Consider the following 56,355-nt stretch of genomic DNA (forward strand, 5'->3'; position numbering starts at 1 on the left):
CCCCCCCCCCCTCCTCCCCCCCCCCCTCCTCCGCCCCCCCCCCCCCCCCCCCCCCCCCCCCCCCCCCCCGCTCCCCTTTGCCTGCCCGGACCTTCCGGCGCAGAACGGCGTAGCATTCGTCAGGTACGCGCAGCCGGCCAGGAAGGGACCCATGAGTATCCAGCGGAAAGCCGGCCGGTTCAGTCCCGGGTCCCTGGCCCTGCCCGTCATCCAGGCCCCCATGGCCGGCGGCCCGTCCACGCCGGCCCTCGCCGCGGCAGTCAGTGCCACCGGCGGCCTGGGGTTCCTGGCCGCCGGGTATAAGGGCGCGGCTGCCATGAAGGCCGAGATCCAGGCCGTCCGGGCCCTGACCGCTGCGCCCTTCGGCGTTAACCTGTTCGTGCCCCAGCCCTCCGTCATCGGCGCGGAAGCACTCCAGCAGTATGCCCGTTCACTGGCCCCGGATGCGCAGCGTTTCGGCGTCAGCCTCGGCGAGCCGCGGCACGATGACGATGACTGGGACCAGAAGATCCAGGTCCTGCTGGAGCTTGCCCCGGCGGTGGTTTCCTTCACCTTCGACATTCCGGAACCAGCCGTCGTCGCTGCGCTGAAGGAACGAGGAATGTACGTGGTCGCCACCGTTACCGACCGCGGGGAGGCCCTGCAGGCGCTGGAGTCGGGTGCCGACGCCTTGTGTGTCCAGGGCCCGGAAGCGGGCGGCCACCGGGGAACGTTCAATGCCGCCGGCCCCGCCCCGGAGGTGGGCCTGCACGGGATCCTGGCGGAACTCCCGGACCTGGAAGTGCCCCTGATTGCGGCCGGCGGCATCACCACCGGGGCTGATACCCGGGCCGCCCTGGACGTCGGCGCGGTGGCCGTCCAGGCGGGAACGGCGTTCCTTCGTGCCGATGAGGCCGGAACCAAGGCGGCGCACCGGGCGGCGCTGGCCTCCCCGGACCGCTTCACCACCACCGCAGTAACCCGTTCCTTCTCCGGCCGCAACGCGCGCGGCCTGCAGAACGAATTCATGCGCCGGCACGACGGCGATGCCCCCTACGGCTACCCCGAGATCCACCACCTCACCACTCCCCTGCGGGCCGCGGCGGCAGCGGCGGGGGATCCGGACTGGCTGAACCTGTGGGCCGGCGTCGGCTACCGAAGCACTGTGGAGGGCTCCGCCGCGTCCATTTTGGCCAGCCTACGGCCGTAAGGCCTGTCCCGCCGTCGTCCGTTGTTAAAGCCCGACGGCGGGCCGCCCCTTTCGGAGCAGCCCGCCGCGGGTGCCGGGTTCGTTAGAGCGTGGCGGTGTCGATCACGAAGCGGTACCGGACGTCGGACGCCAGCACGCGCTCATAGGCCTCGTTGATCTTGCCGGCCGGGATGACCTCGATCTCCGCGCCAATGCCGTGCTCGGCGCAGAAGTCGAGCATCTCCTGGGTCTCGGCGATGCCACCGATCATGGAGCCCGCGAAGGACCGGCGCCCGCCGATCAGGGCGAACGCGTTGACCGGCAGCGGTTCGGCGGGCGCGCCGACGTTGACCAGGGAGCCTTCGAGGGCCAGCAGCTGCAGGTAGGCGCTGATGTCGATCGAGGCGCTGACAGTGTTGATGATCAGGTCGAAGTGGCCGGCGAGTTCGGCGAAGGTGTTCTCGTCGCTGGTGGCGTAGTAGTGGTCGGCACCCAGGCGGAGGCCGTCTTCCTGCTTCTTCAGCGACTGCGACAGGACGGTCACCTCGGCGCCCATGGCGTGGGCGAGCTTGACGGCCATGTGGCCCAGGCCGCCGAGGCCGACGACGGCGACCTTCTTGCCGGGGCCTGCACCCCAGTGCCGCAGCGGCGAGTAGGTGGTGATGCCGGCGCACAGCAGCGGTGCGGCGGCGTCGAGGTCGAGGCCTTCGGGAATGGTCACGACGAAGTCCTCGGTCACCACGACGTGGGTGGAGTAGCCGCCCTGGGTGATGGTGCCGTCGCGGTCCACGGCGCCGTAGGTGCCCACCATGCCCTTCAGGCAGTACTGCTCGTCGCCCTTCAGGCAGTTGGCGCACTCCTTGCAGGAGTTCACCATGCAGCCGACGCCGACGCGGTCGCCCACCTTGTGACGGGTAACCTCGGCGCCTAACCCGGTGACGATGCCGGCGATCTCGTGGCCGGGCACCAGCGGGTACTGCTGCGGGCCCCAGTCGCCGCGGACTGTGTGGATGTCGGAGTGGCAGATACCGGCGAACTTGATCTCGATCAGGATGTCGCGGGGGCCGACGGCGCGGCGTTCGATGGTGGTTGCAACCAGGTCCTCGGTGGCGGACGGGGATGCGTAAGCCTTGACGGTGGTCATGGTTCTCCTGTGGTTTGTTTGGGGGATATTGAAATGCTACCCGGGCCGAACGCCATCAAACCCGAAAACGGGCTGATCCAGCGAGGCCCTGCTGTAACTGGTCTTGGGAGTCCTACCCTCAGCGAGCCGGGGGTGCGGCCAGGTTCAAGGGCGCAGGAGCACCTTGATGGCGCGCCGTTCGTCCATGGCCTTGTACCCCTCGGCTGCCTGGTCGAGCGGGAGTTCGAGGTCAAACACCAGGCCCGGGTTGATCCTGCCGCCCATGATCAGGCCGATGAGCTCCGGCAGGTACTCGCGGACCGGTGCGGGGCCGCCGTGGAGGTGGACATGCGAGTAGAACAGGTCGCGGCCCGGCAGCGCCACGTCGTGGGATACGCCAACGAACCCCACATGCCCGCCCGCCCGGGTGGCGTGGATGGCCTGCATCATGGATTCCTGCGTGCCCACCGCTTCGACGACGGAATGCGCGCCGAGGCCGCCGGTAAGTTCCTTGATCTTTTGTACGCCCTCGTCCCCGCGCTCCTCGACGATGTCGGTGGCACCGAACTCGCGGGCCAGCGACTGCCGGTCGGCGTGCCGGGACATGGCGATGATCCGTTCGGCGCCCATCTGCCGGGCCGCCAGGACCCCCAAAAGTCCGACGGCGCCGTCGCCCACTACCGCCACGGTCTTGCCGGGCCCCACCTCCGCCGCCTTGGCGGCGAACCATCCTGTGCCCAGGACGTCGGAGGCGGCCAGCAACGACGGAACCTTGCCGGCGTCGGGCGTTCCCGGGACAGCCACGAGGGTGCCGTCGGCGAGCGGGACGCGCAGGTACTCGGCCTGCGCTCCCCCGACGCCCTGGCGGTGGACGCAGCCGCTCTGGTAGCCGGAACGGCAGATCTCGCAGGTGTTGTCCGAGGCGAAGAAGGACCCGACGACAAACTGGCCCACCTGCACGTTCTTCACCCCGGCGCCCACCTCGTCGACGACGCCGACGTATTCGTGACCCATCGCCCTGGGCCCGTGCAGGGTGTCCGCGCCCCTGTAGGGCCAGAGGTCGGACCCGCACACGCAGGCGGCGGACACCTTGATCACCGCGTCCGTGGGCTCCTGGATGGCAGGCCTGTCACGGTCTTCGACGCGGACGTCTCCTGGGGCATACATCATGGTGGCGCGCATGGGTCCTCCAAACGTGTGGCAGAAAGCGGACATGTTCATCAAACCGGTATCCGCCAGCCTTAGCGAGGGTCCTGCCGTAACGGGTTCTGGCAGAACCTCCTTTGGGCCCGGCGATCCGTCGTAACGTGTTTCCTATGGATAACCGAGCCGAGGTACGACAGTTCCTGTCCTCCCGCCGCGGGCGCATCAGCCCCGAGCAGGCGGGCATCGAACCGTACGGCGGCCGCCGCCGGGTGCCCGGGCTTCGCCGTGAGGAAGTGGCCCGGCTGGCCGGCGTCAGCGTGGACTACTACACGCGCCTGGAACGGGGAAACCTCAGCGGCGTCTCGGACAGCGTGCTGGACGCCATCGCCGGGGCACTCGAGCTGGACCGCGCCGAGCACGACCACCTGTACGACCTGGCCCGGGCGGCCAACATGTCGGGCCGCAAGCGTGCCGCCGGCGCAGCCGGGTCCGCCCCTGCGGGGGTACGGCCCGAGCTGCAGTACCTCCTGGACACCATCACCGGGGCACCGGCCTTCATCGGCAACAACCGGCTGGACATCGTGGCCGCCAACACACTGGGCTACGCCCTGTACTCAGACATGTACCGCACCCCGTCGCGGCCGGCCAACCACTCCAGATTCATCTTCCTGGACCCCCGAGCCCACAACTTCTACACGGACTGGGACCGGGCCGCGAACACGAACGTGGCCATCCTGCGCCGCGAAGCCGGACGGAACCCGCATGACAGGGGCATCGCCGAACTCGTGGGCGAGCTGTCCATGCGCAGCGACGAGTTCCGCACGCTGTGGGCCGCACACAACGTCCGGCGCCACTACGCCGGCACCAAGTTCTTCCAACACCCGGTGGTGGGGCTGCTCGAACTGAACTACCAGGTGCTGGGCCTGGAGGAGGACCCGGGGCACACCCTGACGGTCTACCCGGCCACTCCCGGCAGCCCCTCCGAGGAAGCGCTCAAGCTCCTCGCCTCCTGGGCGGTCACCGAGAACATCGTGGAAATGGCCGTCGCAAAGTAGGTCCGGCTTCCAGGGGCCGGCTCATACAACCACAGCGTCGGGTTCGCCATGTTTTCCGAGCCGTCCGGTGGGCTCTGCGAGGACTGCGAGGAGGCCGGCGGCCAAGCAGGTCCGCTCGAGCATGCCATCAATGCTGATCCATTCATGCCGGGCGTGCGCGCCGTCCCCCACTGCGCCCAGCCCATCGAGGACAGGCAAACCCAGCGCAGCAGCGAAGTTACCGTCGCTGGCACCCCCCACGGACGTTTCCGACAGCGGGAATCCGAGCACTCCGGCCACTTGCTCGGCCTCAGCGAAGAGCCGTGCGGTCTGCCAGGAACGAGCCATGACAGGCCGGTTCCAGCCGCCGCTGACCTTCAGCGCGGCTTCCGGGCTGCGGGGGGACAAGGCCTTGAGGACCGAGTTGATGCGCTGGACCTCGGTCTCGGAGGAGACACGGACGTCGAGGTCCGCGGTGGCAGAGCCCGCCTTGACGTTCGTCCGTGTCCCACCCTGGACAAGACCAACGTTTACGGTGGTTCCCTTGTCGAGGTCGGATTCTGCATGGAGCTGCAGGATCACCCGCGCTATTTCATCGATCGCGCTGGTGCCCACTTCCGGATCCAGCCCGGCGTGGGCTTCCTTTCCCGTGACGTTGACCTGGAAGATGCCTACGCCCTTCCGCGCGGTCTTAAGCGCGCCGCCGGCACTGGCTTCGAAGACAAGAACAGCATCTCCCCGGACCACTTCCGCTTCGATGATCCGCCGCGACGCCGGGCTTCCCACCTCCTCGTCTCCGTTCAGGACCAGCCTCACGTTGGGCCGAGGCAGTCCGAGTTCCCTGGCGGCGCGCAGCGCCCATACGAGTTGCACAAGGCCGCCCTTCATATCAAAGGCGCCTGGCCCGGAGAACCTGTCCCCCTCGACTGCCACAGGCCACTCCCCAAGGGTCCCCGCGGACCAGACCGTGTCATAGTGGCAGAGGCACGTCACCCAGCGGTCAGCGCCGGTGTCCGACGGGTAGTCCAGCACCAGTGTGTCGCCCCAGGTGCCCCCAGTGACCAGCCGGCGCCCAGCCGGTGGCCCGACGCGCTCCTGAAGCCAGCCTTCCACCCATGCAAGACCCTCCATGAGTAGCTGCTTATCATCCGAGGGGGTCTCGCGGGAAACATATGCTGTCAGGTCCTCAACCAATTCCGCCCGTTTCCCTGCGATCCATGGCGGCAATTCCTGAAGATAATTCATCGTGCGGAAGCCTTACGGTCAAGGGCGAACAGATGTCCTTCATCCATGGAAATGGAGCCGGTTTCAAGTCGCCGGATGGCAGATACCAGTTCCTCGACCAGGGGCAGGTTCAGTCCGTGCTTCGCAGCCACTGCGATGACTGGCTCGTACTGGGTGGGGACCTCGGTGGGACGTTTCCGGACGGCGATGTCCCGCCAGATGCCCGACCGGGTCTTGGTCTGGGTGGACAGCCACTTGATGAGGTCGTCGGTGGCCTCGGAATTCTTCCGGGGATCGGCGCCGCGGACATAGCTGGCGGGCTCGAACGCGTCGAACCCCTCAAGGCTGATGCCCTCGGCTGCTGCTACGTCGAAGACCTCCGCAGCCAGTCCATTCATCGCGGGCCGGTGCCTGTCGATCAGCTCACTCATGTCCGCATCCGCCAGGGCTGTTGCCGTCAGCATGGCACCGAAGCCGAGCTTGGCCCACAGGAACCCCGCCACGTTGCCGGTAACCGTGGGAGTGCCCCAATCCCGAAGGTCCGTGGCAAGCTGCCGCACCCGGTCGCTGGTCCCCCCGGAGTATTCGCCCAGCGCCATCGCGCCGCTGCCACCGTCATTGATGACGCCGGGTTCGAGCACGTCGGCAAATAGATCAACGAAGGCAATCACTGTTCGGTGGGCGCCGACGTGCGCTGCAATGGCGGCCTCGTTGAGCCCGTTTTGCATTGATGCCACGTATCCGCCACTGCTTAGCCTGGGGGCTATCCATGCCGCTGCACTGTCTGTCGCCTGGGCCTTTACTGCCAAGAGAACCCTGTCCAGGTGCTCGGGGGCATCGTCGAGGCCGTAGGCCGGGACGTCCGCCACCAAAACTCCGGAAGGTGTCTTGATCTGCAGTCCGTTCCTGCGGATGGCTGCGACATGGTTGGCATCGGCGTCGACCACCTGGACCGGGACGCCCTGTGCGTGCAGGTGCGCGGCCAGGGTGCCGCCTATAGCTCCCGCGCCCACTACGGTGTATGCGCTGTCCGTCATGGTTTCCTCTCAAATAGTTGCCGCATGCTGGGCCGCCGTGTTCGTGGTCCAGTGCAGTGGAAGGTTCATGGCGCCGGCGGACGAACCGCCGTCCACGCGCAGGGTTTCGCCCGTGATCCATTCGGCCTCGGGTCCGGCGAGCCATACGACGGCGCGGGCGATGTCGTCCGGTTCTCCGCGCCGTCCTAACGGGTTGCCGGAAACGGCGGCCGCGTATTCCTCTGTGACCGGGTTGGCGCTGCTGTTCACGGTCACGAAGCCGGGGGCGACAGCGTTCACCCGGATGCCGTACTCCCCCAACTCCAGGGCCGAGGCACGCGTCACCATCTCAAGTGCCGCTTTGGAAGTGGAGTAAGGAGCCGCCCCCGGACGGGCGCGCAGGGCTGCTCCGGAGGAGATGTTGACCACGCTGGCCTTCCGTCCGGCCTTGGTTGCCCGCTGGGCGAGGGCCACCGTTGCCAGCAAGGGGGCCCTGGTATTGAGGTTCTGCACGGCATCCCAGGTAGCCGCATCCAAGGACAGGAAGGGGGTGGCAGGATAAATCCCGGCCGAGTTGACCAGGACGTCCACAGGAGCGGCCGCCCAGGACTTGGCGAGCATCTCCTCAGGACCGGAGTGGCTCGTCAGGTCCACTACCAGCGCCTGGACGTCGTCAGCGCCCGCTTCCTTGCACGTCTCCGCGGTTGCGGCCAGTGACGTGGCATTGAGATCCACGACGGTCACCCGGTAGCCCAACCCCGCGAACCGCTTTGCTACTTGCCGGCCGATTCCGCTGGCCGCTCCCGTTATGACGGCATGCCAGCTCAATCGAGGGCCTTGCCTTTGGTTTCAGGCATGGTCAGGTAGACGATTACGCCGATGGCTGCTGCCACCGCACAGTAGAGCCAGACAAGCCCGCCATAGCCGCTCGTATTCATCCAAGTAGTGATGTATGGCGCGGTTCCTCCGAAGACCGCAACGGCCAGCGCGTACGGCAGGCCGATGCCGGTAGCACGGACTTCAGCAGGGAACTGCTCAGCCATGATGACCGCACAGTTGGCCGAGTATCCAAGGAGCAGAATGATCCCGATTACTTCAATGAGCAGCAGCATCCAGAAGTCGCCATTGAGCAGCGAGAAAGCGGGCCATGAGAAGAGGAGAAAGCCGCCTGCAAAGGCAGTAAGGGTCGGTTTGCGCCCGATCTTGTCCGAAAGAATGCCGGCGAATGGCAGGAGGACGAGGAACAGGCCGACGGCGATGAAGTTAGCCAGCAGTGCCTGGCTCAGGGGAATTCCTGTGGCGACGGCGGCGTAGGTGGGCATGTAGGAGACCCACATGTAGTAGAGCAGCGTTCCGGCGATCGTGATGCCGAAGACCCTCAGGGTTTCCTTGGGATGCTTCACGAACATGGTGAATACGGTGTTCCGGCGGGCTTCATGAGAGGCTGCCGAGCGGGCCTGGGACTTCACGAATGAGTCCGTTTCCTCGACCGAACTGCGCAGCCAGAGGCCAACCAGGCCCAGCAGGGAAGCCGCCAGGAAGGCGGCCCGCCAGCCCCAGCCGTCCAGGGAGTCCTTGGACATGGTGCTGGTGATGATGGTGCCCATGCCTGACGCGAGCAGCACACCGGCTCCGACGGAGACTTGCTGCCAGGATCCGGCGAAGGCGCGGCGGCGCGGTGCTGCGGATTCAACCAGGAAGGCCGAGGAGGAACCGAACTCGCCTCCGGCCGAGAATCCCTGGACCATGCGCGCCACGACGAGGATGATCGGCGAAAGGAGTCCCACGGTTTCGTATGTTGGTGCGAGGCCGATCACGGCAGTGGCTCCCGCCATCAGCCCGATGGTCAGTACCAGACCTTTCTTGCGTCCGTGGCGGTCCGCATAGGCGCCCATGACAGCTGCACCGACAGGCCGCATGACAAAGCCCACGGCGAAGATCGCCAGCGTCGCCAGGAGTGCGGCGATGGGATCGCCCTTGGGGAAGAAGTGATGGGCAAAGACGGATGAAAAGGTGGTGTAGACAGCCCAGTCCACCCATTCGACGGCGTTGCCGATGCCGCCGGCAATGATGGCTTTGCGTCCGCGTGCAGAGAGCTTGGTTTCGTGGATTTCGGCCACGTTCAGCTGTTGTGTCATGAGACAGACGTCCTCGTTGAGAGTCGGGAGGCAACGTGGGTTGCCAGTTCTGCGTGGGTCGTGATCCACACGTCATCGTGGGATCGGATGTATTCCATGAGTTCCGCCAGGATCATCACGCGGGAGCGGTGCCCGATGATGTGCGGGTGCATGGTGAGTTGGAAGACACTGCCTTCGACATACGCTGCGTCGAATTCGTCCTTCCAGATCTGGAGAAGCTGGCGGGGCGGCATATAGGGTCGGAGGCCGGTGAAGCGATCCATCATCAGGTAGGGCGCGTCGTCCCGGATCCATTCCACCGGGATTTCAACTATTCCGGTGGGCAACCCGTCAGCGAGCAATTCGTAAGGCTCGTCGTCGGCCATGAGCGAGGAGTCGTAGAGGAATCCCAGCTCGCGGATGACGTCGAGGGTTGACTCCGAGAAGTCCCAGGACGGCGTCCGGATACCGACCGGGCGGGTTCCTGCCTGGCGGTGGAGTACGTCTGTGGCACGGCCGAGCAGATCCAGTTCCTGCTCATGGCTGAGCAGGGTGTTCCGCTCATGGATCCAGCCGTGCACCGCGACTTCGTGTCCCTGCTCGATGTAGGTGGGAACTTCGTCAGGGCGGAGCAACGCACATACCGCGGGGATATAGAACGACGCCGGAGCTTCGTAGCGGCGGAGCAGTTCCAGGATCCGGGGCACCCCCACCCGTGCACCGTACTCGCCCTGCGCCATGCGCCCCGGCGAGGTTTCCCCGTCCCGGAGCGATGGAGTTTCGTGGTCCGAGTCGAAGGACAGCAGAACAGCGACGGCGGCGCCCCCTTTCCAGCGCAGCGCCGGGTCCGAATGCATAAGGGAGTGCCCGGCCCGGACTCTGTTAACGTGCGCTCGCCATTCCTGTTCAGGCCACTGCCACGACGGGACGTTGTTCACAATGCGCTCCTTGTTCGTTCCTGGGTGCCCACGGTCCAGCCATCCCGGACAGCGCGGCCGATTCGACCTTTTATGGGGAGTTTGAGAGTGATCCAGCTCTCATATTCCAAGGTAGGGGAAATCATGTCATTCGACAAGGGGCTATGGGAAAATCATTCAAAAAAGGATCAGATAATGGTTTTTTCGATGTTCAATCGCCGGCTTTGCCGGTAGTCTTGACCTAGTACAACGGGTCCACCCACAACGGCGGAGGCACACCATCTCACTTTTGGATGACACCGACCTGGACATCATCGCTGCCCTCCAAGTCGCACCCCGTGTCCCGGCAAATGCATTGGGCGAAATCCTCGGCGTGCCCACCAGCACCATCACCCGCAGGCTGAACAGGCTCCAGAAAGAGCGGCTTATGAAGGTGATCGGCAGGTTTGCCTGGCCACTTGTTCTTTCCGGCAACCCGCAACAGCTCTGGATTTGCTGTGAGCCAGGACGCGCGGCTGAGGTGGCGGAGAAGCTTAAGGCATTCGCCGAGATCCAATTCGTCATGACAACGTCCGGGACGGGTGACATCTATGCTGACCTGTTTCCCTTGCTGGGTTCAGATGTCAATGACCTGATCAGCAACCAGATCGCTTCCCTTCCGGGCATCAGGTCCATTGAGACCCGACTGGTGCTGGATTCCCGGCGGGTAGGCCAGAACTGGCGGTTTCAACGGCTGACGCCTCAGCAGACGGAAGCGCTGGAAGCCCACGTGGTTCCCGTCAACCAGCCTGCGCTGGAATCCATGGACGACCTGTCAGATCTGGAATTCCGCACTATGTGCGAGCTGGGACGCAATGCACGTGCGTCTGCAGCTGAGGTGGCCCGCACCCTAAATGTCAGCAGTTCCTCGGCCTACCGCGCCATCCAAATGCTCCTCAACACCGGGGCCATCTCACCGCGGGTGGAAGTGGAGCCGAGCGCAGTCGGATTTCCCCTCGCGGCCGTAGTTTCGTTGCAGGTCAAACCGAAATCGATCGCTGATGTGCTGGATCGGCTCAGCGGCCACGAATCGGCGCGCATGATCTCGATGGTGACAGGGCAGGCACCCGTGGTCTTCCATGGAGTCTTCCGCGATCCACGCAGCCTGGCTGATTTCATCACCGAGGATATCGGGGCACTTCCCGGCATTCAGACCATGGACACGAGCGTGGCACTGAACGTTAAACGGCGCTATTGGATGGACCGCGACGGCGTCTACATCGGCGACCAGGTTGAAGGGCTGCTGCGGCGCTGACCCGCCCGGCGCTTGCCACCAGTCACGTTAACCAGGGTTGCGCCCCGTGGCGCAGCGTTTCCCGGTTTGTCCCCCGGATGGCGCCATAAGTAGCGCCGTTTCGCTGCGTTGAGCCTCCATTGCGTGGTGCTGGCCAACGCCTTCAGGACCGTGTTTAGGTGTTCCAGTCCCCCACCGGGCACCCACCCCGGGTGCCGTCGTCGTACCCGGAAGCGGGGCCGCTCCCGGCCTTCCCGGCGCCGGCAATCAACCTTCCAAGGAGACCCGACATGACACCACAGATACCCCAGCGCCACCTCCACCTCAATGCGTTCCTCATGAGCACGGGACACCACGAAGCCTCCTGGCGGCTGCCGGAAAGCGATCCGCGGGCCAGCACCGACGTTGAGCATTACAAGAAGCTGGCCCGCACGGCTGAACGCGGCAAGCTGGACTCCATCTTCTTCGCGGACTCCCCGGTTTTGTTCGGCGAGGTGGGCCGCCGCCCGGCGGGCAAGCTCGAACCCACCGTGCTGCTGACCGCCATCGCCGGCGCCACCGAACGGATCGGGCTGATCGCCACGGCATCCACCACCTACAACGAACCGTTCAACCTGGCGCGCCGCTTCGCCTCCGTGGACTGGGCCAGCGGCGGCCGCGCAGGCTGGAACGTGGTGACCACCGCCGGCCCGGATGCGGCCCGGAACTTCGGCGTGGACGACCAACCCGCGCACGCCGTCCGGTACGAGCGGGCCGCCGAGTTCATCGAGGTGGCGCAAAAGCTGTGGGACAGCTGGCAGGACGACGCCGTGCCGGCGGACAAGGAGGAGGGCGTGTGGGGCCATGCCGACAGGATCCGGACCATCGACCACGAGGGCAGGCACTTCAAGGTCCGTGGTCCGCTCAATGTGCCCCGCTCACCGCAGGGACACCCGCTGATCGTGCAGGCCGGATCGTCCGAGGACGGCAAGGACCTCGCCGCCAGGTACGCCGACGCCGTGTTCACGGCGCACCAGACCCTCGCCGACGCGCAGGAGTTCTACCGCGACCTCAAGGCCCGGACAGCGGCAGCCGGCCGGGACCCCGAAGCCATCAAGATCCTGCCCGGTATCGTGCCGGTGATCGGCGCCACCGAGGCGGAGGCACTGGAACTGGAGCGTGAACTGGACCGGCTGATCAAGCCCGAGTACGCCCGGATCCAGCTGGCCAAGACCCTCCGCGTGGAGCCCGCGGACCTGCCCCTGGACCGCGGGCTGCCGGAGGACCTGCCCAGCGAGGACGAGATCGAGGGCGCCAAGAGCCGCTACACGCTGATCGTCCAACTCGCACGGCGGGAGCGGCTCACGGTGCGCCAACTGATCGGCCGGCTGGGCGGCGGCCGCGGCCACCGCACCTTCACCGGTACGCCGGTGCAGGTTGCGGACGCCATCCAGGAATGGTTCGACGGCGGCGCGGCGGACGGCTTCAACATCATGCCGCCGGTGCTCCCCTCCGGGCTGGAGGCATTCGTGGACCAGGTTGTCCCCATCCTGCAGGAACGCGGGCTGTTCCGCACCGAGTACACAGGCCGGACGCTGCGGGAGCATTACGGCCTGGCACGCCCGGAGAACCAGTACGCGGGCTCGGCTGCCCCCGGGTTGGCCTCTCTCGGCGCGGCGTTCTGATCAGCCCGGCGTTCTGATTAGCCCGGCGTTCTGATCAGCGCCGCCGGCGGCGGGTCAGGGAAGGTTCGACGGCGGGGCGGGCGGCGCGTCCGTCCGCCGCCGTTCCGCCGGCGCGCTGAAGCGGTCAACAGCCTGCTGCGCGGCCCGGCACAAGGCGGGATCCGACCAGGGCGCACGCGCCCAGGTTTCCACGGCAGCCAACGCCTCCACCAGCACTCGTGCGGCGTCCTCCCCGGCGTTTCCTTGTCCCATCATGGTTTCCCGGTCCGCGGCCAGAGTGTCCGCCATGGTCCGCGTGCTGCCCCGCTGCCAGACGTCGGGGATGGCATCGACATCCACCAGCCGCTCCCGGAGCGGCCAGCGTTCGATGAAGCGGGCGAGCCAGGCCTTGTGCCGCTTTCGGTGCTGCCGGTTCCTCCATACCGGGTAGAAGCTGAAGACAACCGCGAACGGAATCAGGACTGCAAGGACCGGGAGCGTCCACCCGGCGTCGCCGGGATAGCCGCCGTTCGCGGCATCCCCGTAAACCTTGATCAGCACCCCTACCGTCATGCAGGCCAGGATCCATGTCACTCCCAGAATGTTGCTCCGGCGCTTCTCCGCCTTCGTGGCATACAGCCCGGGCGCGGGCTCCGCAGCAGCAAGCGCCTCGGCCTCCGTGAGGCCGGTGTTCAGGAGCCTGCTGGAGCCGGAACCAAGCAGGCCGGACTTGTCCGGCACCTCCACGTACACCGGGGGCAGCCCGGTGAGGTGCCCGGCAGGCACAGCGGTTTCCCGGCCCATGTTTCCCCCTCGACACGCATTTGGACTGGCGTTGTCGAGTATACGGCTGCCCGAACTTCCCTAGACTGGCAATGGACGTTTTATGCCGGGACGAGACAAAGGAGCGCAAGTTGAGCGGAGTAGTCGTAGTGGGCGTGGATGCCAGCCCGTCGGCGCGGAAGGCAGCTGAAGTGGCCCTGGGCCTGGCGGAGTCGCTGGGGGCATCCCTCCACGTGGTGACCGCCTTCGAAGCCGAGAACGCCGAGACCTACGGCGTGGGATCGGACAAGGTCAGGATTTCCAACGCCGACAGCTCGGAGATGGTGGCCAGGTCCCTTGCCGGGTCCCGGCCGGGCGTGCAGATCACCCACTTCGCCGCCCGCGGCAAACCGGCTGACTCCCTGATCAAGGAAGCCATCCGCCTGGACGCCCGGGTAATCGTGGTGGGCAACCGCAGGATGCGCGGCATCGGCCGCCTCCTGGGCAGTGTGGCCAACAGCGTGGCGCACAACGCCCCGTGCGATGTCTACATCGCGAACACCTACGAGGACTGACCCGGCCTCAGTCACAAGGTGCGCGGACGACGGCGGGACCTCCCGCCGTCGTCCGCCCGCCTTTTAAGGGGCGGGCCTTAGGCAGGCCAGGCCCCGTACTCCGCGTCGGTGACGTGGTCGAGCCAGGTGACCACCTGCCCGTTCCCGTCGGCTTCCTGCATGGCAACGTGCGCCATGAAGCGCTCCGGGGTGGCGCCATGCCAATGTTCCTCCCCGGGCTCGATATACACCACGTCGCCGGGACGGATCTCCTGGATTTCGCCGCCGCGTCGGGCGACCAGCCCGACGCCGTCGGTCACGTACAGGGTCTGGCCCTTCGGATGGTGGTGCCAGGCCGTGCGGGCACCGGGCGCAAAGCGGACGTGGGCGCAGCCGATGGCCGACTGCTCATCGGGGGTGCGGATGCCGTCGATCTGCACCGCTCCCGTAAACCACTCCTTCGGCCCGGTTCCGGTCCGGCCGCCGCTCTTGGTGTACTTCATGTTCTCCTCCTGTTACTGGTAAATCTTTTAGATGGTCGTGTGGCTGCGCCGGGTGCCGAGAATCGTGGCACCCCACGCCAGGAATGCCAGCCCCGCATAACCGCAGGTGATGGCAAGCAGTGAGATGACACGGCTCAACTGCCCGACCAGCAGGGCCGGGAGCGCTGAGCCCGTGTAGGAGATGGCATAGACGAGGGAGAGCAGGCCTGCCCGGTCCAGAGCGTTCGCCCGGGTCAGCAGCGACGCCATGCTGCCGTTCGTCGCCAGGCCCATGCCCGCGCCGCCCAGGATTCCGCAGCCGATGAACAGCGCAGCCGAGCCGATGCCGGTGGCGATGGCCAGCCCCGCGACCGCGATGGCGAAGACACTCATACCCAGCCGCTGCGCTCTGACGATGGGCATCCGTCCGGACAGCGGGCCGCCGATAACGCTGGGCACCATGTAGGACGCAAAGACTGCCGCCGCGACCAGTGGCGCGGCGGAACCCAGGTAATCAGCTGCCACCGACGGGCCGAACGCGTTGAAGAAGCCGCCGACAGCCCACGTCGAAATAAAGACGAAGGCGGCCGCCGGCAGGTAGGCGCGGGCCTTCTCCGGTATTTTCACCCGCGGACGCAGCGAGGCGAATGCTCCCCGCCTGCGGCGCACCGTCTCGGGGACCGCGGCCAAGGCCAGCGCGCAGGCGATGAGCAGGCCTCCCGGTACCGCATAGGGCAGCTGCCGCGGGAACGGACCGTACTGGACCAGCGCCCCCGAGGTGAACACGCCCAGGGACAGACCCACTGTGGCGCCCGCCGTGGTTATGGCCGGGACAATCCATCCGGGACGGTCCGGCGCGCAGTCAACCACGAACGCGGCCAAGGCACTCGACGCCAGGCCGGCGGCGATCCCCTGCAGGGCGCGGCCGGCGAAAAGCGGCCAGAACCCGTTCACGCCCATCAGCACGGCACAGCCCAGGGCGGCGGTGACCAGCGCCGCGGCGGAGACAGGCTTTCGGCCCAGGTGATCGGACAGCCGGCCCAGCACTAACAGCGAACATACCGCGCAGACGAAGTACCCGACGGCAACCAGCGAGAGTTCACTGTCAGTCACGCCGTCCTGGCTTCGGTAGGTGGCGAAGAGGGGAATTGATGCGGAGCCGGCCGCGAACACGGCGATGAAGGCCGCGGCGGTGACCGAAATGCCCAGGAGGCTCTTCCGGCCAGTACTCGATGAATCAGGACCGGGCCTGCGGACCATGCGTTGCTTTTGGACCATGGTGTGGGAGCTCATCCTTTATCCATTGTGGGAGGGGCCAGCGGCCCGGGAGGTCACGAATGCCAGGGCAGCCGAGGCCGCCAGGATCCCCGCCCCCGCCAGGAAGGTGCCCCCGTAGCCGGCGGAATCGAACAGCACGCCGCCCAGCATCGATCCGATGGCGATCGATGTCTGCACCACGGCGACCATCAGGCCGCCGCCGGCCTCCGCGTCGTGCGGCATGGCCTCAGCGATCCAGCTCCACCAGCCAACGGGCGCGGCAGTGGACATCAGGCCCCACAACCCCAGCAGAACCACGACGGCGGCAATCGACCCTCCGGTGGGAACGAGCACCGCCGCGATAACGGCCATGAGGGTGGGGATGGCGAGCAGCGTCCGGTAAAGGCCCTTCTTGAGGAAGCGGCCGATGAGGACGGTGCCCGCAAAACCGGCAACACCGATGACCAGGAGCACCAGCGAAACGGTGGCCACATCAACCCGGGTCACCGTTTCCAGGAAAGGACGGACATAGGTGAACAGGACGAACTGTCCCATGAAGAAGGAACCACACGCGGCCATGCCCCACGCGACGGTCCGGTTCCGGAACCCGGCGAAGATCCCGAAGACACTGCCACGGGCCACGGCGCCCCGATCAACCGCGCTGCCCCGTTCAACCGCGCTGCCCCGTTCAACCTTCATGGCGGGAAGGCTGATCCACTGCCACACCAGCGCGAGCACGGCCACGGGCACCAGGCAGAAGAACGCTCCCCGCCAGCCGATGACGGAGCCCAGGTAGCTGCCCAGCGGCGCAGCCAGGACGGTGGCGAGGGCGTTGCCGCCATTGAAGATCGCCAGCGCGCGCGGCACCTGGTGGGCCGGCACCAGCCGCATGGCGGTGGCCGCGGACATGGACCAGAAGCCCCCAATCACCACGCCGATGAGGGCGCGGCCCACCATGAAGAGCGGATACCCCGGCGCCAGGGCAACCACGGCGCCCGAGACCGCCATGACCGTGGTCAGGCCCAGCAGAAGGGTCTTGCGGTTCATGGTGCCGGCCACGGTGGACACGGAGAGGCTGGTCAGGACGGCGAACAACCCGGAGATCGCGATGCCCTGGCCCACCATCCCCTCGGAGACCTGGAGGTCTGCTGCCATCGGCGTGAGCAGGCTGACAGGCATGAATTCGGAGGCGATCAGCGCGAAGACGCACAGCGACATCGCAAAGACGCCTCCCCAGTGGGCAGGGTGTTGCCCGCTGGCGGTGGGTCTCTCGCTGGTGCTGGTTACGGTGAGGTCGGAAGCCATGCCCTCCATCAAACCGAAGCCCGGGAACTGTAGCGAGGGCCCTGTTGAAACGGGTTTTGCCAGACCCCCCTTTTACCGCAGCGCCGCCGGCGCCGGAACTTCCCGCCGTCGTCCGTCTATGCTGTCCGGCGGCTGCGGCTTGTAGACCCAGGCCACGAGCACCACGGAGATGATCATCAGCAGGAACCAGGCCACGAGCTTTTCCAGGCCAACCGGGTGCCAGCCGCCCACCTGGCTGGGGTAGAGCCAGGCGCCGGACCACGTGGCAATGTTCTCGGCGATCCAGATGAACAACGCCACCAGCAGGAACGAGACCACCAGGGGCATGCGGAACTGGCGGCGGAACACACGGAAGTGCATCACGCAGCGGCCGTAGCTGACCAGGACGGCGGCGAGCAGCACCCAGCGCGCGTCCCAGATGAAGTGGTGGGTGAAGAAGTTCACGTAGATGGCGGCGGCGAGGATGGCCGTGATCCAGCGCCGGGGATAGGCGGCGAATTTGAGGTCGAAGAGCCGGTAGACACGCACCATGTACGAGCCAACCGCGGCATACATGAACCCGCTGAACAGCGGCACGGCGCCGACGCGCAGGAACCCTTCGGCCTCGTAGGACCAGGAGCCGGCGTCGGTCTTGAACAACTCCATGACCGTCCCCACCAGGTGGAACAGGATGATGACCCGCAGTTCCTTCAGGGTTTCGAGCTTGAACGCCACCATCAGCACCTGGATCACGACGGCGGCGATGGTCAGGAAGTCGTTGCGCGCCAGCCCGGTGCTGTCCGGATACCACAGCCTGGCTGCCATGAGGACCGTGAGGAGGGCGGCGCCGAAGATGCACGCCCAGCCCTGCTTCAGCCCAAACACGACGAACTCGGTAACCCTGGCCCGGGCGCCTCCCGCGGGGGCGGCAGCAAGGAAGCGGCGGGCCCGCTCGTCGATCCGCCGCTCAACGGTGGTGGAACTACGCACGGCTCGCCTGGTGCTCGACGGCGTGCGGGGTGCTGCGGAGGTCCTTGTCGAGCTCGCCCAGGCAGTAGTCCTTGAACCAGTGCCTGATGCCCCGCGGCAGCCTCGGGTAGGCCACCGACAGGATCCGCATGGTCCGGTCGAACCGCCGCGCATGGAGGTCGCTCCAGGGAAGCCCGAAGTCCACGCGCACGTGGTGCGGGAGGAGTCCCGCGGTGAGGAACCGTGCGGACGGCATGATGGCGCGGTACCACAGGGCCGTGTGCTTCGGGAACAGCAGGCCCCTGCCCACCCGCACGCCCGCGTCCTCCGCCTGCAGCCCGGAGACCTGGTCGTCCCAGTACCGGCCGAACGCCGCCCGGTCCTTGGGCCACATGCCCTCCGGAAGCTGCAGCGCGGTGCCGATCCGCGCATAGTCCCGGTACATGGCGTCGGCTGAGTCGTCGTCGAGCGGGCCGTAGATCTTCTCGATGATGGTGAGCGCCGTGTCGTAAAGCGTGGCGACCACCCAGAGCTGCAGCTCCGGATCGAAGGCGTTGTAACCCGCGGACGATTCGTTGGCGGTCCGGCGCACGGGCACGTGGGCGCGGTTCACCCTCCGGCGGACCTCTTTGAGCTGCTCATCGGTGCCGTACACCACCGCGTACACATACGTCAGGGTGCCCTTGAGCCGGTTGACGGGGCGCCGGGTGAAGGTGCTGTGCTCGGCCACGCCGCGGCCGATGGCCGGATTGGCCAGCTGGAGCAGGATGGCCCGCCCCGCACCGGCGAGCAGGATGCCTTCCGCGCCGTAATCGGCCATTCCCGTAACCATGTGAACAGGGTACCGTCAGGCGCAGCACGGCGGGACGGGGCCTTTGGCCTGTTGCCGCGGCCAACCCGCTGCGCTGCGCCTGCCTGGATGCGGCGTTACCGCTCCAGCAGGGACACGTCCCGGACGGCTCCCTTGTCCGCGGACAGCGCCATGGCCGCGTAGGCGCGCAGCGCCGCAGATACCTGGCGGTCCCGGTCCTTGGGCTTGTAACCGCCGTTGATTTCCAGCTTTTCGCGGCGTTCGGCCAGGATCTCGTCGGAGACCTCCAACTGCAGGGAGCGCTGGGTGATGTCGATGCTGATGATGTCGCCGTCCTCCACCAGGGCGATGGCGCCGCCGGAGGCGGCCTCCGGGGAGATATGCCCGATCGACAGGCCGGACGTTCCGCCGGAGAAGCGGCCGTCCGTGATGAGGGCGCACTTCTTGCCCAGGCCGCGGCCCTTAAGGAACGACGTCGGGTACAGCATTTCCTGCATGCCGGGACCGCCGCGGGGGCCTTCGTAGCGGATGACCACCACGTCGCCTTCCTTGACCTGCTTGTTCAGGATCTTTTCCACGGCTTCGTCCTGGGATTCGCACACCACGGCCGGCCCCTGGAACTTCCAGATGGACTCGTCCACGCCGGCGGTCTTCACCACGGCGCCGTCGACTGCCACGTTGCCGCGGAGCACGGCCAGGCCGCCGTCCTTGGAGTAGGCGTGCTCCACGGAGCGGATGCAGCCACCTTCAGCGTCGGTGTCCAGGGAGGTCCACTCGTTCGACTGGGAGAAGGCGGTGGAGGAACGGACGCCACCGGGAGCCGCGTGCCACAGCGCCTTCGCTTCCCCGGTGGCCTTGCCGCCGCGGATGTCCCAGTCATCCAGCCAGCCGTCCAGGTCTGCGGAATGCACGGAGTGGACGTCCTTGTGCAGGAGTCCGCCGCGGTTCAGCTCGCCCAGCAGGGCGGGGATGCCGCCGGCGCGGTGCACGTCCTCCATGTAGTAGGTCTTGTCCTTGGCCACGTTCGGGGCCACCTTGGCCAGGCAGGGCACTTGCCGGGACTTGGCGTCCATTTCTGCCAGCCCGTAATCAACGCCTGCCTCCTGGGCCGCAGCCAGCAGGTGCAGGATGGTGTTGGTGGAGCCGCCCATGGAGATGTCCAGGGCCATGGCGTTGTCGAACGCTTTCGCGGTGGCGATGGAGCGGGGCAGCACGGAGTCGTCGCCGCCGTCGTAATAGCGCTTGACGAGCTCGACGACGGTGGCGCCGGCTTTCTCGTACAGGGCCTTGCGCGCGGTGTGGGTGGCCAGCACGGAACCGTTGCCCGGCAGGGACAGGCCGATGGCTTCGGTGAGGCAGTTCATGGAGTTGGCGGTGAACATGCCGGAGCAGGAACCGCAGGTGGGGCAGGCGTTCTCTTCGATGAGGTTGATGTCGGCGTCGGATATGGACTCGTCCACGGCGTCGGCAATCGCGTTGACCAGGTCCAGGGAGCGGACGGAACCGTCGGTCAGGGTTACCCGGCCGGCTTCCATGGGGCCGCCGGAGACGAAGACCACGGGGATGTTCAGGCGGAGTGCCGCCATGAGCATGCCGGGGGTGATCTTGTCGCAGTTGGAGATGCACACCAGGGCGTCGGCGCAGTGCGCGTTGACCATGTATTCGACGGAATCGGCGATCAGGTCGCGGGACGGCAGCGAGTAGAGCATGCCGGAGTGGCCCATGGCGATGCCGTCGTCCACGGCAATGGTGTTGAACTCGCGCGGCACGGCGCCGGCAGCGAGGATCGCGTCGGAGACGATCCGGCCCACGGGAGCCAGGTGCGTGTGGCCCGGGACGAATTCGGTGAAGCTGTTGGCCACGGCGATGATCGGCTTGCCGATATCGGAGTTGGCGACGCCGGAGGCGCGCAGCAGTGCGCGGGCGCCGGCCATGTTGCGGCCGTGGGTGACTGTTTTAGAGCGGAGTGCAGGCATGATCCCATCCTGCGGGTTCTGCGCCGTTGGTGGAAGACGGTGCTGATACTAGTAGTGGGAGTACCCGAGTAATAGTATTTTCCGGTGAAGAACTCCGAACGGCGCAAAGAGCTCGGCCTTTTCCTCCGGGCGCGCAGGGACCAGGCACTACGGGCCGATTACGGGCTGCCCCCGATAGCGCGGAAACGTGAACGCGGGCTGCGGCGGGAGGAGGTCGCGTTCCTGTCCGGCGTGAGCGTCACCTGGTACACCTGGCTGGAGCAGGGCAGGGACATCAGCCCCTCCCGGCAGGTGCTGGAATCGGTCAGCCGCGCACTGCACCTCTCGGGCACGGGCCTGGCCTACGTCCTGTCGCTGGGCGGCTATGCGTCCGCGGCGCCGGCTGGCCCCGCCGCGGATGCCGCCCCGCCCCATATCCAGAGGTTGATGGATGCGCTGGACCCCAATCCGGCGTTCGCGCTGTTCCCGGACTGGGGGGTGGCGGGCTGGAACAGGGCCTATGCGGCCCTGTATCCGAACATCGCCACGGTGGCCCCCGCGGACCGCAATCTTCTGTGGCTCGTCTTCACGGACCCCTACGTCAGGGACCTGCTGCCGGATTGGGAGACCACCAGCAAACGGTTCCTGGCCGAGTTCCGCGCCGAAACCGGACAGCGCCTGGGCGACCCGGACATCCAATACCAGGTGGAACGTCTCAAGGAAACGAGTCCCGAATTCCGGGCCGGCTGGGACCGCTACGACATCCTGGGCTTCGAATCCCGCGAGCGCCTGTTCCACCATCCCGCGGTGGGTGTCCTGCAGCTGGAGCACCACCAGGTCTCCCCGTCGGACCGGCCGGACCTCCACATTGTGGTCTACACGCCGGCCCTGGGAAGCGGCTCCGGGGCGCAGATGCAGTCACTGCTGGCTACAGCGGGATAGCCGCAAATTAGGGGTTTTGTTTAGCCGAATTAGGGGTTTGAGCAGCGCCGCAGATTGGGGATTGCTTTTGCTGCTGGGGCGGCTGACACTGAACGAACCTGGGGGGTGTGCGTTCGACTGTGCAATTCCGGGAGCAACAATGCAGGACCATCCATTTCCCCACAAGGACGTCCGCGGAGCCCGCAGGAAGTGGCTCCCCTCCCTGCTGACAGCCCTGTTGCTCGCGCTGGCGGCCCTGGTGGTGCCGGGTCCCGCGTCAGCTGCAACGGGCGATGTGGGGGTCCAGGGCCCGTCCCACTCGGGGACCGGTACGCCGACCGGTACCAAGCGGGCCACCAGTTCGTTGTGGTTCAACGACGGGTCCTGGTGGGGAAACCTCTGGGATACCGCCAGCCTGAGTTTCCATATCTTCCGGTTCAACGCTGCGACGAGTTCGTGGGCGGATACCGGGGTGGCGACCGAGACGCGGGCCAACACGCACCATGACGTGCTGTGGGACGGCGGGACGCTGTTCGTGGCGAGCTACCGTTTCGTCAACGACGGCCTGCCCGCTGAGGCCAATTTCCCCACCACGCTGCGGCGTTACAGCTACGACGCGGAGATGAAGAAGTACACGTCGCTGGGCTCGTCAACCATCAACAATTACAAGGTTGAGGTGCTGACCATCGACAAGGATTCGACCGGCCGGGTATGGGCTACGTGGCAGCAGGGGAACAAGATCTGGCTGAACGCCACGGGCACGGACGGCTCGACGTGGGGCACGCCGTTCCAGCTTCCTTCGTCGCTTGGGAGCGTGTCCGTGGACGACACCTCGGCGGTGATCGCGTTCGGCCCGGGCAAGATAGGCGTGATGTGGAGCCGCCAGGTGGGCGACGCCACCGACGGCATGTACTGGAGCTTCCACACCGACGGCGCCTCGAACACTTCCTGGAGCACTCCGGCGGCGGCGGTATCGGGGCTGCACAGCAGCGACGACCACATGAACCTGAAGTGGCTGGACTCATCGGGCGGCCGCGTGTTCGCAGCGGTCAAGACATCCTTCACCTCGGCATCCCAGCCGCTGATCCAGTTGCTGGCACTGAGCGGGACCACGTGGTCCGCGCACACCATTGCCCCGGTCTCGGAATGCCCCAACCGCGTGATCGTCCTGGTTGACGAGAGCACGCAGATGCTGCGGACGTTTGCCACCTATCCGAAACCCAGCGGCACGACGAACGCCGGCGTGTGCACCAGCTCGGGCGGGGCGATCTACGAGAAGTCCACCCCGCTGGACAACATCAACTTCACCAGCGCGAAGACCGCCAGGATTGTCGACGCCGACCAGTACGTCCACAACGTGACGTCCACCAAGCAGAACCTCAACAGTGTGGCTCGCGGGACGGCCAACAGCGGCCTGCTGCTCCTCGCGGACGTGAATGCCACGAGCCGGTACTGGCACTACTACGACCCGACGGTGGGCGGGGGAACGAGTGATACGACCGCTCCGACGGTAACGGGAACGGCGCCGGCCGGCGGCGCAACAGGCGTGGCCGTCGGCACCAACGTGACGGCAACGTTCTCGGAGGCCATGAACGCCTCCACCATCAGCTCAACCACCTTCACGCTGCGGGCGGGGACGACGACGGTGCCCGCGGCCGTGAGCTACAGCAGCACCGGCAACGTGGCGACGCTGAACCCCGGCGCAGATCTCGCTGCCGCCACTACGTACACGGCGACGGTCAAGGGCGGCTCCGGTGGCGTGAAGGATGCTGCCGGGAACGCGCTGGCAGCTGACAGGACGTGGTCCTTCACCACGGCTGCCGCGGGCGGCGGAACGCAAACCGTCACCCTCACGGTGACCGCCGACAGCTACGTCTCCAGCGGAGCGACGGGCACGAACTACGGCGCAAGCACCACGCTGTCCGTGGACAACAGCCCGGTGCAGTTCACGTACCTGAAGTTCGACCTGTCGCCGTACGCGGGCAGGACCTTGCAGAGTGCCACCCTGCAATTGGGCAGCGCAGCAAATGCTTCCGGAGGCAAGCAGAACATCAAGCTGGTGGCTGACGACAGCTGGACCGAGAGTGGAATCAACTACAACAACAAACCGGCACTCGGCACCGCCATCGGCACCCTGGGACCCACAACTATCAACACCAACTACAGCGTGCCGCTGACCGTCAGCGGCCTTGGCGGTGAGCTCGGCCAGCAGCTCTCACTCGGCATCGACACCGCCAGCACGGACGGGCTGACCCTGAACTCGAAGGAGGCCGGCGCCAGCGTGGCACCACGGCTTGTCCTGACCCTGGCCTGAGCGGGAAGAGGATAATCCTCAAGATTTGCGCAGTTTATCCGGTCGCTGGACAAACCCTCTTCCCACGGCATGGCAACGCTCCTAATGTGAGCAGACGAGCTCGCCAAAGGGGACACACAATGAACAGCTCAACCGACAGTTCTCCGGAAGCCACCGGCCTGGAGACCCAACAGGAAACGGCACCCCAACCGCTGGAAATGCCGCGGAAAGACTGGACCACCACCGATTGCCTGCAGCTGGTGCGGGCGCCCATCAGGTTCACCCGCGCCGACTGGCCGTAGGGCACTGGCCTAAAGAAAGCAGGCCGCCGGCAGGCGGGCCACCTGGACCACTGGTATGACTTCGGCGAAGCCATGCGCCCAACACGGCCAGCGCACTGGTCCAGGTTGTTACCTGCCGTTTCAGGCCCGCGGTCCTGGCTTCCTGCCGCAGACGGCCGGGATCAGCCCGCCCCGGAATAACTCCTATCCCATGGTTACCCGCCTTCTTCCGCCTGTAAACAAGCGCAGGAAGGCGGGTAACCGGATGGGCTGCTACGCCACAGCCCCCTCGCGCACGCGGGCCGGCTCAAAGGCTGCTCCGGCGCCCGGGAAGGTTGGGACAGCGATCCTGGCGTGGGTGTGGACTTCGCTGACGGTCGCCTTGGTGTGTTCGGCGATCCGCTCCATGGTGGTCACCCACATTCCGTCCATGCCCTTCACCCGCTCGATCAGCTGCTCCAGCGCCACGGCCTTGGATGGCCGGCCGGAGATGAACGGGTGGTTGGTCAGCACGAAGCAGCTTCCCTGTGAGTGGTGCGCCTCGGCTTCCAGGGTCCACATTTCCAGGACCTTCGCCGGGCTCTCGATCACGCCGCTGCCCGTGACGCCGGGATAGAAGGCGTACTGCTCCCAGTCGTCCAGCGTCCAGTCCACGGGGATCTCCACGATGTCCCGGGGATCGTGGGCGGCGACGGCGAAGCGGTAGGGGGCGTCGCCGTCGAGCAGGCTCGAATCGTAGAGGAAGCCGCGGTCGGCGAGCAGCGCCGGCGAGTGCCAGTTCAGTTCCCACCACGGGGCGCGGTATCCGACAGGCCGGATGCCGGCCACCTTGGCCAGGGCTTCCAGGCCGCGGTCGAGGTAGCTGGCGTCGGTGGCGGCGTCGATGCCCTGCATCGGCTCGTGCAGGTAGCCGTGGTGCGCCACCTCGTGCCCGCCGTCCACGATCTGTCGGACGATGTCCGGGTAGGACTCGGCGGTGAAGCCGGGGATGAAGAACGTGGCCCGGATGTCCTGGCGTTCCAGGATCCTGAGCAGCCGCGGGACGGCGATCTTGGGTCCGTAGGACTGGTGGGTCATCAGCGACATCCGCCGCGTGCTGGCGGGATCGTGGGCGATGGTGCAGGACTCGGCGTCGACGTCGAAAGTGAAGGATGCTGCCGCTTTGGCGCCGTCGGGCCAGGTGATCGGGTGCAGGGCATCGGGAAAGGCCGGGTGGTTCACGGGGAAATCCTTTCGGCGGGCGCAACGCGCGCCCGCCTGGTTCAGGAGGAGAGGAGATTAGAGGGCCGGGAGGGCAGGCGTGCCGGCGGCCGCCTCGGTTCCGGCGTTCCCTGCGGCCCGGGGCTCCAGGGCGAGGTAGCGGATGTGCTGGCGCTGGCCGAGGACGGCGTACACGGCGGCGCTGGTCAGGCCCCCGGCCAGCCAGGACAGGTCCCAGCCGCCGAGCGCGACGGCGATGGGTCCCTGCATGACGGGGATCAGGCCGTACATGAACAGCCAGGTCGCGAAGATGCCGGCCAGGAGGGAGATGATGCCGGCCCAGTTGACGTTGGGCAGCCGCTTGGTTCCCACGGCGTCGAAGAGGCGCGCGGTCCCGCCGGGCCAGCGCTTTTCCAGCCAGAAGTAGTGCACCAGCATGATCCCGCCCCACGCGGCCACCCACGCCACCAGGCCGATCAGCCAGGCGTCAAGCACCGCGGCGAAGTCCTCCTGGAAGATGAAGAAGACGACGGCGGCGAGCGAGAAGACGCCGACGAACAGGTTGAGTTTGCGGCGGTCGATGGAGATGTCCAGCGCCTGGGTGGCCACCGAGAAGGTGTAGATGTTCAGGATGTTGGTGGCGATGGGCCCATGGAGGACCATCAGCAGCACCGGCAGCGCCATCGCGCCGAAGTTCATCACGATCAGCTTGCCGGGATCGATCTCGCCGCTGTTGGTGGCCAGGCTGGCGCCGAGGACGCCGAGCCACACCACGGGGATGAACTGTCCCAGTACCGATGCCAGGTAGACCTTCTTCCTGGGGACGCTGGTGCTGACGAACCGGGAGTAGTCCGCGGCATAGGTGAACCAGGTGATGCCCCATCCGATGCCGATGGCGGTCATCACGGCGCTCATGGCCGCGATCCTTTCGGAGCCTTCCAGGACGGCGCCGGCAGGGCCCGCGTAGCTCCAGTCGATGTCCATGCCGAACCAGGCCACGGCGGACATGACGGCGAGGATGAGGATGGTGGGCGGCACGGTCCACTTTTCGAACGCGGCGATGGCTTTGTAGCCGAACCAGGCGATGGCCACCTGGAGGGCCATGATGAAGGTGGCGACGCCGATCTTCCAGGCGTAGTTGGGGGCTTCGGGGTCAACCCAGCCGAGGGTTCCGAAGAGTGCCATGACGAGGTCCAGGATGATCCAGGTGTTCACCGCGCACCAGCCGATGACCAGCAGGGCCTGGATGGCGGCCGGCAGGTAATTGCCGCGGCGCCCGAAAGCCGCCCGGGCCAGGACCATGCCGGTGGCTCCGGTCTTCTGGCCGAGGAGGACGAAGCAGCCAAAGAGCAGCATGCCGATCAGGTTGCCCAGCACCAGGACGGTGATGGTGTCCGCCAGCCCCAGTCCCAGCTGGATGCCAAGAGCCCCCAGCACCCAGTTGATGGGCGCCAGGTTGGCTCCGGCCCAGATCCAGAACTGGCCGGATACTTTGCGTGTGCGGGCGGATTCGGGGATGGGCTGCAGCCAGGCTTCGTGGTCCACGTCGTTGTGGTCCTCGGTGGCCTGGGCAGGCTGGCCGTGCGTGGCTGTTGAAAGCTTTTCTTGCATGGGGGCCTCCGTGAGGTGGATAAGTACCAAAAGGCTATGTGGCCCCCATCACAAGCAACAAGATACGATGTGTCGAACACTTTCACCTAATACGTTACGGAATGTCGTGTCAGTCCTTCTTGGCGAAATACTTGCCCACCCCGCCCTTGCCGCCGCTGATCCCGTGGTCCACCCCCGGGGCGCCGACGCGGACTCCCAGCCCGTGCGCTGGGTCCACTCCAGCGAGGTGCTGGACATCGCTCCCCTGCTCCGCGGCGGCGAGTTGCTGCTGTGCGGCGGGATCACGCTGGCGGCAGCCACCCCGGCAAAACGGGAAGACTATGTCCGGGAGCTGGCGCAGCGCGGCATCGCCGCGCTCGCCATCGAAACCGGCGGCGTGCTGCCGGAAATCCCCGCGGACATGCTCGGGACAGCGGAGGAATTCGGCCTGCCGGTGGTGGAGCTGCGCAAGGTGGTGCCGTTCGTGGGCGTCATGCAGGCGATCAACTCCCTGCTGGTGAGCGAGTCGGTGGGACATCTGCAGCAGGCCGACGCCGCGACCCGGGCCATGGCTGCCGAGCTGGCCCACGGCGCCTCGCTCGACAAGATCCTTGGCGTGCTGGCGGGAATGACCGGATCGGCCGTAATGCTGACGTCCCCGTGGGGGGTCACGCTGGGCAGCGCGGTTCCGGAGGGCTGGGAGTCCGACGGCGGCGCCGGGGCAGGCGGGAAGAGTCCCCTTGGACGGGCGGCCGGCACAACGGACGTCACCGTTGATATCCCGTTGCGGGGTGTCCTGATGGGCCGGCTGGAGGTGAAGGTTCCAGACTCCGCGGACACTGCCCTGGCACGGGTGGCCGGGGACCGCGCCGTCGACATCCTCGGCCTGGCGCTGCTCCAGCACACCCCGCCCGGCCTGCATGCCCTGGCCGGCGCCGAACTGATGCGCGCAGTGCTCAACTCAGCCCCGGAATGGCGCCTGGAACAGCTCGCCCCGGCGGCAGGTTTTCCGGTGGACTCCCCCGCCGTGGTGGCGGCCATCCACGCCGCATCACCGCAGGAACTGCGCGGCGCCGTCGAAAACTTCCTGAGCGCACGCCGGATTCCCTGCGCCGCCTATCTTGATGACGCGGAGCTGGTGGTGATGATCGGGCTGCCCTGCGCCGATACGGTGCAGGAGCGGCGGACGCTCCTGGAATCACTGCGGGGGCTGGAAGGGGACCATGACGCGACGATTGCCGTGGGGCCACTGTCGTTGGGCGTGGCGGAAGCAAGCTGGTCCCTGGCGGAAGCCCGCCGGGCCCTCGAGGTGCGGCAGATCCGCCGCCGCAACGCCTCGCCGCGCCGCCGGCCTCCCCTGCGTGGGCTGGTAGTTCTTGACGCGGAGGATGCTGCGGTCGAGAGCCTCACCCTCTCTGCCGTTGACCCATCAGCGCGGGAAGCGTTCGTCAACCGGCAGTTGCGGGCGGTCCTGGAGCACGACGCGCAGCGGCAGTCCCAGCTGCTGGAGACACTGCAGGTGTGGCTGGACTCGGGCTGCAACACGGCGCAGTCGGCCCGCGAACTGCACTTGGAGCGGCAGTCAATGCACCACCGGCTGCAGCGGATCTTCGAGCTGTGCGGCGGTGACCCGCGCGGCACAGGCAGGCTCGCCGCACTGCACCTGGCGGCCCGGATGGCGGGGCTGCCCTGAGAATATCAGCAGTGGGACTAGCTGAGGATTTTGCGAATGACGGTACCGTCGCCCTGAAAAATCAGGATTCGGCTTTGGCCGTCGATCCAGACCCAGAAGTAAGAGGCATCTTCGCTGAGGTCATCGACAGTGCCATGTTCGGGCGCGCAACCTGTTCGTTTGACCACCACTTTGTCGCCGGGGTTCAGGTGGATCCAGTTGTGATAGTCGAGCGGGCGGCTTTCGGATCCGGTGGATGTTGCGTTGACCGCCTGGGTGGCTGTGTCCATGGTGTTCCTTCCTGCGTTGGTGCTGCGTTCGGCCCCCGGGTCCTCGTAGATAAGGATGGGCGGGGCGGGCACTGATGTGCACGCCCCGCCCTCTTCTTTTGGTACTGCTACGTCAGTTCTGCGGTACTACCTGCATGCTTGGGGGCTGGCGCCTCCTGCCCGGACGAATTGTCTGCTGCGTCTGCGAGGCCCTCCTTTTTCTGTACCCACTTTGCCCATGCCGAGGTCACGATCGGGCAGAGCACCGCGGAGACGACGACCGATGCTGCCACTAGGACGGTGGCGTGGTCGGCGGCTGGGGCGTACATGGGGTTTGCCGTAGCGATGATGGCGGGAACAAGCGCGGCGTTCCCGGCTGTGGTTGCCGCCGCGAGGCCGGCGACGCCGTCGCCGCCGGTGAGTTTGTCGGCGAGCAGCAGCACGGCGCCGCCGACGAACACCACGAACAGGCCAAGCGCGATGCCGAGAAGGCCGGCTTCAACCACGGCGTTAAGGTTGATGGTCAGGCCGAGCGACAGGCCGAGGAAGGGCACCATGGCCGGTACCAGCGGGGCCAGGAGATTGCGCATGTTCTTGTCCAGGTTTCCCAGGAGCATGCCCAGCGCCAGCGGGAGGATGGCGCCGACCAGTGCCTGCCAGGGGAACGCGGACAGCCCGGCGATTCCGAGGGTGACCATGGTCAGGAAGGGGCCCGATTCCAGGGACAGGATGGAGTAGGCGCCGGCGTCGCGTTTGCGCCCGAACTGGCCCATCAGCGAGATGTAGAGGCCGCCGTTGGTGTCGTTCAGGGCCGCGACAAGCGCGAGGGTGGAAAGGCCGGCGAGGATGCCGGAGTCGATGGGTGCTTCGCCGAGGAATCGCCCGGCGATGACGCCGATGAGGATTGCGAAGAGGATTTTTGAGCCGAGGAGCACGCCGCCCTTCTTGAGGATGTAGGGCGTTGATTTCACTTCGAGCGTTGCCCCGAGGCAAACGAAGAACACGGCCAGGAGCGGCGCCAGGCCTGTGAAGAAGGCGCCGGTGAACGAACCGAAAAACTTGCCGGCGTCAGGGGCAAGGGTGTGGATAACGGCACCGATGCCAAGTGGCACCAGCATCATGCCGCCGGGGACCTTTTCGAGAGCTTTCTTGATGGGAATCGACATTGATTTCTCCTGTGAATAGCTAAGTGGGGTGGACCGAGCGGTGCGGACCGCGGGTTCCGTTGTTGGGTTGGGGTTAGCCGAGGCCGGGGATGAGCAGAACTTTGCAGGCGTCCGCGGTGAGGAGTTCCACGGCTTCGTCGATGTCACTGAGCTTCTTGCGGTGCGTGATGAGCCAGTCGAGGTCAAGCTTGCCGGAATCGAGGAGCAGCAAGCTTTGTTCCCAGGTTTCCCAGAGCCGGCGGCCGAAGATGCCGCGGAGGGTGATGCCTTTTTTGTTGATGTAGGCGGCGATGTCGACCTCGGCTGGGCGGCTGGGGTGTCCCACGGTGATGACGGTGGCTTCGCGGCGGACGGCTTCGAAGAGAGTCGTCAGGGTCCCTGGAGCTCCGGAGCATTCGAAGGCGACGTCGAAGCCGCCGCGGCGGCCGGTCAGTTCGCGGCACCGTTCGACGATGCCGTCGTTGGGGTGCAGCGCGGTCGCGCCAAGCCTTTCGGCCTGGGCGCGGCGGTAGGGGTTGGGATCGACGGCGATGACGTGGCTGGCGCCCATGAGCAGCGCGAGGTTCACGACGACGAGGCCGACTGGTCCGGCGCCGCTGACGAGCACGGCCCGTCCTGCGACGGAGTAGTTGGCCCGTTGGATGGCGTGGACGGCTACGCCTGCCGCTTCAAGCAGCGCGCCGGATTCCAGTGACAGGCCGGTGGGGAGCTTGACGCAGATGTCCTGCGGGACGGCCGCGTACTCGGCGAAGACGCCGTCGATGTGCATGCCGAGGATCCCGGTGCGTTCGCAGGTGTGGGCGTCGCCGGTGCGGCAGGGGAAGCACTGGCCGCAGGTGAGGTGGCTTTCGAGGGCCACCTGGTCGCCCACCTTGAGTCCAGTGACTCCGGGGCCGACTTCGACGATGGTTCCTGCGCCTTCGTGGCCGAGGATGACGGGGAGGTTGAGGTTGAACGCCTGCGCCGAGGGGGTCCATTCGTAGAGTTCGCGGTCGGTGCCGCACAGGGATGCTGCGCCGACTTCGATGACGACGGAGCCTTCTGTTGCCTCGGGATCACCGGCGTCGGTGACGTAGGTGACGCCTCGTTCGGCTGCGTTCTTGACTACTGCCCGCATGGGGGCCGCCTTTCATTGGTACTGATGCGTGGGGAATCGAATGGAGTGTTAGCTGGGAAGCTGGCCGGCGAAGCGGCGCAGGATGTCGGTGGGGCCCACCTGTCCGCCCTTGAGCAGCAGCCGGCACCGGCCGACGGCGGACGCGGCATCGGCGCGCAGGATGGGGCCGGCGGTGACGAACTGGTCGGACACCCGGAGTTGGCGGACGCCCATGGCGATGAGTGCGTGGCTGGAGGTGTCACCACCGCAGACGGCGATGTCCCGGGTAAGGCCGGCATCGGCCATCCTGGCGGCGATTCCGCCGATCAAGGTCCCGACGTAGCCGGCGTCCACCGGAGTCCCGGTGCCATAACGGGGGTCCGCCGCGCCGCGGGTGGTGTGGACAACAACGTTCCTGCCTGCCCGGAGGGCAGCGGAGACCCGCTCGTCGAGCGCGGCGACGAGGGCGGTGTCATCGCGTTGCAGCAGTTCGGCAGGCACGGGAACGTCCTCCCAGCCGTTGGAGATGGCGTCGCTGAGCTGTTCGGCGGTGGTGCTGGAGGCTGACGCGCTGACGGCCAGCACCGGACCGGATGGGCGCTGCGGTCCGGGCGTGCGCGGAGCCTGGTCCGAGATGGTCCGCGCGAGGGCTGCCATGATGCCTCCGGATCCGACGACGATTGAGGGCCCGTGGCCGTGCTCTTCCCGTGTGAGGGCCTCCGCCACGGCGTCCATCTGGTGTTCGTCCACGGCGTCGACCACGAAGGCCTGCGCCCCGGGTTCCCGGCGCCGGTCGGCCCAGGAGTCCTTGAAGGTGCCATCGCCATAGGCGGGCAGATGGACGGCCCCGGGCTCCTGTGTGCCGCCAAGCTGTTCGGCCAGGACCTTGCGGAGGTCCGCTTCTGACATGGGGGTGGACGGGTGCCGGGACATAACCGGATGGCGGTCCAGCCGGTAAATCCTGCCGGCGTAGGTTGCGTAATGGTTGCTGAACGCGGTGTAACGGCCGAAACCGGGTTGGGCCGGCACTACGGGAATGGGTCCGTGCAGGGGGAACTGCTCGTGGAGGAGCTGGATCCCCCGGCCGATGCTTCCCACGGTCGTGGAACTGTCAAAGGTGGAGCAGACCTTGTAGAGCAGCACTTCGAGGTTGAGTGCGGCGATGCCGGCGAGGTCACGGGTGACCAGGTTGTCGAAGGCTGTTCCGGACAGGGAGCGCGCAGGTCCGGCGAACCCGACGACGTCGGTGTCCGTGGGCAGCGGGGCGTCGCCGATGACGAGCGCGGCTTCGAGCCCGTAGCGGTGGGACTGGGCCAGGACGTCGGCGGCTCCGGTGAGGTCGTCGGCGACGAATCCGAAAGCTGGCATCTCAGGCACCCTTCCCGAAAGTCTGGACTGCGTGCAGCAGGGCGTCATCTCCAGTGTCCGCCTGTTTGGTGGCTGCAGTCAGCAGCGGAACACCGTCAACCGCTGCTTCCCACGCCTGGCGCAGGCTGCGCACACCCGCTCCGGGGCCATCCGGGTGGGCCGCGACCCCGCCGCCGGCCAACATCATCAGGTCGGTGGAACCGACGGCGTCGAACGTGGGCCCGGGCGTGGTGACATTCTGCCCGGACGACAGCACCGGGAGCGGTGCAATGGTGTTCCCGAGGGGCGCAAGCAGGCTGCGGATGTTGGCGGCAACCTCTTCGTCGAGTTCGTAGAACTTACTGCCCAGCCCGCTGGCGTGCAGGTGGTCAGCGCCGGCAAGGCGGGCCATCTGCTGCCAGACCCGGTAGTCCATGCCCAGGGCCTTCGACCGCATGGAGGCCGCGAGGCCCGCGCGGTGGCCGTGGATGGGAACCTCGGCGAAGCTGCGCAGCAATGCCAGGGCCGGCATCCCCATCACCGGAATATTCAGCATCACGCAGCGGCCACCGGCTTCAACTACCAGGTCGTGGCGCCGGCGCAGTCCGGCGAGGTCACCGGTGATGTTGAAGGCGTACATGGTCGAGTGGCCCGTCACCTGCTCGGCGGCGCGGATTTCCTCGGTGGCGACTGCCACCCGCCGTTCCAGCGGCAGGTACGCCGGGTCCGTCATGAGCTCATCGTCCTTGATCAGGTCGATGGATGCCATGGCCAAGTCCCGGACCACCAGCCGGAATTCCTCTTCCGAAAGCCCGACGTTGGGCTTGACGATGGTGCCGACCATCACCCCCTGGACGTCGCTGATGAGTTTGCGCGTTCCCTCGATGCCGAAGGCGGGACCGGGGTGGGCAGCGACGAAGTCCCTCGGTAACTGGATGTCCTGCAGGCGGCAGGCGTACAGGTCGCCCAGTTCGAAGAGGTTGCCCGCGATCGCCGTCTGCAGGGTGGCGAGGTCGGTACCGACGTTTTCCATCGGGAAATCTACGGTCACCAAGGCGGCCCGGACCTTTTCCGGGTTGGCCCGTGACGGCAGGGAGGGGCGGCAAAAGCCAAGTTCCTGGACGTCCGAGATCCGGGCGGCATGCCGTTCCCGGATCCGTGCGGATTCTCCGGGCACCGGCAGGAAGGTCCCGCTGGACTGCTCACCCGCCATGATGGCGGCAGCCTTTTCGGGTTCAATCTCGGACTCGAGGTAATAGGTGCAACGCACCGAGCGCGGGTCGCGCATGGAACTCTCCAATTCAAGGGGATTTGAAACTCACGTACCGGCTGTCACCTACAGGTACTTACACGGCACTGACGCACCATTGCGGGCTCAGGCAGGTGACCGGCCTTCGGGTCCAACGGATCTTCCGTGATCCGCAGGTTCAAAGTTGTACGTACCTTTGATACGTACAATACTGGGTGGTGTAGGTCACGTCAAGACCGGCGAAAAACACCCGCCCGCCGGAACCGGGCAGTAGGACCGCAGCGGGAGGACTAAGATCTTGCTCAGTGGCAGAGGAGTTAGCGTGAGTTTGGAACCAGCAGCACCAAAGGCGGAGCCGGCGGGACGCGCAGGTGGTTTGAACCGGGAAGCCGGGGGCCCTCTTCACGCCCAGATTCGGGACATCCTGCACCGGCAGATTGTTGATCTTGCCCTTTCCCCGGGCTCGTCCCTGCCCACCGAAGAGGAGTTGCAGCGGCAGTTCGGGGTCTCGCGAAGCGTCGTGCGGCAGGCCTTGTCCGGCCTCGCCGACCTGGGCCTGATCCGCCGGCAACGCGGCCGGGGCAGCGTCGTGGCCGCAACCCCCGTCCTCCGCCGGCACGTCCAGCGCGCGGGCGGCCTGGACGAACAGGCCGCCGCGCACGGCCAGCGGCTGCGTACCCACGTCCTCACGGTGGAAGCCTCCGAGCCGCCGCAGGCAGGCATCGAGGCCCTCAATACCATCAACACGTGGAAAATCGAGCGGGTCCGCTACCTTAATGACCTGCCCGTGGCGTTCATGCGGACCTGGGTCCCGCGCGACTTCTTCCCGCACTTCACGGTCGAATTGCTTGAAGACGCGTCACTGCTGGGCCTGATGCGCGATCACGGGTACCACCCCGCCGGTGGTCCCCGGCAGGTGCAGGCAGTCTCTTCAGATCCTGACCTGGCCCGGATGCTGAACATCAACACCCGCGAACCACTGCTCCTGCTCCAGGGCGTCACCCGGGATGCCCTGGGCCACGGCCTGGAATGGTTCAACGTCTGGCACAGCCCCAACACCGTCTTCGACGTGGACGCACAAGTCACCACCCAGCCAGGGAGGGTGTCGCAGGAACACCTTCGGCGGCTGCGGAACCTGACGCAGCAACTTGAATCAGAACTGGCCGACCTCGAACGAGGGGCGCGCTAGACGGGGCCTGGCGTCACCTCAATTCCGGCCGGGCCATCCGAAGTGAAAGGGGTGCAGCTATGTCCACGCGGGACACTTCCTCCGTGGGAGCGCCATGCTGGGTCGATACCTGGCAACCGGATCCCCGGGCTGCCAAGGAGTTCTACGGTGAACTTTTCGGCTGGAGTTTCGATGCGGCCATTGCGCTGTCGGGATTCGAGGGCGAGTACTACCCGGCGCGCCTTGACGGACGCTTGGTGGCCGGAATTGGTCAAGCCCCGCCGCAGTCGCCCGCCGGATGGCTTACCCACGTGCGTGTGGATGACCTTGGAAAGGCGGTAGCCCGCGCGGAGCAGGCGGGGGGCCGGCAGCTCGGATCCTTCGATGCCCTGGCCCCTGCGGCCCTCGTTGCGGATTCCTCCGGGGTGCTGTTCTGCCTGCGGCAGGCGGGGGAACACGACGGCGTTGAGCTGGCCGACCAGCCGAACTGCTGGGCCATGAGTTCCCTGCACACCCCGGATGTTGGAATGGCCCAGGAGTTCTACCAGGCCATGTTCGATTGGGAGTTGACGCCGATGCCCGGCGCTCCCTTTTCACTGTGGCAGCGCGACGGCCGGGTGGTGGCCGCCGTCACCACCACCGACGGCGTCGATGTTCCTCCGCACTGGAGCGTGAACTTCGCGGTCAGCAGTGCGGACGGCATCGCCGGCCGGGCCGTTGCCCTGGGCGGCGGGATCGTCATGGCGCCCGCGGACACCCCGGGATTCAGGAGCGCGGTGATCAGGGATCCATGGGGCGGCGTGCTGGCGGTCAGCGCGGCCACCTGACAAGGGCCCCGCCGCACCGGCGTGCCGGCGTCAGGCCGCCGGCCGCCCGCCCAGGCGGGTTGTGACCTTGGCGGCGGCGGCCATGCAGGCCTCGGCCAGGCCCTCGAACTGTTCCTTGGACACCCGGAACCGTGGGGCAGGGATGAGGACAGCGGCCACCACGTCGCCGCGGTGGTCCCGGACGGGTGCGGCGACACCCACTTCATCCATGGACGACTCGCCGTAGTTACCGGCCCATCCGCGCCGCCCCACGTCCTGGAGCCGCGCCTCGTAAGCCGCCAGGCCGGCGTCGTCCAGTCCCGGGAAAGTGATGGTGCCGCTCCGCAGCAGCCCGCGCACCCGCTCGGCGGGCAGGGTGGACAGGAACACCTGGACGGAGGCGCTCATCGCGTCGCGGTAGCGTGCGCCCAGGGGCGTGGTGTGCTTGATCTGCTGGTGGCTGGCGATCTGCTCCACGCAGATGGCCTCGTCACCGTTCCACAGCATGAGCGCGCTGGTTTCCCCGGTCTGCTCGGCCAGCTGCCGCAGCACGGGGTAGGCAACACGGCGTTCCTCCATCTCGGCCAGCAAGGGCCCGGCGACGGCGATCAGGCCCAGCCCCAGGCGGAACCGCTTGGTTTCCGGGTCCCGCTCCACCAGGTTCTCCTGCTCGAAGGTGGCCAGGATCCGGGAGACGCTGCTCTTGTGCATGCCCACCCGGTTGGCGATCTCCGTGACGCCGAGCAGGGGTTCGTCCGCGGTGAAGGTGCGCAGGACGGCGATGGCATTGACGACGACGGAGGCGCCTTTGGCGTCCGTCCCGCCGTTGGTGCCGGTTCCGTTGGCGCTGGTTCCGTTGGCGCTGGTTCCGTTGGCGCTGGCGTCTTTGGCTGGTGCAGGAGTCATGGTGGACACCATCTTTCCTCATAAAACGGCGCAGGCGGCGCCACGTGTCCGTGACGCCGCCATGCCGGTGCTGCTGGTTACGCCTCGATGATGTTCTTCTCCGGGCCGAACGGGAACTTGGTGATGTTCTCCACCGTGTCCTCGCCGATAACCAGGATGTCGTGCTCGCGGTATCCGCCGGCGCCCGGCTGGCCGTCCGCCACCGTGATCATGGGCTCCATGGAGACCACCATGCCCGGCTCGAGGACGGTGTCGATGTCCTCGCGCAGCTCCAGGCCGGCTTCACGGCCGTAGTAGTGGCTGAGGACGCCGAAGGAGTGGCCGTAGCCGAAGGTGCGGTTGGCCAGCAGGCCGTGGCTGATGTAGATCTCGTTGAGCTCGGCGGCGATGTCCTTGCAGACGGCACCGGGCTTGATGAGTTCCAGGCCGCGCTCGTGGACCTCGACGTTGATGTTCCACAGCTCCAGGGAGCGCTCGTCCGGCTGGCCGAGGAAGAGCGTGCGCTCCAGCGCGGTGTAGTAGCCGGAGGTCATCGGGAAGCAGTTGAGCGAGAGGATGTCGCCCTTCTGCAGCTTCCGGGTGGTGGCCCAGTTGTGGGCGCCGTCGGTGTTGATGCCGGACTGGAACCACACCCAGGTGTCGCGGACCTCGCGGTCCGGGAACGTCCTGGCGATCTCGTGCACCATGGCCTCGGTGCCGGCGAGGGCGACTTCGTATTCGGTGATGCCCTCGCGGATGGCCTTGCGGATGGCTTCGCCGCCGAGGTCGCCGATGCGGGCGCCGTGCTTGATGACCTCGATTTCCTCGGCGGACTTGATCATGCGCTGGCGCATGGCGTCCTGGGAGACGTCCAGGAGTTCGGCGCCCGGGAAGGCGGCGGCGATCTTCTCGCGGGTCAGGCCCGGGAGGAAGTCGTCCTCGACGCCGAGGCGGGATGCCTTGACGCCGCGCTGCCGCAGGGCCTCCTGGAGGCCAAAGTAGAAGTTGTCCCGGCGCCAGTCGGTGTAGACGATGTTCTCGCCGTAGGAGGTGCGCCACGGCATGCCGGCGTCGATGTTGGCGGTGATCGTCACGGAGTCGTCGGCGGTGACCACCAGGGCGTAGTTGCGGCCGAACGTGGTGTACAGGAAGTCGGAGTAGTACTTGATGCCGTGGTAGCTGGTCAGGATGACGGCGTCCAGGTCCTTGGCGGCCATGATCCGGCGCAGGCCGCCCAGGCGGCGCTCGAACTCCGCGTCGGAGAACGTGAGCTTGCCCTTGGAGCCGTTGTGCAGGACCTTGAGGCGCTCGAGCTCGGCGATGGAGGATGCGTTATCGGCGGTGATAGTCACGAAAATGTGCCTTTCTGGGTGTGGTTGGGTAGCAGCGCGGCCGGTTTTGCGGCGCTGCTGGTTTGTGGTGTGGAAGATGGTGTGCGGGTCAGACGTGCTTGAGCGGCTTGCGCGAGGTTTCCGCGGCGAACAGCACGGCCACCAGGGATACCAGCGACGCCGCGACGAGGTACCAGCCGGGGGCGAGCTTGGTCTGGGTCAGGCCGATCAGCAGGGTGGCCATGAAGGGTGCCGTGCCGCCGAAGAGGGCGTTGGAGAGGTTGAAGCTGACGGCGAACCCGGTGTAGCGGACCTTGGTGGGGAACAGTTCGGCCAGGAAGCTGGGCAGCGTGCCGTCGTTCAGGGTGAGCATGCCGCCCAGCAGGATCTGGACCAGCACGATGACCAGGAAGTTGCCGGTATCGAGCAGCATGAAGGCCGGAACCGTCAGGAGCGTGAACAGGATGGAGGCGGTGATGAGCATGCGCTTGCGGCCGAAGCGGTCCGAGGCCAGCCCGGTGAGGAAGATGAAGCCGATGTAGCTGGCCAGGGCGATGGTGGTGGCCAGGAAGGATTCGGTGGAGCCAAAGCCCAGCTCCTCCGACAGGTAGGTGGGCATGTAGCTGAGGATGACGTAGAAGCCGACGGCGTTGAGCAGCACGGCACCGCAGGCGATGGCCAGCTGTTTCCGGTACGTCCGGAACATGGCGGACACCGGAGCCTTGACGGCCTGGTCCTCCTCCGCGGCCAGGGCGCGGAAGGCGGGGGTGTCCTCGAGCTTGGTGCGGATGTACCGGCCGATCAGGCCCATGGGGGCGGCGAGGAGGAACGGCAGCCGCCAGCCCCAGTCGTGCAGCTGTTCCGTGCTGAGGACGGAGCTGAGCAGCGCCGCGATCAGTGAGCCGAGGAGCAGGCCGGCGGCGGTGCTGGCGGGCACGACGGCGGCATAGAGTCCGCGACGGTTGGCCGGCGCGTATTCCACCAGGAAGGCGGAGGCGCCGGCGTACTCGCCCGCGGCCGAGAATCCCTGGACCACGCGGACCAGCAGCAGCAGGACCGGGGCCATGAGGCCGATGGTTGCGTAGCCGGGGATGAGGGCGATGCAGAAGGTCGAAACGGACATGATGACGATCGAGAGCGACAGGGCCTTGCGCCGGCCGACCTTGTCTCCGATGTGGCCCCAGACGAAGCCGCCCAGGGGCCGGACGAAGAAGGAGATGGCGAAGACCGCGAAGGTCGCCAGCAGGGCGGTCTGCCGGTCCGCCTCCGGGAAGAAGACCGACGAGATGACGGCGGCGAGGTAGCCGTAAACGGCGTAGTCGAACCATTCGACGAAGTTGCCGATGAAGCTTGCCGTGACCACCCGGCGCCGGACGTCTTTGCTGGGTGCGGCGCTTTCAGCGCCGGCCGGGGCAGGGCCGTTGGCGCCATCGCCAATGAGTCCTGCCCCGGGAAGGTTTGATTCGGTGCGCATGTAACCACCAGTGAGAGTTGGAGTTGCAATGATTGCAACGTGGTTGTTTCAACATAGGTCGTGACGCGCACCACAGTCAAGAGGTTGTTGCAGTATTTCCTACCGGGTTTTACCGACAAGCCCGGGTGCCACGAGGAAAACCCGCGCACATCGCAATTTCCTTGTATATGTTGCATTTTTTGCAACAAGGTTGTTTCAGAACCATCAAGTGCGCATGGACATGCGAACGGCCGCCAAGCTCATGGCTTGGCGGCCGTTCAGGGACACCGTTCGGGGGAGGCTGTCCTAATGCACGCTTTCAGGTGTAAAGAAGAACTCTGCGTTCGCGCGGATGTAGTCTGTCCACTCATCCGGCAGGTCGTCCGAGTAATAGATGGCTTCTACCGGGCACACGGGATCGCAGGCGCCGCAGTCCACGCACTCGGACGGGTGGATGTACAGCGACCGCTCCCCCTCGTAGATGCAGTCGACGGGGCATTCCTCAAGGCATGCCTTGTCCTTCACGTCGACGCAGGGCTGCGCAATCACGTAGGCCACGGTTCAGACCCCTGTGTAGACGGTCTTGCCCCAGGTGTAGAACTCCAGGGCGGAGCGTCCCTGCTCGCGGAACGTGTTGGTGGAGGAATCCTTGACCCCGCCGAAGGGAACGTTCAGGTCCAGGCCGGCGGTGGGCCGGTTGACCTTGATGACCCCGGCCTGGGCCCGGGCCGCGAAGTCCGTGGCCACGCCAAGGGAGTCGGTGCAGATCCCCGCGGTCAGGCCGTAGCGGGAATCATTGATGGCGGCGAGGCCTGCCTCATAATCGGGAACCTCAAGAACTGCCACCACGGGGCCAAAAATCTCCTCGGTCACGGCAGGATCGTCGAAGTCCAGGCCGGTGAGCACCGCGGCCGGAAAGAACAACGCGCCGGAGGGATCGCCGTCGTACTTTCCATGCAGGAGGTTGGCACCGCGTTCGACGGCGCCGCGCACCGCTGCCTGGTCCTGCTCGAACTGCTGGGGACTGACCACGGCACCCATGGCGGACTCGAGGCCGTCACCCGGCGTGTATTTGGCGGCCTCTGCCACCAGCGCGTCGAGGAACGCGTCCCGGATCCCGGGCGTGACATACACCCTCGACGTGGCGGTGCAGGCCTGGCCGGTGAGCCCGAAGGCGCCCGCGGCCACCACCTGGGCGGCCTTCACCGGGTCCGCGTCGTCGAGGACCAGGACGCCGTTCTTGCCGCCCATTTCCAGTTGCACCCGGGCACGCCGGGCGTGCAGGATCTCCTGCAGTCCCAGGCCCACTGTGGTGGACCCGGTGAAGGACAGCCCGGCGATCCGCCGGTCGCGGGCCAACGCGTCTCCTACCACGCGGCCCTTGCCATGGACCACGTTGAACACGCCGGCCGGCAGGCCCGCGTCCTGCAGCGCCCGGGCCAGGTGCGTTGCCGACAGTGGCGTGAGCTCGGCGGGCTTCATCACCACCGTGTTGCCGCTGATCAAGGCCGGGGCGGCCTTCCAGGCCGGGATGGCAATGGGGAAGTTCCACGGGGTGATCAGGCCGACCACCCCCAGCGGTTCACGCCGGGTGGTGATCGTAGTGTCCGGCAGTCCGCTCGGCAGCACTTCGCCGGTGGCGGCCCACCCCAGGGAACCGAAGAAGCGCAGCACGTCCGAAGCCCGCTTTACCTCACCCTTGGCCTCGGCCAGGGTCTTGCCCTCTTCGCGGACCAGGTCCCCGGCGATGGCGGCCTGGCGTTCGATCAGCAGGTTGCCGGCAGCGATCAGGATCGCGCCGCGGGAGGGGCCGGGCAGGGCTGCCCAGGCCGGCTGGGCGGCCGCCGCCGCGGTGATGGCGGCGTCCACCTCCTCCGCGGTTCCGCTGGGGGACAGCGCGGCCAGCTCGTCCGGCCGGGCCGGGTTCATGCGCCGGGTTTCGGCGGAGCCCAGCCACTGACCGTTGATGAGGTGCCGGGCGGTGATAGGTGCGGTGGGATCCAGTGCGGTGGTGGGTTCCAGTGCGGTGGAGGTCATGGCATTCCTTAGGGTCTGGTGGGGGCTAGAGGCTGCGGATGAGGCCGCCGTCGCAGCGCAGCGCCACGCCGGTGATGTACGACGCCGGCGCGCTGCAGAGGAAGGCGGCGGCAGCACCGAACTCGGCGGGCTCGCCGTAGCGGCGGGCGGGGATGGTTTTGCGGGATTCGAGCTGGATGTCCTCCAGCGTGCTGCCGCGGCGTTTTGCGGCTGCCTGGTCCAGTTCGGTGACGCGGTCCGTGGCGATCCTGCCGGGCAGGAGCAGGTTCACGGTGACCCCGTCCAGCGCGACCTCGGCCGCGAGGGTTTTCAGGTAGGCGGCCAGGGCGGCCCGGCCGGTGTTGGAGATGGCCAGGTTGGGCAGCGGCGCCGCGACGCCGCTGGACCCGATGGCCAGGACCCGGCCCCACCGCCGCTCCCGCATGCCCGGCAGGGCACGGGACACCAGCGCATGCTGGGGTTTCACCAGGGTGTCGAATGCCGCGGCGATGTCGTCGGCGCCGAGGCTCGCGGCGGCGCCCGGTTTGGGGCCTGGCCCGTTGAGGACGAGGATGTCGATGGGGCCCAGGTTCGTTTCAGCCTGGTCGACGGCGGAGCTCACGCCTTCCGGGGTGGTGAGGTCGGCTTCGACCGCGGTGGCCTCGAACCCGGGGACACCGGTGCAGGCGGCCTGCAGCTCCCCCACGATTTCCTTGGCCCGCACTCCGCGCCGGCCCACGATGGCCACCTTGGCCCCTTCCGCCGCGAGGGCGCGGGCCACCGCGAGGCCCAGTCCGCCGGTGGAGGCCGCCACCAGGGCGGTCCTTCCAGTGATTCCCAGGTCCATCAGAAACTCCCCGCCGGCTGCGTGGCCTGGGCGGCAGCCTCCAGTGCCGCTGCCGCTTCCGCCAGGTGCGTATGCATGGCAGTGCGCAGCTTTTCGGGATAACCGGCGGCCGGCGCGCGGACGCCGGCGTCCTTGATCCAGCCGCGCTCCCGGAGGCATTCCTTGCGGATGGCAAGCGCCACTTTCGCCTGCTGCTCGAAGTTGATCAGCGGCAGGTACGGCAGCAGCTCCCGCTTGGCAGCCTCGTAACCATCTTCCTGCCAGGCCCGGACGCAGGCGATGAGCGCCTCGGGGTAGGAGAACCCCGTCATCGCGCCTGCCGCGCCCGCCTGGAGTTCATCCAGCAGCCCCTGCCCGCCGAGGCCGCCGAACACGGAAACCCCGACGGCGGCGGTCAGTTCCGCGATGGCCACGCTGGTGGGCGGCGCCTCGGCCTTGACCGCGATGACCGAACTGCACGCTGACACCACCGCGATCAACGCCTCCGTGGAGATGGCCACGCCGCTGGCCAGCGGGTAGTCCTGCAGCACCATGTTGGCGCCGGTGGCGCGGTGGATGGCGTCCAGGTGCGCGGTCACCACCTCCGGCTTTGGCGAGTTCGCCTGCACCATCACGGCGGCAAGGCGGTTGCCCGCGACCTCCTGCGCGGCGCGGACTTCCTCGATGGCCGGCCGGGTGGCCAGCGCGGTGACCCCCACCACCAACGGCAGGGAGGTGCATTCGACGGCGGTTTCCAGCACCTGGCGGCGCTCCCCGGGCGTCAGCGCGGCTGCTTCGCCGAAGACGCCGAGGACGGTCAGGCCGGTGGCGCCGATGGCCTCGTAGCGCTCCACGACCTCCGAGAGGCTGTCCAGGTCCACATCGAGCGTGCTGCCCTGGAAGGGTGTGGCAACAACGCCCCACACGCCGGGCGTGAGTGTCTCCCGCATGGGATGCTCCTTTCCTTGTCGTTCCTGCAGCGTCAGCGCCCGGGCCACACCGGCGGGCGCTTTTCCTGGAAAGCGCGGACGCCTTCGGCGGAATCCTCGCTGTCCAGGGCGGCCATGAGGGCGGGCAGCCGGAGGCCGCGCGCTTCGGCGGCCGCCAGGTGCCCGGTCCGGGCGACCATCTGCTTGACGGCCCGGACCGAGGTGGGGGCGCAGGCGAGGATCTGGTCCAGCCAGCGCTGCACGGCGGCGTCGAGCTCCTCCGCCGGCACCACCTCGTTGACCAGGCCCATGGCCTGCATCTCCGCGGCGCCGGCCTTCCGGCCGGTGAGCAGCATGCCCATCGCCTGGGTGTAGGGGACCCGCCGCACCAGCTGGTGGATTCCGCCGTCGAGCGCCAAACGCCCAACCCGGGGCTCCGTCAGCCCGAACTTTGCGCTGTCCGCTGCCACCACGATGTCGGCGCCCAGCACGATTTCCATCCCGCCGCCCAGGGCATAGCCGTTGACCCTGGCGATCACGGGAAGGTCCAGGGTGGTGCGCAGGCTCAGGCCGCCGAACCCGTTGGGGTCCAGGCCGGCCCAGTACTCCAGGCCGGTCTTGTCCACGGCGGCCGCGGACATGTCGGCGCCCACGCAAAAGGCACGCGGGCCTGCCCCAGTGATGACAACGGCGCGCACGTCCGGGTCAGCCTCCAGCTGGTCCCAGATGGCGTTGAGCCGGTCCTGCGCGGCGCCGTCCACCGCGTTCAGGACGTGCTGCCTGTCGATGGTCACGGTTGCGACGCCACCGGTGACGGTCAGGGTGACCTGGTCCACCTTCTCTTCCGTGGAGACGCTCACCGCAGGACCCCCAGCTGCTGCAGGCGTTCGATCGTTTCCGGATCAAAGCCGTTTTCCAGCAGGACCTCCACGTTGTGCTCGCCCAGCCGCGGTGCCACGCGGCGGATGCGGGGCGGGGTGGCGGAGAGCCGGATGGGGGCGTTGAGCATTTTCACGGTGCCCACGCCCGGGTGGTCGGCTTCCACGATCATGCCGTTGGCCTCGGTCTGGGCGTCCGCGAGCGCCTGTTCCAGCGTGTGGACCGGGGCGTTGAGGAGCCCGTGTTCCTCGAGCTTCCCTGTCCAGTATTCGGTGGTGTCCGCGGCGAACCGTTCGCGGAAGATGGCCTGGAGCGCGGGCTTGTGCTTGAACTGCTGCTCCAGGGTGGCGAACTCCGGGCGCTGGGGGAGGTCCTCATCCAGGCCGAGGGCCTCGGAGATGCGTGCCAGCGGGTCCGGCGTGAAGCCGCCCACCATGCAGACGGCGCCGTCGGTGGTTTCGAAGACGCCGCTCAGCGGCATGGCGCCCCAGTTGACCTCGTAGCCGCGGTTGAGCTGCATGCAGGCCTCCTGCATCTGCAGGTGCAGCATGGAGTCGTACATGGTCACCTCCACCTTCTGGCCGATGCCGGAGGTTTCCCGGGTGCGCAGCGCCAGCAGGATGCCCTGCATCAGGTGCATGCCGGTGATGTAGTCGCAGAGGGTGGTGGGGTAGATGCCCGGCTTCTGGTCGTCGGATTCGCGCCGCCACATCACGCCGGAGTACGCCTGGGCGATGGCGTCCTGGCCGCCCTTGTGCGAGTAGGGTCCCACCGGGCCGAAGCCGGTGCCCGAGGCCCAGATGATGCCGGGGTTCTCCTTCGTGATTTCCTCGTAGCCGAAACCCATGCGCTCCATCACGCCGGAGCGGAAGTTGCTGACCACCACGTCCGCATCGGCCATGATGGCGTGCAGGACGTTGCGGCCTTCCTCGGTGCGGGTGTCGATGGAGACGCTGCGCTTGTTGCGGTTGATGGACAGGAAGATCGGGTTGTCCTGGCCGTCCTTGTCCGGGAAGGAATTGCGGGAGATGTCCCCCGCGCCCGGGCGTTCCACTTTGATGATGTCCGCCCCGTAGTCCCCCAGCAGCTGGGTGCAGGACGGGCCCATGAACACCTGGGTGAAGTCCACCACCTTGATGCCGTCCAGCGGCAGCGGGATTGCCGGCCGCGCACCTCCGGCGAGGGGCGCCGCTTCGGCGCGTGCCGCCGTCGTACGTTCTTCTGTCTGGTCCAGGATCACGGTGCTCATGCCGGCACCGCCGCGTCGGCGTCCAGGGTGGCGTTCGACGACGGGACATCGCCGGGGTCAGCGCCGTGCCGGCGCATGCCCTGCTGGATGTCCGCTGCCGCCACGTCGCGGACCAGCACGCCGGATTCGACGGCGAGCGCGGCGGCGACGCCGACGGCCTGGCCCATGGCCATGCAGGGCGGGATTTCGCGAGACATTTTCTGCGCCTCGGGGGTGGCGGAGTAGTGGCGGCCGGCGACGAGCAGCTGGTCCACTTCCTTGGGCAGCAGCGAACGGTAGGGGTAGTAGTAGTCGCGGCCGCGGGCCACGCTGTCCTGGAAGTGCCGGCGCTGGGTGACATCGTCCTTGGTCATGACGTATTCGCCCTTCAGCAGGCGGGTCTGCCGGACACCCATCTGGGAGGCGACGTCCAGCATGTAGCACTTTTCGAAGCCGGGGAGGTTGGCGCGGACGTACTCCACGGCCTCGGAGATCCTGTCCCGGGCGGCGAACTCGGCGGCGGTCATGTCCGCGGGGTCGACGCCGTCGAAGCCGGTCATGTGCGGGGCGTTGCACCAGACCACGCCGTCGATGGGGGTCTTGAGCCACCACAGTTCCCAGGCTCCGCCGAGCAGGCGCTTGATCTTGCGGTTGATGGCGCGGGCTTCCCTGGGGTTGGCCTGCTCGAAGGCTTCGGCGGCGGCGGTGTCCACATTGCCCAGGCGGAACACCAGGGTGGTGAGGTAGTTGTCCTTGGCGTAGCTGGCGCCGGCGCGGGAGGCAACGTCGATGTCGCCGGTGGTGTCGATGACCACGTCCGCCATGAACGCCTGCGGCCCAAGCTTGGTTTCACAGACCACGCCCTTGATCACGCCGTTGTCCACGATGGGGCGGGAGAACCAGGAGTGCAGGCGCAGGTCCACGCCGGCTTCGCGGACCAGGTCGTTGGAGACCCGCTTCCAGCCGTCGGGGTCGAAGGCTGCGGCGTAGCAGATGGGCTTGGGGTTGGTGTGGGAGTGGAAGTCGAAGGTGCCGTAGCGGCCCCATTTGTTCCAGAGTTCCTCGGAGGTGCGGCGGTCCTCGGCGGGCGGGACGATCGCAAGGCCCAGCTTCTGAAGGCGTTCCACGTATTCGGAGACGATGCCGGTAACGGTGATGTCCTGGCCGTTGATCATGTCGTCCAGGACCAGCACCATGCCGCCGGAGGCCAGGCCGCCCAGGGATGAGTAGCGTTCCAGGAGGGTGACTTTGGCGCCGGAGCGGGCGGCGGTGACGGCGGCGGCGACGCCCGCGGGGCCACCGCCCACCACCAGGACATTGGAACGGGAGATCACCGGTGCGGTGAGGTCCGCGGTCGTGGTTCTCAGGTCCAGGGACCCGTTTTTGGGCGCAGTGAAGGGAGGCGTGTTGTTCATGGAGGGGTCCTTACTTGCCGACGAAGATGCCGTTGGAGCGGCGGGCGGCGAGGTAGAAAACGATGCTGAGGATGGACAGGGCGGCCACGTAGACCGGGAAGACCCAGGTGAGGTTGAGGGACTGCAGCCAGACCAGGAGGTAGGAGGCGGTGCCGCCGAAGACGGCGACGCCGATGCCGTAGCCCAGGGCCACGCCGGTGCCGCGGATGTTCTTGGGCATCAGGGAGGAACTGACCACGTTGTAGAGGGTCATGTTCAGGACCAGGACGATCGAGCCGCCGAGCAGGACCGCCGCGAAGCCGCCAATGCCGGGCTGGACGTACAGGAGCATCAGGAAGACGGACGGGATGGCCAGGATCCGGGTGACCAGGAACCAGCGGGACATGGACCGGCCATCGGCCAGCTTGCCGATGATCCAGCTGCCCGCCACCAGGATGATGCCCAGGACGGTGGTGAGGGCGAAGACGGCGGTGGGGTCTTCCTTGAAGCCGCTGCGGGCAGCGCTGGGCAGGCCCACGTTCCAGGCGTAGTTGTAGGCCTGGGCCGCGCCCACCACGAAGATGATCGCCAGGACGGAGAGCCAGTGCTTGCCCACGCCGGACCAGACGGTCTTCGCCGTGCTGGTGGCACGTTCCTCTTCCTTCAGGGTTTCCGGCAGGGAGCGGCGCAGGTAGAGCACCACGAAGCCGAAGAGGGCGCCGATGATGAACGGGACGCGCCAGCCCCACTCCCCCATGGCCGCGCCGCCGATGGTCAGGCTGCAGACGAAGCTGACCAGGGATGCCAGCAGGATGCCGATGTTGACGTAGAAGGACATGATGCCGGCCACGTAGCCTTCGCGGCCGGCGGGGGCCAGTTCCACCGCGTGGGAGGTGGACAGCGGGGCTTCGATGCCGGTGGAGATGCCCTGCAGGACGCGGCAGGCCAGCAGGATGATGCCGGCCCAGGGTCCGATGGTGGCGTAGCTGGGGGTGATGGCGATGACCAGGGTGGTGCCGGCCATTAGCATGATGGACAACAGCATCACGCGGCGCCGGCCGATGCGGTCCGCGAGCGTTCCCAGCAGGATGCCGCCCAGCGGCCGGAAGGCGAAGCCGACGGCGAACACGGCCAGGGCGTTCAGCGTGGCCGAGAGGGGTTCATCGTTGGGGAAGAAGTTGGGTCCGATGAAGGCGGACAGGAGGCCGAAGACCATCCAGTCGTACCATTCCAGGGCGTTGCCCAGGCCAAGGCCCAGCAGGCCCTTGCGGACTTCGGGGCTGAACCTTTCGCGGTTGCGGGGGGATGAGGTGGTGGAACGCGGAGACGGGACTGCGTTGTCCGTCGCTTGCATGTCGAGCATGGGGATGTCCTTACGCTCACGCCCGGAGGGCGTGGGAGGGTATGACGCAGCAGCGCCTGATGGGTCAGGCGCGTGATGCGAAGGTGGCAAGGAGTGTCGGCGGCCACGGGGTGTGTCCGGACAGTTAGGGGTCAACGCGGGTTCCGGCGGGGACCGGATCGCCTATAACGCGTGTGGTGCGTTGACCCAGACGGCTACGCATACCTCTTCGTAGCTGTTCTTGTACCAGTGCGGGATCTCCGAGGAGTACGTGATGGAGTCGCCCTCCTCCAGGCTGTAGCAAACGCCGTCCAGGTAGACGTCCTTGCGGCCCGAGATGATGAAGCAGAACTCCTCCCCGCTGTGGGTGAAGGGTGTTGCGCTGGTGTCATGGCCCGGGGGCGTGCTGATCCATTGCGCTTCGATGGTGCCGTCGCGGTCCGGGGTCAGCAGTTCATGGACTGCCTCCCCCACGGATTCGCGGGTGACGTTCTTCAGGTTGCGCCGTTCGGATTTCCGGACGACGGGGGATCTGGATTGGTCCTGGCCGATGAAGAACCTCCCGACGGGGATGTCCAGTCCATGGGCCAGCTGGGCCAGTGTAGTGAAGGACGGATTGGCCATGCCGCGCTCGATCTGGCTGACGATTGCCTGGCTGAGTCCGGTGATCTCCGAGAGCTTGGCGAGGGTCATGCCCTTTTCCTTGCGCATGCTCCGCACCTTGTTGCCGACGGTGGCCAGCAGTTCGCTGGTGGCCGGCGGGGCGGTGGTGCTACTCTCGGTGGTCATCGATTGTCTTTCACTGGGTGAGCTAACTCACATAACTATAGTGAAGAAATCGCGCCCGTCAACGGATTTTCTTAACTATCGTGAAGAATCTTCTTCCTGGCCGTGTGAAGTCGGGCCCAAAGACACAGGTCAAGGCACAGCCCTTCCCTGCATACTTGCGGCATGGACGAACAGCCCGCACGCAAACCGGACCGGATCCTGCTGGCGATTGTCGGCGTCGTGGTGGTGCTGGTGGCCGTGGCACTCGCCGTCGTCTTCTCCCGCGGCGGCCCGGCGCCACTGGACGAATCCAGCCCGGCGGGCGTGGTCCAGCGGTACAGCGCCGCGGTGATCGACGGCGACACGGCAACGGCGGATTCCCACCTCACCGACGCCGCGCGCACCACCTGCCGCGGTTCCTACCCGGGCGCGCCCCGGCCGACGCGCGTGGTGCTGATTTCGACGACGGAGCGCACCGATACCGCCACGGTGCGGGTCTCGCTGGTCCAGACCTCCCAGGGCGGCCCGTTCGGTTCGTCAGAGTATGAGTCGGAGGACGCCTTCTCACTGATCAAGGTGAAGGGACGATGGATGATCGACCAGGCCCCGTACCCGCTGATGTCCTGCACGGGAATACCGGTGAAGCAATGACATCGCCCGTGGCCACCACTCCCCCGGCAGCGCCCGCCGGCGGAACCCTGGCGTCCCTGCGCCGCCTGATCCTGTACGTGCTGCTGTTCGCCCTGGTGGTCATCGCCGCCTCCGGCCTCAGCGGCCTGCTGGAACGGCTGTTCACGTCAGCCTCGGTCCTGGTGTCCGGCGGTGTGGCAGGGCTGGCACTGTCGCTGGCCTTCACCCTGATCGGCGGCCCGCTGGCTCTGCTGCTGTGGTGGTTTGTGTGGCGGCGGCTGGACGACGCGTCGGAGCGGACCGCCGCCGGGTGGGGTTTCTACCTGACAGCGATGTACGCATTTTCGCTGATCCTTTACACCACCTCGTTCCTGGATCTTCTTTCCTCCCTCATCGGCAACGGGAAGACCGCATGGGCGTCGCCACTGGCCAACGGCCTGGTCTGGGCCGGCATCTGGCTGTGGCACCGGTGGATGTGGAAGCACCCCCTCAAGCCGTCGTCCCACCTTGAGGACGTGCGCGCCGTCGTCGGGTCGGTCTTCGGCCTGCTCGTCGGCGCGGGCGTCGCGATCGCCGCCCTCAGCGCACTGCTGGACGTCGCCATCCGGGGCTTCCCGCTGACCGCCGCCACTGAGCCGTGGTGGTACCCGGTGCTGCGGTCGCTGGTGTGGGCGGCCGGCGGAGCCGTGGTGTGGTGGTGGCACTGGTTCCGGGAAGGCGGCCGCCGCTTCCAGACCGGCCTGGTTGACGCCACGGTCATCGCTGTCGGCATCTTCGTTGCGGGCCTGGCGGCATTGGGCGGCCTGGGCGTGGCGCTGTTTGTGCTCCTGCGGCTGGCCTTCGACCGCAGCGACCCGCAGAACCTGCTGCTGGAACCACTGGCGCCTGCCATATCGGCGGCCCTCATCGGCGCTTTGGTGTGGCGCTACCACCGCACGCTCTCCGTTGCACGCTCCGCCAGGACCAGGCGCGCCAGCCTCCTGGTGACGTCCGCCGTCGCCCTGGCTGCGGCGGCATCGGGTGTGGGCGTGGTGGTCAACGCACTGCTGGCGGCCGCCGTGTCGCCGCTGGCCGGCGGTGGCACGCGGACCCTGCTGCTGGGCGGCATCAGCTCCCTCGCGGTGGGCGGCCCCGTGTGGTGGCTGTCCTGGAAGCCGCTGCACCAGCCGCGGACCGCCGCCGGCATTCCACCCGGCCGGCGGGTGTACCTGGTGGCGTTCTTCGGCGTCAGTGCGGTGGTGGCGCTCATTTCGCTGCTGGTGATCGGCTACCGGCTCTTCGAGTTCCTTCTGGGCGACGTCTCCGGCGGCAGCGTGGTGGATCGGATCCGGGCGCCGCTGGGGCTGCTGGTGGCCGCCGGGCTCGTCGCCGGGTACCACTTTGCGCTGTGGCGGCACGACCGCGCGCTGCTGGCGGCAGAGGCGCCTGCCGGCAGGCGGGTGATCGAGCGGATCACGCTGGTTTGCCCGCGGCCGGCGAATGTTGCGGACTCCGAAGCGCTGGTGCGGGGCGTCGCTGAGGCGGTTGGCGGGGCGAAAGTGACGGCGTGGTGGCGGGCGGACGACGGCGGGGCGGCGCCTGGTGCGGCGGCAGGCGCGGCACCAGGCGGCGCGGCTCCTGCAGGCGCGGCGGAACCGGTTGCGGACGTGATCCGGCGGGTGGCAGCTGCGGTGGACCAGGCTGCCACGGCGGGCGCTGCGGCACGGCACCTCCTGGTGGTCCTCGGGCCCGATGCGCAGGCGGACGTCATCCCGCTGGCGGGCGGCGAGCGCAGCCGCTAGCCGGACCTCCCTCCGCGAGATGGCACCTCGCGGCAGTCGCAGGCCTCAACATTGCCGTGATCTGCCACCTCGCGGGATGGCGGGGCGTCAGGAGACTCCGGCGAGGACGCCGTCGATCCGTTCCAGCAGCCCGGGCCAGCCGTTGCCCATGCCCTCGATGGCCTGCCGTCCCATGGGGGTGTCCAGGCGGAAGCCGGCGTGTTCGTGGTGAAGCACGGTCCCGCCGTCCACGGACTCCAGCCGCCAGGTGATGGTGGTGTCCAGCATGCCCTCGGAAAAGAGAAAGCTGATTGATGTGCCGGGGTCCACGGTGAGGACCTCGCACTGCTGCTGGCCCCAGGCGCCCATGTCCATGGTGAAGCGGTGGCCGGCAACGGGTGCGATGTCGCCCGGCGCCCACCAGCGGGCCAGCAGTTCGGGCGTCGTCAGCGCGGCCCAGACAGCGGGTGCGGGGTGCGGGAAGCGGCGCTCGAGCCGGATGGCGTTCTCGGTCATGACGGTTTCTCCTCGTCCAGAAGGTCTGCCAGGGCATCCAGCCGCTGGTTCCAGTAATGCTCGAAGTGCTTCACCCACCCGCCGACCTCGGCCAGGCCGGCAGGCTGGAGGTGGTACACCCGGTTCCTGCCCCGCCGTTCCTCCCGGACCAGGCCGGCCTCCCTGAGCACAGCAAGGTGTTCGGAGGCCGCGGGCCGGCTGAGGTCCAGCAGGCCCGTAAGTTCACCGGCCGTTCGCGGTCCTGCACGGAGTTCGTCCAGGATGGTGCGCCGCGCCGGATTGGACACGGCGGCGAAGGCATCGGGAAGCACCCCTGAAGTATAGGTCGGAAATTTCCGACATATCAAGGAGGCGTCGTCAAGCGGATCTACTTAACGTTGCTTAAGCATTTAAGGCTTCATAAGGTGACGGTGTTCACAAAACGGTACGGCCACCAAAGGAGGTGGGAGCAGTGGATACGTCACTGGCAACACGGAAGACCACCGGGTTCGTGTCCGCCGCTTCGGTGGCCCGGGCAGCGGGAGTCTCAGCTGCCACCGTGTCCTACGTCATGAACGGCAAGACCGGCGTCTCACCCGAAACGCGCCGCCACGTCTTGTCGGTGGCCAACGAACTCGGCTTCCGTCCCCGTACAGGCGGACCTGTCCTCGACCCCCAACGGACCCGGGTCATCGGTCTGGTGCTGCCCAACATCGTCAACCCCATGTACACCCGCTGGGCGCAGGGCGTCATCACCGCCGCCGCGGACGCGGGGTACGAAGTCTTCACAGCAACAACCCAGGATGATGCCGACACGCTTGGCCAAATTACGTCCACGTTGGCCACACGCAACGTGGATGGGGTGATCCTCGCAGCGGCTTTCAGGAAGGATGCCACGGCGCTGCGGATCCTGCGGACGGCGAGGATACCGTTCGTTTACCTGTCCAGGCGGTCCACGTACTTGGAGGGAGACTTCGTCGGAATCGACGACGTCGCTGCCGCCTCGCTGATCATGGAACACATCCTCGCCCACGGGTACAGGGACGTTGCCACCGTGATCGGACCCTGGCTGTCCAGTGCGTCTCTTGCCCGGGAACAGGGCTTCATCCAAACCGCGTCGAAAGCGGGCGTCAGCATCCCCAGCGGATGGAAGATCAGCACGCACCTGAACAACACGGGCGGCCGTGCGGCCGCGGCCCGGCTTTTCGCGTCGAAGGACGGGCCGCGCGCTGTGGTCTGCGGAAGCGACGAGATAGCCATCGGCGTCATGGAGTATGCCCTCTCCCGGGGCCTTCGCATCCCTGAGGACGTTGCCGTGACCGGATCCGACGGGCTCCCGCACAGCATTTCCGGCCTTATCAACCTGACCACCATCATCCAACCGCAGCAGGAAATGGCAAACGAAGCCTTCGCCATCCTCCTCAAACGGATGGAAACACCATCGACCCTCTACCAGTCACTCGTCTGTGCACACCAGCTCCACATCGGCAGGACCTGCGGCTGCAAGCCTGCCGCGACCCTCTAGACCATTTCCATACCCCTACAGCCCTTTCTACGCACCCAATCCCCGGTGGTACTGGCGCCGTGCGCCCTTTTGCCGCCCGAACCTGAGGAAAGCCATGCCCAATCCCAGCAAAACGGCGATGCGATCGCCGCAGGAAATCAGCAGCCTCATCCTGCGCAAACTCATGCCCCTGCTCATCATCGCCTACATCATGAGCTTCCTGGACAGGACGAACATCGGCATCGCCAAAGAGCGGCTGGAAGTCGACCTTGGCATTTCGGCGACGGCGTACGGCGTCGGTGCCGGCTTATTTTTCCTGACCTATGCGCTTTCCGAAATACCCTCCAACCTCATCATGCACAAGGTCGGGGCGCGCTTCTGGATCACCCGGATCATGGTCTCCTGGGGCCTGATTTCCGCCGCCATGATGTTCGTGCAGAACGAGTGGTCCTTCTACATCATGCGCATGCTGCTGGGTATCGCCGAAGCCGGCCTGTTCCCCGGAATCATGTACTTCCTGACGCAATGGTTCGTGCGGAAGGACCGGGCCAAAGCCAACGGCCTCTTCCTCCTGGGAGTCTCCTTCGCCAATATCCTGGGCGCTCCGCTCGGCGGAGCCCTGCTGAACATGGAAGGCATCGGCGGCCTGCACGGCTGGCAGTGGATGTTCCTGATCGAAGGGCTCCCGGCGTGCTTCCTGGCCATCGTCGTGTGGAGGATGCTGCCGGACCGGCCCACGCAGGCGAAGTTCCTCACCCATGAGGAAGCAACTGCCCTCGAAGCCCGGATTGCCGCGGAGGACGCCGCCGGTGCTGCCGCTTCGGGGACGCACCGGATGGCGGGCGTCTGGAAGGACAAGCAGATCCTCCTGGTAGTAGGCATCTATCTGAGCGAACAGATCGCCGTCTACGCCCTGTCGTTCTTCCTGCCTTCCATCATTGGGACGTACGGCAAGCTGTCCTCATTCCAGATTGGCCTGCTGACCGCGATTCCGTGGATCTTCGCAGCCCTGGGGTCCTTCTTCATCCCCCGGCATGCGACCACCGGCACCAAGGCCCGCAAGCTCGTCAGCACCACCATGATCGGCATTTGCGCAGGTTTCATCCTGGGTGCCGTCGCCGGTCCGGTCATAGGCCTCATCGGCTTCTGCCTCGGCGCGTTCTGCTTCTTTGCGATGCAGCCGATCCTGTTTACGTTCCCGGCAAGCCGGCTGAGCGGTTCCACCCTGGCTGGCGGCATCGCCTTCGTGAACACCATCGGCCTTTTCGGCGGCTTCCTCGGCCCGTACGTCATGGGCTACATGCAGGACGCCACCGGCAGCAAGCTCTCCGGCCTCTGGTTCGTCGTCGCGGTGTGTGCCGTTGGCGCGTTCCTGTCCTTCTTCCTGAAGTACGGCGAACTCGATGAGCAGAAGTCGGAATCCGACGCCATGGCCGTCCCGGCCAACTAGCCAAACCCGAGGCAGGAGATGAGCATGGATTTTTCCGGTAAGAGAGTACTGGTCACGGCCGGTGCCAACGGGATCGGGCTGGCGATCGCCACTAAATTCAAGGAACTGGGCGCCAGTGTGTATGTGACCGACATCGACGCCCGCGCAGTGGAGGCGGCCCGGAAGTACGGCTTCAAGGCAAGCATCTCGGATGCCTCCAACGAGGAGGACGTCAAAAGACTAATGGCCGCCGTCCGCACGGAACTCGGCGGCCTGGACGTCCTGGTGAACAACGCCGGGATAGCAGGGCCAACCGGACCGGTGGATTCCCTGGACAGCGGGTCATGGACCAGGACCTTCGACGTCAACATCCACGGCCAGTTCTACTGCGTAAAGCACGCACTGGGCATGCTCCGCCAGGGGACCGAGCCTGCCATCGTCAACCTGTCCTCCGCCGCGGGCAGGCTGGGCATGGCCGGCCGAAGCGCCTATTCCGCGTCGAAATGGGCAGTGGTCGGCTTCACCAAAACACTGGCCATCGAACTTGGCCCCGAGGGGATACGGGCCAACGCGATTTGCCCCGGGGCGGTGGACGGGCCGCGGATCCAGGCAGTCATCGCGGCGAAGGCGGACATGCTCGGCAAGCCCGCGGAAGAAATTGCCGCGGTCTACAACAAGCAGTCCTCGATGCAGCGCATGGTCACCGCCGAAGACATCGCGAACATGGCGGCCTTCTCCGCCAGCAGCATGGCCCGGAACGTTAATGGCCAGGTGCTCGCGGTGGACGGCAACACTGAAAAGCTCTACTAGGCAAGGACAGACAATATGGCACAGCGAAAAGTCATCATCACGAGCGCCGTCACGGGCGCCATCCACACCCCGTCCATGTCCCCTTACCTCCCGGTGTCCGCGGAGGAAATCGCCGACGCAGCCATCGGGGCCGCCGAGGCCGGTGCGGCGATCGTCCACATGCACGCCCGCGACCCCCGCGACGGCCGCCCCTCGCAGGATCCGGAGCACTTCGCGCCAATCCTGGAAAAGCTCAAGGCCAACACCGACGCCGTCATCAACATCACCACCGGCGGTTCACCCCACATGACCGTCGAAGAACGCATGCAGCCCGCCTCGATCTTCAAGCCGGAACTGGCATCGCTGAACATGGGGTCGATGAACTTTGGCCTCTACCCCATGCTGGAGCGTTTCCAGGACTTCGAGCACGAGTGGGAGCGGGAGAACCTGGAGAAAAGCCGGGACCTCGTCTTCAAGAACACCTTCCAGGATATTGAGACCATCCTGGGGATCGGCAACGACAACGGAACGCGGTTCGAGTTCGAGTGCTACGACATCTCGCACCTGAACAACTTGGCGCATTTCCATTCCCGTGGCCTCGCACGAGGTCCCCTCTTCGTCCAGTCGGTCTTCGGCCTGCTGGGCGGCATCGGCGCCCATCCAGAGGACCTGATGCACATGCGCCGGACAGCGGACCGGCTGCTCGGCGACCAGTACGAGTGGTCCATCCTGGGTGCGGGCAGGAACCAGATTCCGCTCGCGACCATCGGCGCCGCCATGGGATCACATGTGCGCGTTGGGCTGGAGGACTCCCTGTGGATTGGTCCGGGCCAGCTGGCCAAGACCAACGCCGAGCAAGTCACCCGCATCCGGACCATCCTGGAGGCGCTTAACTTTGACGTCG

The 56,355-nt window shown here is 66.9% G+C and carries 52 protein-coding genes (1 of these 52 only partly in view); 17 read left to right on the forward strand and 35 right to left on the reverse strand.

Annotated elements, in window-relative coordinates:
• The first annotated feature begins 151 nt into the window (after nucleotides 1-151).
• A complete protein-coding gene (locus tag ACYSM9_RS15230; RefSeq protein WP_461857793.1) occupies nucleotides 152-1,189 on the forward strand; it encodes a nitronate monooxygenase in 1,038 nt (345 codons plus the stop codon).
• A gap of 82 nt (nucleotides 1,190-1,271) precedes the next feature.
• Here the strand turns inward: ACYSM9_RS15230 and ACYSM9_RS15235 are convergent, their stop codons facing one another.
• A complete protein-coding gene (locus tag ACYSM9_RS15235; protein ID WP_461857794.1) occupies nucleotides 1,272-2,312 on the reverse strand; it encodes an NAD(P)-dependent alcohol dehydrogenase in 1,041 nt (346 codons plus the stop codon).
• Between the two features lie 144 nt (nucleotides 2,313-2,456).
• Entirely contained in the window at nucleotides 2,457-3,473 is a 1,017-nt protein-coding gene (locus ACYSM9_RS15240; protein WP_461857795.1) for a zinc-dependent alcohol dehydrogenase family protein, read from the reverse strand.
• 134 nt (nucleotides 3,474-3,607) lie between these two features.
• On the opposite strand from ACYSM9_RS15240, the gene ACYSM9_RS15245 reads away from it, so the two are divergent.
• Nucleotides 3,608-4,492, forward strand: coding sequence for a helix-turn-helix transcriptional regulator (locus ACYSM9_RS15245; protein WP_461857796.1), 885 nt, complete (start codon nucleotides 3,608-3,610; stop codon nucleotides 4,490-4,492).
• A gap of 21 nt (nucleotides 4,493-4,513) precedes the next feature.
• On the opposite strand, the gene ACYSM9_RS15250 is transcribed toward ACYSM9_RS15245, so the two are convergent.
• The 5 genes from ACYSM9_RS15250 to ACYSM9_RS15270 all read right to left on the reverse strand — a co-directional run bounded on the left by ACYSM9_RS15250 (nucleotide 4,514) and on the right by ACYSM9_RS15270 (nucleotide 9,685).
• On the reverse strand, nucleotides 4,514-5,602 hold the full coding sequence (locus ACYSM9_RS15250; RefSeq protein ID WP_461857797.1) for a M20 family metallopeptidase: 1,089 nt from the start codon (nucleotides 5,600-5,602) through the stop codon (nucleotides 4,514-4,516).
• 110 nt (nucleotides 5,603-5,712) lie between these two features.
• Nucleotides 5,713-6,732, reverse strand: coding sequence for a ketopantoate reductase family protein (locus tag ACYSM9_RS15255; RefSeq protein WP_461857798.1), 1,020 nt, complete (start codon nucleotides 6,730-6,732; stop codon nucleotides 5,713-5,715).
• A gap of 9 nt (nucleotides 6,733-6,741) precedes the next feature.
• Nucleotides 6,742-7,539, reverse strand: coding sequence for an SDR family NAD(P)-dependent oxidoreductase (locus tag ACYSM9_RS15260; RefSeq protein ID WP_461857799.1), 798 nt, complete (start codon nucleotides 7,537-7,539; stop codon nucleotides 6,742-6,744).
• The gene (locus ACYSM9_RS15265; RefSeq protein ID WP_461857800.1) at nucleotides 7,536-8,849 is read right to left on the reverse strand and encodes an MFS transporter; all 1,314 of its coding nucleotides are present in this window, start codon (nucleotides 8,847-8,849) and stop codon (nucleotides 7,536-7,538) included. The genes ACYSM9_RS15260 and ACYSM9_RS15265 overlap by 4 nt, the downstream gene beginning before the upstream one ends.
• Nucleotides 8,846-9,685, reverse strand: coding sequence for a polysaccharide deacetylase family protein (locus ACYSM9_RS15270; RefSeq protein WP_461857801.1), 840 nt, complete (start codon nucleotides 9,683-9,685; stop codon nucleotides 8,846-8,848). The genes ACYSM9_RS15265 and ACYSM9_RS15270 overlap by 4 nt, the downstream gene beginning before the upstream one ends.
• Before the next feature lie 349 nt (nucleotides 9,686-10,034).
• Here ACYSM9_RS15270 and ACYSM9_RS15275 point away from each other — a divergent pair, with 349 nt between their 5' ends.
• Both ACYSM9_RS15275 and ACYSM9_RS15280 read left to right on the forward strand, forming a co-directional pair.
• Nucleotides 10,035-11,039 carry an Lrp/AsnC family transcriptional regulator gene (locus tag ACYSM9_RS15275; RefSeq protein ID WP_461857802.1) on the forward strand — a complete coding sequence of 335 codons (1,005 nt, stop codon included), beginning with the start codon at nucleotides 10,035-10,037 and terminating at the stop codon, nucleotides 11,037-11,039.
• Nucleotides 11,040-11,308: 269 nt separating this feature from the next.
• The gene (locus ACYSM9_RS15280) at nucleotides 11,309-12,682 is read left to right on the forward strand and encodes an LLM class flavin-dependent oxidoreductase (RefSeq protein WP_461857803.1); all 1,374 of its coding nucleotides are present in this window, start codon (nucleotides 11,309-11,311) and stop codon (nucleotides 12,680-12,682) included.
• A 54-nt stretch (nucleotides 12,683-12,736) separates the two neighbouring features.
• On the opposite strand, the gene ACYSM9_RS15285 is transcribed toward ACYSM9_RS15280, so the two are convergent.
• Nucleotides 12,737-13,465, reverse strand: coding sequence for a hypothetical protein (locus ACYSM9_RS15285; RefSeq protein ID WP_461857804.1), 729 nt, complete (start codon nucleotides 13,463-13,465; stop codon nucleotides 12,737-12,739).
• A 110-nt stretch (nucleotides 13,466-13,575) separates the two neighbouring features.
• On the opposite strand from ACYSM9_RS15285, the gene ACYSM9_RS15290 reads away from it, so the two are divergent.
• Complete coding sequence (locus ACYSM9_RS15290) at nucleotides 13,576-13,998, forward strand: universal stress protein (protein ID WP_461857806.1); 423 nt, start codon at nucleotides 13,576-13,578, stop codon at nucleotides 13,996-13,998.
• A gap of 77 nt (nucleotides 13,999-14,075) precedes the next feature.
• Here the strand turns inward: ACYSM9_RS15290 and ACYSM9_RS15295 are convergent, their stop codons facing one another.
• The 6 genes from ACYSM9_RS15295 to ilvD all read right to left on the reverse strand — a co-directional run bounded on the left by ACYSM9_RS15295 (nucleotide 14,076) and on the right by ilvD (nucleotide 20,756).
• The gene (locus ACYSM9_RS15295; RefSeq protein WP_461857807.1) at nucleotides 14,076-14,480 is read right to left on the reverse strand and encodes a (R)-mandelonitrile lyase; all 405 of its coding nucleotides are present in this window, start codon (nucleotides 14,478-14,480) and stop codon (nucleotides 14,076-14,078) included.
• 27 nt (nucleotides 14,481-14,507) lie between these two features.
• Nucleotides 14,508-15,752, reverse strand: a complete 1,245-nt coding sequence (locus tag ACYSM9_RS15300) for an MFS transporter (protein ID WP_461857808.1) — start codon at nucleotides 15,750-15,752, stop codon at nucleotides 14,508-14,510.
• Nucleotides 15,753-15,755: 3 nt separating this feature from the next.
• Nucleotides 15,756-17,021, reverse strand: a complete 1,266-nt coding sequence (locus ACYSM9_RS15305; protein WP_461857809.1) for an MFS transporter — start codon at nucleotides 17,019-17,021, stop codon at nucleotides 15,756-15,758.
• A gap of 72 nt (nucleotides 17,022-17,093) precedes the next feature.
• On the reverse strand, nucleotides 17,094-17,990 hold the full coding sequence (locus ACYSM9_RS15310) for a DUF817 domain-containing protein (protein ID WP_461857810.1): 897 nt from the start codon (nucleotides 17,988-17,990) through the stop codon (nucleotides 17,094-17,096).
• Nucleotides 17,983-18,789, reverse strand: a complete 807-nt coding sequence (locus ACYSM9_RS15315) for an oxygenase MpaB family protein (protein ID WP_461857811.1) — start codon at nucleotides 18,787-18,789, stop codon at nucleotides 17,983-17,985. Before ACYSM9_RS15315 ends, ACYSM9_RS15310 begins: the two co-directional genes overlap by 8 nt.
• Nucleotides 18,790-18,896: 107 nt before the next feature.
• Nucleotides 18,897-20,756: a dihydroxy-acid dehydratase gene (ilvD, locus tag ACYSM9_RS15320; protein ID WP_461857812.1), complete on the reverse strand. Its 1,860-nt coding sequence runs from the start codon at nucleotides 20,754-20,756 to the stop codon at nucleotides 18,897-18,899.
• Nucleotides 20,757-20,840: 84 nt separating this feature from the next.
• On the opposite strand from ilvD, the gene ACYSM9_RS15325 reads away from it, so the two are divergent.
• The 3 genes from ACYSM9_RS15325 (at nucleotide 20,841) to ACYSM9_RS15335 (ending at nucleotide 24,251) form a co-directional block, all read left to right on the forward strand.
• A complete protein-coding gene (locus ACYSM9_RS15325) occupies nucleotides 20,841-21,677 on the forward strand; it encodes a helix-turn-helix transcriptional regulator (protein ID WP_461857813.1) in 837 nt (278 codons plus the stop codon).
• Nucleotides 21,678-21,816: 139 nt separating this feature from the next.
• Nucleotides 21,817-23,970, forward strand: a complete 2,154-nt coding sequence (locus ACYSM9_RS15330) for an Ig-like domain-containing protein (RefSeq protein ID WP_461857814.1) — start codon at nucleotides 21,817-21,819, stop codon at nucleotides 23,968-23,970.
• Nucleotides 23,971-24,089: 119 nt separating this feature from the next.
• The gene (locus ACYSM9_RS15335) at nucleotides 24,090-24,251 is read left to right on the forward strand and encodes a hypothetical protein (protein ID WP_461857815.1); all 162 of its coding nucleotides are present in this window, start codon (nucleotides 24,090-24,092) and stop codon (nucleotides 24,249-24,251) included.
• A 252-nt stretch (nucleotides 24,252-24,503) separates the two neighbouring features.
• Here the strand turns inward: ACYSM9_RS15335 and ACYSM9_RS15340 are convergent, their stop codons facing one another.
• Nucleotides 24,504-25,451, reverse strand: a complete 948-nt coding sequence (locus ACYSM9_RS15340; protein ID WP_461857816.1) for a polysaccharide deacetylase family protein — start codon at nucleotides 25,449-25,451, stop codon at nucleotides 24,504-24,506.
• Between the two features lie 57 nt (nucleotides 25,452-25,508).
• Nucleotides 25,509-27,041: a purine-cytosine permease family protein gene (locus tag ACYSM9_RS15345; RefSeq protein WP_461857817.1), complete on the reverse strand. Its 1,533-nt coding sequence runs from the start codon at nucleotides 27,039-27,041 to the stop codon at nucleotides 25,509-25,511.
• Nucleotides 27,042-27,147: 106 nt separating this feature from the next.
• On the opposite strand from ACYSM9_RS15345, the gene ACYSM9_RS15350 reads away from it, so the two are divergent.
• The gene (locus tag ACYSM9_RS15350) at nucleotides 27,148-28,713 is read left to right on the forward strand and encodes a PucR family transcriptional regulator (protein WP_461857818.1); all 1,566 of its coding nucleotides are present in this window, start codon (nucleotides 27,148-27,150) and stop codon (nucleotides 28,711-28,713) included.
• A gap of 17 nt (nucleotides 28,714-28,730) precedes the next feature.
• Here ACYSM9_RS15350 and ACYSM9_RS15355 read toward each other — a convergent pair whose 3' ends face one another.
• From ACYSM9_RS15355 to ACYSM9_RS15375, 5 genes are all read right to left on the reverse strand, one after another.
• Nucleotides 28,731-28,982: a hypothetical protein gene (locus ACYSM9_RS15355; protein ID WP_461857819.1), complete on the reverse strand. Its 252-nt coding sequence runs from the start codon at nucleotides 28,980-28,982 to the stop codon at nucleotides 28,731-28,733.
• A gap of 107 nt (nucleotides 28,983-29,089) precedes the next feature.
• Nucleotides 29,090-30,127 carry a 2-keto-3-deoxygluconate permease gene (locus ACYSM9_RS15360; protein WP_461857820.1) on the reverse strand — a complete coding sequence of 346 codons (1,038 nt, stop codon included), beginning with the start codon at nucleotides 30,125-30,127 and terminating at the stop codon, nucleotides 29,090-29,092.
• Nucleotides 30,128-30,200: 73 nt separating this feature from the next.
• Nucleotides 30,201-31,244 carry a zinc-dependent alcohol dehydrogenase gene (locus ACYSM9_RS15365; RefSeq protein ID WP_461857821.1) on the reverse strand — a complete coding sequence of 348 codons (1,044 nt, stop codon included), beginning with the start codon at nucleotides 31,242-31,244 and terminating at the stop codon, nucleotides 30,201-30,203.
• A gap of 48 nt (nucleotides 31,245-31,292) precedes the next feature.
• Complete coding sequence (locus tag ACYSM9_RS15370) at nucleotides 31,293-32,591, reverse strand: four-carbon acid sugar kinase family protein (RefSeq protein ID WP_461857822.1); 1,299 nt, start codon at nucleotides 32,589-32,591, stop codon at nucleotides 31,293-31,295.
• A 1-nt stretch (nucleotide 32,592) separates the two neighbouring features.
• Nucleotides 32,593-33,858: a RuBisCO large subunit C-terminal-like domain-containing protein gene (locus tag ACYSM9_RS15375; protein WP_461857823.1), complete on the reverse strand. Its 1,266-nt coding sequence runs from the start codon at nucleotides 33,856-33,858 to the stop codon at nucleotides 32,593-32,595.
• 283 nt (nucleotides 33,859-34,141) lie between these two features.
• Here ACYSM9_RS15375 and ACYSM9_RS15380 point away from each other — a divergent pair, with 283 nt between their 5' ends.
• Together ACYSM9_RS15380 and ACYSM9_RS15385 are read left to right on the forward strand one after the other, a co-directional pair.
• Nucleotides 34,142-35,008, forward strand: a complete 867-nt coding sequence (locus ACYSM9_RS15380) for a GntR family transcriptional regulator (protein WP_461857824.1) — start codon at nucleotides 34,142-34,144, stop codon at nucleotides 35,006-35,008.
• Between the two features lie 59 nt (nucleotides 35,009-35,067).
• A complete protein-coding gene (locus ACYSM9_RS15385) occupies nucleotides 35,068-35,814 on the forward strand; it encodes a VOC family protein (protein WP_461857825.1) in 747 nt (248 codons plus the stop codon).
• Between the two features lie 30 nt (nucleotides 35,815-35,844).
• Here ACYSM9_RS15385 and ACYSM9_RS15390 read toward each other — a convergent pair whose 3' ends face one another.
• The 12 genes from ACYSM9_RS15390 to ACYSM9_RS15445 form a co-directional block, all read right to left on the reverse strand.
• Complete coding sequence (locus ACYSM9_RS15390) at nucleotides 35,845-36,699, reverse strand: IclR family transcriptional regulator (protein ID WP_461857826.1); 855 nt, start codon at nucleotides 36,697-36,699, stop codon at nucleotides 35,845-35,847.
• A gap of 77 nt (nucleotides 36,700-36,776) precedes the next feature.
• A complete protein-coding gene (locus ACYSM9_RS15395; RefSeq protein ID WP_461857827.1) occupies nucleotides 36,777-38,030 on the reverse strand; it encodes a M24 family metallopeptidase in 1,254 nt (417 codons plus the stop codon).
• Between the two features lie 88 nt (nucleotides 38,031-38,118).
• On the reverse strand, nucleotides 38,119-39,483 hold the full coding sequence (locus ACYSM9_RS15400; RefSeq protein ID WP_461857828.1) for an MFS transporter: 1,365 nt from the start codon (nucleotides 39,481-39,483) through the stop codon (nucleotides 38,119-38,121).
• Nucleotides 39,484-39,768: 285 nt separating this feature from the next.
• Nucleotides 39,769-40,020 (reverse strand): ferredoxin, encoded by a 252-nt coding sequence (gene fdxA / locus ACYSM9_RS15405; RefSeq protein ID WP_461857829.1) that lies wholly within the window; start codon nucleotides 40,018-40,020, stop codon nucleotides 39,769-39,771.
• A 3-nt stretch (nucleotides 40,021-40,023) separates the two neighbouring features.
• Nucleotides 40,024-41,499, reverse strand: coding sequence for an aldehyde dehydrogenase family protein (locus tag ACYSM9_RS15410; protein WP_461857830.1), 1,476 nt, complete (start codon nucleotides 41,497-41,499; stop codon nucleotides 40,024-40,026).
• A 25-nt stretch (nucleotides 41,500-41,524) separates the two neighbouring features.
• Entirely contained in the window at nucleotides 41,525-42,325 is an 801-nt protein-coding gene (locus tag ACYSM9_RS15415) for an SDR family oxidoreductase (RefSeq protein WP_461857831.1), read from the reverse strand.
• On the reverse strand, nucleotides 42,325-43,254 hold the full coding sequence (locus ACYSM9_RS15420) for a dihydrodipicolinate synthase family protein (protein WP_461857832.1): 930 nt from the start codon (nucleotides 43,252-43,254) through the stop codon (nucleotides 42,325-42,327). Before ACYSM9_RS15420 ends, ACYSM9_RS15415 begins: the two co-directional genes overlap by 1 nt.
• 32 nt (nucleotides 43,255-43,286) lie before the next feature.
• Nucleotides 43,287-44,093 carry an enoyl-CoA hydratase-related protein gene (locus ACYSM9_RS15425; protein WP_461857833.1) on the reverse strand — a complete coding sequence of 269 codons (807 nt, stop codon included), beginning with the start codon at nucleotides 44,091-44,093 and terminating at the stop codon, nucleotides 43,287-43,289.
• Nucleotides 44,090-45,361 carry a CaiB/BaiF CoA transferase family protein gene (locus tag ACYSM9_RS15430; RefSeq protein ID WP_461857834.1) on the reverse strand — a complete coding sequence of 424 codons (1,272 nt, stop codon included), beginning with the start codon at nucleotides 45,359-45,361 and terminating at the stop codon, nucleotides 44,090-44,092. Before ACYSM9_RS15430 ends, ACYSM9_RS15425 begins: the two co-directional genes overlap by 4 nt.
• A complete protein-coding gene (locus ACYSM9_RS15435) occupies nucleotides 45,358-46,755 on the reverse strand; it encodes an FAD-dependent oxidoreductase (RefSeq protein ID WP_461857835.1) in 1,398 nt (465 codons plus the stop codon). The genes ACYSM9_RS15430 and ACYSM9_RS15435 overlap by 4 nt, the downstream gene beginning before the upstream one ends.
• 10 nt (nucleotides 46,756-46,765) lie before the next feature.
• Complete coding sequence (locus tag ACYSM9_RS15440; protein ID WP_461857836.1) at nucleotides 46,766-48,097, reverse strand: MFS transporter; 1,332 nt, start codon at nucleotides 48,095-48,097, stop codon at nucleotides 46,766-46,768.
• 162 nt (nucleotides 48,098-48,259) lie between these two features.
• Nucleotides 48,260-48,865 (reverse strand): helix-turn-helix domain-containing protein, encoded by a 606-nt coding sequence (locus ACYSM9_RS15445; protein ID WP_461857837.1) that lies wholly within the window; start codon nucleotides 48,863-48,865, stop codon nucleotides 48,260-48,262.
• Nucleotides 48,866-49,027: 162 nt separating this feature from the next.
• Here ACYSM9_RS15445 and ACYSM9_RS15450 point away from each other — a divergent pair, with 162 nt between their 5' ends.
• Together ACYSM9_RS15450 and ACYSM9_RS15455 are read left to right on the forward strand one after the other, a co-directional pair.
• Nucleotides 49,028-49,495, forward strand: a complete 468-nt coding sequence (locus tag ACYSM9_RS15450; RefSeq protein WP_461857838.1) for a hypothetical protein — start codon at nucleotides 49,028-49,030, stop codon at nucleotides 49,493-49,495.
• Nucleotides 49,492-51,255 carry a DUF5671 domain-containing protein gene (locus ACYSM9_RS15455; protein ID WP_461857839.1) on the forward strand — a complete coding sequence of 588 codons (1,764 nt, stop codon included), beginning with the start codon at nucleotides 49,492-49,494 and terminating at the stop codon, nucleotides 51,253-51,255. Before ACYSM9_RS15450 ends, ACYSM9_RS15455 begins: the two co-directional genes overlap by 4 nt.
• Before the next feature lie 87 nt (nucleotides 51,256-51,342).
• On the opposite strand, the gene ACYSM9_RS15460 is transcribed toward ACYSM9_RS15455, so the two are convergent.
• Entirely contained in the window at nucleotides 51,343-51,750 is a 408-nt protein-coding gene (locus ACYSM9_RS15460) for an SRPBCC family protein (protein WP_461857840.1), read from the reverse strand.
• The gene (locus ACYSM9_RS15465) at nucleotides 51,747-52,061 is read right to left on the reverse strand and encodes an ArsR/SmtB family transcription factor (protein ID WP_461857841.1); all 315 of its coding nucleotides are present in this window, start codon (nucleotides 52,059-52,061) and stop codon (nucleotides 51,747-51,749) included. Before ACYSM9_RS15465 ends, ACYSM9_RS15460 begins: the two co-directional genes overlap by 4 nt.
• 140 nt (nucleotides 52,062-52,201) lie before the next feature.
• Here ACYSM9_RS15465 and ACYSM9_RS15470 point away from each other — a divergent pair, with 140 nt between their 5' ends.
• From ACYSM9_RS15470 to ACYSM9_RS15485, 4 genes are all read left to right on the forward strand, one after another.
• Nucleotides 52,202-53,254, forward strand: coding sequence for a LacI family DNA-binding transcriptional regulator (locus ACYSM9_RS15470; RefSeq protein WP_461857842.1), 1,053 nt, complete (start codon nucleotides 52,202-52,204; stop codon nucleotides 53,252-53,254).
• A 94-nt stretch (nucleotides 53,255-53,348) separates the two neighbouring features.
• On the forward strand, nucleotides 53,349-54,683 hold the full coding sequence (locus ACYSM9_RS15475) for an MFS transporter (protein WP_461857843.1): 1,335 nt from the start codon (nucleotides 53,349-53,351) through the stop codon (nucleotides 54,681-54,683).
• 24 nt (nucleotides 54,684-54,707) lie between these two features.
• On the forward strand, nucleotides 54,708-55,472 hold the full coding sequence (locus ACYSM9_RS15480) for an SDR family oxidoreductase (RefSeq protein WP_461857844.1): 765 nt from the start codon (nucleotides 54,708-54,710) through the stop codon (nucleotides 55,470-55,472).
• 15 nt (nucleotides 55,473-55,487) lie between these two features.
• Nucleotides 55,488-56,355 carry the 5' portion of a beta-keto acid cleavage family enzyme gene (locus ACYSM9_RS15485; RefSeq protein ID WP_461857845.1) on the forward strand. Its footprint extends 62 nt past the window's final position, so only the first 868 of its 930 coding nucleotides appear in the window; its start codon is at nucleotides 55,488-55,490; its stop codon lies beyond the right edge, outside the window.

Source organism: Arthrobacter sp. C152, from assembly GCF_054890965.1.

Bases quoted from the DNA above. Each gene is read 5' to 3' on its own strand.
- ACYSM9_RS15410 (WP_461857830.1), bottom strand. From the start codon at position 41,499: ATGACCTCCACCGCACTGGAACCCACCACCGCACTGGATCCCACCGCA.
- ACYSM9_RS15255 (WP_461857798.1), bottom strand. From the start codon at position 6,732: ATGACGGACAGCGCATACACCGTAGTGGGCGCGGGAGCTATAGGCGGC.
- ACYSM9_RS15345 (WP_461857817.1), bottom strand. From the start codon at position 27,041: ATGCAAGAAAAGCTTTCAACAGCCACGCACGGCCAGCCTGCCCAGGCC.
- ilvD (WP_461857812.1), bottom strand. From the start codon at position 20,756: ATGCCTGCACTCCGCTCTAAAACAGTCACCCACGGCCGCAACATGGCC.
- ACYSM9_RS15300 (WP_461857808.1), bottom strand. From the start codon at position 15,752: ATGAGCTCCCACACCATGGTCCAAAAGCAACGCATGGTCCGCAGGCCC.
- ACYSM9_RS15430 (WP_461857834.1), bottom strand. From the start codon at position 45,361: ATGAGCACCGTGATCCTGGACCAGACAGAAGAACGTACGACGGCGGCA.
- ACYSM9_RS15420 (WP_461857832.1), bottom strand. From the start codon at position 43,254: ATGCGGGAGACACTCACGCCCGGCGTGTGGGGCGTTGTTGCCACACCC.
- ACYSM9_RS15285 (WP_461857804.1), bottom strand. From the start codon at position 13,465: ATGGGCCGGGAAACCGCTGTGCCTGCCGGGCACCTCACCGGGCTGCCC.
- ACYSM9_RS15355 (WP_461857819.1), bottom strand. From the start codon at position 28,982: ATGGACACAGCCACCCAGGCGGTCAACGCAACATCCACCGGATCCGAA.
- ACYSM9_RS15435 (WP_461857835.1), bottom strand. From the start codon at position 46,755: ATGAACAACACGCCTCCCTTCACTGCGCCCAAAAACGGGTCCCTGGAC.
- ACYSM9_RS15295 (WP_461857807.1), bottom strand. From the start codon at position 14,480: ATGAAGTACACCAAGAGCGGCGGCCGGACCGGAACCGGGCCGAAGGAG.
- ACYSM9_RS15460 (WP_461857840.1), bottom strand. From the start codon at position 51,750: ATGACCGAGAACGCCATCCGGCTCGAGCGCCGCTTCCCGCACCCCGCA.
- ACYSM9_RS15440 (WP_461857836.1), bottom strand. From the start codon at position 48,097: ATGCTCGACATGCAAGCGACGGACAACGCAGTCCCGTCTCCGCGTTCC.
- ACYSM9_RS15280 (WP_461857803.1), top strand. From the start codon at position 11,309: ATGACACCACAGATACCCCAGCGCCACCTCCACCTCAATGCGTTCCTC.
- ACYSM9_RS15415 (WP_461857831.1), bottom strand. From the start codon at position 42,325: ATGGACCTGGGAATCACTGGAAGGACCGCCCTGGTGGCGGCCTCCACC.
- ACYSM9_RS15335 (WP_461857815.1), top strand. From the start codon at position 24,090: ATGAACAGCTCAACCGACAGTTCTCCGGAAGCCACCGGCCTGGAGACC.
- ACYSM9_RS15475 (WP_461857843.1), top strand. From the start codon at position 53,349: ATGCCCAATCCCAGCAAAACGGCGATGCGATCGCCGCAGGAAATCAGC.
- ACYSM9_RS15450 (WP_461857838.1), top strand. From the start codon at position 49,028: ATGGACGAACAGCCCGCACGCAAACCGGACCGGATCCTGCTGGCGATT.
- ACYSM9_RS15455 (WP_461857839.1), top strand. From the start codon at position 49,492: ATGACATCGCCCGTGGCCACCACTCCCCCGGCAGCGCCCGCCGGCGGA.
- ACYSM9_RS15385 (WP_461857825.1), top strand. From the start codon at position 35,068: ATGTCCACGCGGGACACTTCCTCCGTGGGAGCGCCATGCTGGGTCGAT.
- ACYSM9_RS15305 (WP_461857809.1), bottom strand. From the start codon at position 17,021: ATGGCTTCCGACCTCACCGTAACCAGCACCAGCGAGAGACCCACCGCC.
- ACYSM9_RS15230 (WP_461857793.1), top strand. From the start codon at position 152: ATGAGTATCCAGCGGAAAGCCGGCCGGTTCAGTCCCGGGTCCCTGGCC.
- ACYSM9_RS15375 (WP_461857823.1), bottom strand. From the start codon at position 33,858: ATGCGCGACCCGCGCTCGGTGCGTTGCACCTATTACCTCGAGTCCGAG.
- ACYSM9_RS15360 (WP_461857820.1), bottom strand. From the start codon at position 30,127: ATGTCGATTCCCATCAAGAAAGCTCTCGAAAAGGTCCCCGGCGGCATG.
- ACYSM9_RS15370 (WP_461857822.1), bottom strand. From the start codon at position 32,591: ATGCCAGCTTTCGGATTCGTCGCCGACGACCTCACCGGAGCCGCCGAC.
- ACYSM9_RS15480 (WP_461857844.1), top strand. From the start codon at position 54,708: ATGGATTTTTCCGGTAAGAGAGTACTGGTCACGGCCGGTGCCAACGGG.
- ACYSM9_RS15315 (WP_461857811.1), bottom strand. From the start codon at position 18,789: ATGGCCGATTACGGCGCGGAAGGCATCCTGCTCGCCGGTGCGGGGCGG.
- ACYSM9_RS15330 (WP_461857814.1), top strand. From the start codon at position 21,817: ATGCAGGACCATCCATTTCCCCACAAGGACGTCCGCGGAGCCCGCAGG.
- ACYSM9_RS15365 (WP_461857821.1), bottom strand. From the start codon at position 31,244: ATGCGGGCAGTAGTCAAGAACGCAGCCGAACGAGGCGTCACCTACGTC.
- ACYSM9_RS15445 (WP_461857837.1), bottom strand. From the start codon at position 48,865: ATGACCACCGAGAGTAGCACCACCGCCCCGCCGGCCACCAGCGAACTG.
- ACYSM9_RS15250 (WP_461857797.1), bottom strand. From the start codon at position 5,602: ATGGAGGGTCTTGCATGGGTGGAAGGCTGGCTTCAGGAGCGCGTCGGG.
- ACYSM9_RS15240 (WP_461857795.1), bottom strand. From the start codon at position 3,473: ATGCGCGCCACCATGATGTATGCCCCAGGAGACGTCCGCGTCGAAGAC.
- ACYSM9_RS15270 (WP_461857801.1), bottom strand. From the start codon at position 9,685: ATGCATTCGGACCCGGCGCTGCGCTGGAAAGGGGGCGCCGCCGTCGCT.
- ACYSM9_RS15245 (WP_461857796.1), top strand. From the start codon at position 3,608: ATGGATAACCGAGCCGAGGTACGACAGTTCCTGTCCTCCCGCCGCGGG.
- ACYSM9_RS15390 (WP_461857826.1), bottom strand. From the start codon at position 36,699: ATGACTCCTGCACCAGCCAAAGACGCCAGCGCCAACGGAACCAGCGCC.
- ACYSM9_RS15400 (WP_461857828.1), bottom strand. From the start codon at position 39,483: ATGCGCACCGAATCAAACCTTCCCGGGGCAGGACTCATTGGCGATGGC.
- ACYSM9_RS15265 (WP_461857800.1), bottom strand. From the start codon at position 8,849: ATGACACAACAGCTGAACGTGGCCGAAATCCACGAAACCAAGCTCTCT.
- ACYSM9_RS15235 (WP_461857794.1), bottom strand. From the start codon at position 2,312: ATGACCACCGTCAAGGCTTACGCATCCCCGTCCGCCACCGAGGACCTG.